The 54,082-nt window shown below is 63.7% G+C and carries 59 protein-coding genes and 1 pseudogene; 33 read left to right on the top strand and 27 right to left on the bottom strand.

The window, feature by feature from the left end; all coding sequences use genetic code 11:
* A pseudogene (locus AC5ZFO_RS40765) lies at positions 1–201 on the top strand (aspartate aminotransferase family protein); the annotation flags it as partial.
* A 165-nt stretch (positions 202–366) separates the two neighbouring features.
* Here AC5ZFO_RS40765 and rnd read toward each other — a convergent pair.
* Together rnd and AC5ZFO_RS40775 are read right to left on the bottom strand one after the other, a co-directional pair.
* Positions 367–1,515, bottom strand: a complete 1,149-nt coding sequence (gene rnd / locus AC5ZFO_RS40770) for a ribonuclease D (protein WP_282522364.1) — start codon at positions 1,513–1,515, stop codon at positions 367–369.
* A 352-nt stretch (positions 1,516–1,867) separates the two neighbouring features.
* Positions 1,868–2,767 (bottom strand): LysR family transcriptional regulator, encoded by a 900-nt coding sequence (locus AC5ZFO_RS40775; RefSeq protein WP_282522365.1) that lies wholly within the window; start codon positions 2,765–2,767, stop codon positions 1,868–1,870.
* A gap of 104 nt (positions 2,768–2,871) precedes the next feature.
* Between AC5ZFO_RS40775 and AC5ZFO_RS40780 the strand changes: the two genes are divergently transcribed.
* On the top strand, positions 2,872–3,861 hold the full coding sequence (locus AC5ZFO_RS40780) for a zinc-dependent alcohol dehydrogenase family protein (protein WP_496123623.1): 990 nt from the start codon (positions 2,872–2,874) through the stop codon (positions 3,859–3,861).
* 32 nt (positions 3,862–3,893) lie between these two features.
* Here AC5ZFO_RS40780 and AC5ZFO_RS40785 read toward each other — a convergent pair whose 3' ends face one another.
* Entirely contained in the window at positions 3,894–4,628 is a 735-nt protein-coding gene (locus AC5ZFO_RS40785; protein ID WP_282522367.1) for a FadR/GntR family transcriptional regulator, read from the bottom strand.
* Positions 4,629–4,822: 194 nt separating this feature from the next.
* Here AC5ZFO_RS40785 and AC5ZFO_RS40790 point away from each other — a divergent pair, with 194 nt between their 5' ends.
* The 4 genes from AC5ZFO_RS40790 (at position 4,823) to AC5ZFO_RS40805 (ending at position 8,819) form a co-directional block, all read left to right on the top strand.
* Positions 4,823–5,962 carry an ABC transporter substrate-binding protein gene (locus tag AC5ZFO_RS40790; RefSeq protein ID WP_496123624.1) on the top strand — a complete coding sequence of 380 codons (1,140 nt, stop codon included), beginning with the start codon at positions 4,823–4,825 and terminating at the stop codon, positions 5,960–5,962.
* 66 nt (positions 5,963–6,028) lie between these two features.
* The gene (locus AC5ZFO_RS40795; RefSeq protein ID WP_496123625.1) at positions 6,029–7,093 is read left to right on the top strand and encodes an ABC transporter ATP-binding protein; all 1,065 of its coding nucleotides are present in this window, start codon (positions 6,029–6,031) and stop codon (positions 7,091–7,093) included.
* An 11-nt stretch (positions 7,094–7,104) separates the two neighbouring features.
* Positions 7,105–7,989 (top strand): ABC transporter permease, encoded by an 885-nt coding sequence (locus tag AC5ZFO_RS40800; RefSeq protein ID WP_282522370.1) that lies wholly within the window; start codon positions 7,105–7,107, stop codon positions 7,987–7,989.
* Positions 7,990–7,997: 8 nt separating this feature from the next.
* Positions 7,998–8,819 (top strand): ABC transporter permease, encoded by an 822-nt coding sequence (locus AC5ZFO_RS40805; protein WP_282522371.1) that lies wholly within the window; start codon positions 7,998–8,000, stop codon positions 8,817–8,819.
* 78 nt (positions 8,820–8,897) lie between these two features.
* On the opposite strand, the gene AC5ZFO_RS40810 is transcribed toward AC5ZFO_RS40805, so the two are convergent.
* From AC5ZFO_RS40810 to AC5ZFO_RS40825, 4 genes are read right to left on the bottom strand one after another with little or no spacing between them, the layout of a single operon-like run.
* Positions 8,898–10,229, bottom strand: a complete 1,332-nt coding sequence (locus AC5ZFO_RS40810) for an ABC transporter substrate-binding protein (RefSeq protein WP_282522372.1) — start codon at positions 10,227–10,229, stop codon at positions 8,898–8,900.
* 11 nt (positions 10,230–10,240) lie between these two features.
* A complete protein-coding gene (locus tag AC5ZFO_RS40815) occupies positions 10,241–11,110 on the bottom strand; it encodes a carbohydrate ABC transporter permease (protein ID WP_282522373.1) in 870 nt (289 codons plus the stop codon).
* On the bottom strand, positions 11,107–12,057 hold the full coding sequence (locus tag AC5ZFO_RS40820; RefSeq protein ID WP_496123626.1) for a carbohydrate ABC transporter permease: 951 nt from the start codon (positions 12,055–12,057) through the stop codon (positions 11,107–11,109). Before AC5ZFO_RS40820 ends, AC5ZFO_RS40815 begins: the two co-directional genes overlap by 4 nt.
* A 1-nt stretch (position 12,058) precedes the next feature.
* Positions 12,059–12,910, bottom strand: coding sequence for a phosphodiesterase (locus AC5ZFO_RS40825; protein WP_282522375.1), 852 nt, complete (start codon positions 12,908–12,910; stop codon positions 12,059–12,061).
* 260 nt (positions 12,911–13,170) lie between these two features.
* On the opposite strand from AC5ZFO_RS40825, the gene AC5ZFO_RS40830 reads away from it, so the two are divergent.
* The gene (locus tag AC5ZFO_RS40830) at positions 13,171–14,181 is read left to right on the top strand and encodes a M23 family metallopeptidase (RefSeq protein WP_282522376.1); all 1,011 of its coding nucleotides are present in this window, start codon (positions 13,171–13,173) and stop codon (positions 14,179–14,181) included.
* A gap of 33 nt (positions 14,182–14,214) precedes the next feature.
* Positions 14,215–15,207 carry a class I SAM-dependent methyltransferase gene (locus AC5ZFO_RS40835; protein WP_282522377.1) on the top strand — a complete coding sequence of 331 codons (993 nt, stop codon included), beginning with the start codon at positions 14,215–14,217 and terminating at the stop codon, positions 15,205–15,207.
* A gap of 194 nt (positions 15,208–15,401) precedes the next feature.
* Here AC5ZFO_RS40835 and AC5ZFO_RS40840 read toward each other — a convergent pair whose 3' ends face one another.
* Positions 15,402–16,880 carry a protein adenylyltransferase SelO gene (locus AC5ZFO_RS40840; RefSeq protein ID WP_496123627.1) on the bottom strand — a complete coding sequence of 493 codons (1,479 nt, stop codon included), beginning with the start codon at positions 16,878–16,880 and terminating at the stop codon, positions 15,402–15,404.
* Between the two features lie 196 nt (positions 16,881–17,076).
* On the opposite strand from AC5ZFO_RS40840, the gene aspS reads away from it, so the two are divergent.
* Entirely contained in the window at positions 17,077–18,849 is a 1,773-nt protein-coding gene (gene aspS, locus AC5ZFO_RS40845) for an aspartate--tRNA ligase (RefSeq protein ID WP_282522379.1), read from the top strand.
* A gap of 110 nt (positions 18,850–18,959) precedes the next feature.
* Here the strand turns inward: aspS and AC5ZFO_RS40850 are convergent, their stop codons facing one another.
* Positions 18,960–20,933: an aq_1923 C-terminal domain gene (locus AC5ZFO_RS40850; RefSeq protein WP_282522380.1), complete on the bottom strand. Its 1,974-nt coding sequence runs from the start codon at positions 20,931–20,933 to the stop codon at positions 18,960–18,962.
* A gap of 247 nt (positions 20,934–21,180) precedes the next feature.
* On the opposite strand from AC5ZFO_RS40850, the gene AC5ZFO_RS40855 reads away from it, so the two are divergent.
* Positions 21,181–23,490 (top strand): NADP-dependent malic enzyme, encoded by a 2,310-nt coding sequence (locus tag AC5ZFO_RS40855; protein WP_282522381.1) that lies wholly within the window; start codon positions 21,181–21,183, stop codon positions 23,488–23,490.
* 303 nt (positions 23,491–23,793) lie between these two features.
* On the top strand, positions 23,794–24,246 hold the full coding sequence (locus AC5ZFO_RS40860) for a DoxX family protein (RefSeq protein WP_282522382.1): 453 nt from the start codon (positions 23,794–23,796) through the stop codon (positions 24,244–24,246).
* A 25-nt stretch (positions 24,247–24,271) separates the two neighbouring features.
* On the opposite strand, the gene AC5ZFO_RS40865 is transcribed toward AC5ZFO_RS40860, so the two are convergent.
* The 4 genes from AC5ZFO_RS40865 to AC5ZFO_RS40880 all read right to left on the bottom strand — a co-directional run bounded on the left by AC5ZFO_RS40865 (position 24,272) and on the right by AC5ZFO_RS40880 (position 28,284).
* The gene (locus AC5ZFO_RS40865) at positions 24,272–24,823 is read right to left on the bottom strand and encodes a dihydrofolate reductase family protein (protein ID WP_282522383.1); all 552 of its coding nucleotides are present in this window, start codon (positions 24,821–24,823) and stop codon (positions 24,272–24,274) included.
* Between the two features lie 3 nt (positions 24,824–24,826).
* Positions 24,827–25,840 carry a polysaccharide deacetylase family protein gene (locus AC5ZFO_RS40870; RefSeq protein WP_282522384.1) on the bottom strand — a complete coding sequence of 338 codons (1,014 nt, stop codon included), beginning with the start codon at positions 25,838–25,840 and terminating at the stop codon, positions 24,827–24,829.
* Positions 25,841–26,005: 165 nt separating this feature from the next.
* Positions 26,006–26,572, bottom strand: a complete 567-nt coding sequence (locus AC5ZFO_RS40875; protein ID WP_282522385.1) for a glutathione peroxidase — start codon at positions 26,570–26,572, stop codon at positions 26,006–26,008.
* Positions 26,573–26,682: 110 nt separating this feature from the next.
* A complete protein-coding gene (locus tag AC5ZFO_RS40880; RefSeq protein ID WP_282522386.1) occupies positions 26,683–28,284 on the bottom strand; it encodes a L,D-transpeptidase in 1,602 nt (533 codons plus the stop codon).
* Between the two features lie 208 nt (positions 28,285–28,492).
* On the opposite strand from AC5ZFO_RS40880, the gene AC5ZFO_RS40885 reads away from it, so the two are divergent.
* Positions 28,493–29,041, top strand: a complete 549-nt coding sequence (locus AC5ZFO_RS40885) for a CreA family protein (protein ID WP_282522387.1) — start codon at positions 28,493–28,495, stop codon at positions 29,039–29,041.
* 59 nt (positions 29,042–29,100) lie between these two features.
* Here AC5ZFO_RS40885 and AC5ZFO_RS40890 read toward each other — a convergent pair whose 3' ends face one another.
* Positions 29,101–29,298: a hypothetical protein gene (locus tag AC5ZFO_RS40890; protein ID WP_282522388.1), complete on the bottom strand. Its 198-nt coding sequence runs from the start codon at positions 29,296–29,298 to the stop codon at positions 29,101–29,103.
* Positions 29,299–29,713: 415 nt separating this feature from the next.
* Between AC5ZFO_RS40890 and AC5ZFO_RS40895 the strand changes: the two genes are divergently transcribed.
* Positions 29,714–29,878, top strand: a complete 165-nt coding sequence (locus tag AC5ZFO_RS40895) for a hypothetical protein (RefSeq protein WP_166096179.1) — start codon at positions 29,714–29,716, stop codon at positions 29,876–29,878.
* A gap of 59 nt (positions 29,879–29,937) precedes the next feature.
* Complete coding sequence (locus AC5ZFO_RS40900) at positions 29,938–30,303, top strand: hypothetical protein (protein ID WP_028147797.1); 366 nt, start codon at positions 29,938–29,940, stop codon at positions 30,301–30,303.
* 3 nt (positions 30,304–30,306) lie between these two features.
* Here the strand turns inward: AC5ZFO_RS40900 and AC5ZFO_RS40905 are convergent, their stop codons facing one another.
* Positions 30,307–30,552: a DUF6719 family protein gene (locus AC5ZFO_RS40905; RefSeq protein WP_282522389.1), complete on the bottom strand. Its 246-nt coding sequence runs from the start codon at positions 30,550–30,552 to the stop codon at positions 30,307–30,309.
* Between the two features lie 83 nt (positions 30,553–30,635).
* Positions 30,636–32,102, bottom strand: a complete 1,467-nt coding sequence (gene pdxR, locus AC5ZFO_RS40910; RefSeq protein WP_496123628.1) for a MocR-like pyridoxine biosynthesis transcription factor PdxR — start codon at positions 32,100–32,102, stop codon at positions 30,636–30,638.
* Between the two features lie 75 nt (positions 32,103–32,177).
* Between pdxR and AC5ZFO_RS40915 the strand changes: the two genes are divergently transcribed.
* The 5 genes from AC5ZFO_RS40915 (at position 32,178) to kynU (ending at position 37,402) form a co-directional block, all read left to right on the top strand.
* Positions 32,178–32,903: a pyridoxamine 5'-phosphate oxidase family protein gene (locus tag AC5ZFO_RS40915; RefSeq protein WP_282522391.1), complete on the top strand. Its 726-nt coding sequence runs from the start codon at positions 32,178–32,180 to the stop codon at positions 32,901–32,903.
* Between the two features lie 52 nt (positions 32,904–32,955).
* Positions 32,956–34,233, top strand: a complete 1,278-nt coding sequence (locus AC5ZFO_RS40920) for an ArgE/DapE family deacylase (RefSeq protein WP_282522392.1) — start codon at positions 32,956–32,958, stop codon at positions 34,231–34,233.
* A gap of 275 nt (positions 34,234–34,508) precedes the next feature.
* Positions 34,509–35,318, top strand: coding sequence for a hormone-sensitive lipase (locus tag AC5ZFO_RS40925; RefSeq protein WP_496123634.1), 810 nt, complete (start codon positions 34,509–34,511; stop codon positions 35,316–35,318).
* A 34-nt stretch (positions 35,319–35,352) separates the two neighbouring features.
* Positions 35,353–36,192, top strand: coding sequence for a tryptophan 2,3-dioxygenase (gene kynA, locus AC5ZFO_RS40930; RefSeq protein ID WP_282522393.1), 840 nt, complete (start codon positions 35,353–35,355; stop codon positions 36,190–36,192).
* Between the two features lie 7 nt (positions 36,193–36,199).
* A complete protein-coding gene (kynU, locus tag AC5ZFO_RS40935; RefSeq protein ID WP_282522394.1) occupies positions 36,200–37,402 on the top strand; it encodes a kynureninase in 1,203 nt (400 codons plus the stop codon).
* A 117-nt stretch (positions 37,403–37,519) separates the two neighbouring features.
* Here kynU and AC5ZFO_RS40940 read toward each other — a convergent pair whose 3' ends face one another.
* The gene (locus tag AC5ZFO_RS40940; protein WP_282522395.1) at positions 37,520–38,308 is read right to left on the bottom strand and encodes a cobalamin-binding protein; all 789 of its coding nucleotides are present in this window, start codon (positions 38,306–38,308) and stop codon (positions 37,520–37,522) included.
* Positions 38,309–38,427: 119 nt separating this feature from the next.
* Between AC5ZFO_RS40940 and AC5ZFO_RS40945 the strand changes: the two genes are divergently transcribed.
* Together AC5ZFO_RS40945 and AC5ZFO_RS40950 are read left to right on the top strand one after the other, a co-directional pair.
* On the top strand, positions 38,428–38,829 hold the full coding sequence (locus tag AC5ZFO_RS40945) for a PaaI family thioesterase (RefSeq protein ID WP_282522396.1): 402 nt from the start codon (positions 38,428–38,430) through the stop codon (positions 38,827–38,829).
* A 150-nt stretch (positions 38,830–38,979) separates the two neighbouring features.
* On the top strand, positions 38,980–39,591 hold the full coding sequence (locus AC5ZFO_RS40950) for a GNAT family N-acetyltransferase (protein WP_282522397.1): 612 nt from the start codon (positions 38,980–38,982) through the stop codon (positions 39,589–39,591).
* 78 nt (positions 39,592–39,669) lie between these two features.
* Here the strand turns inward: AC5ZFO_RS40950 and AC5ZFO_RS40955 are convergent, their stop codons facing one another.
* The 3 genes from AC5ZFO_RS40955 to AC5ZFO_RS40965 form a co-directional block, all read right to left on the bottom strand.
* Positions 39,670–39,975, bottom strand: coding sequence for a hypothetical protein (locus AC5ZFO_RS40955; RefSeq protein WP_282522398.1), 306 nt, complete (start codon positions 39,973–39,975; stop codon positions 39,670–39,672).
* Between the two features lie 85 nt (positions 39,976–40,060).
* A complete protein-coding gene (locus AC5ZFO_RS40960) occupies positions 40,061–40,360 on the bottom strand; it encodes a putative quinol monooxygenase (RefSeq protein ID WP_282522399.1) in 300 nt (99 codons plus the stop codon).
* 25 nt (positions 40,361–40,385) lie between these two features.
* Positions 40,386–41,072 carry a DUF2161 domain-containing phosphodiesterase gene (locus AC5ZFO_RS40965; protein ID WP_282522400.1) on the bottom strand — a complete coding sequence of 229 codons (687 nt, stop codon included), beginning with the start codon at positions 41,070–41,072 and terminating at the stop codon, positions 40,386–40,388.
* 143 nt (positions 41,073–41,215) lie between these two features.
* On the opposite strand from AC5ZFO_RS40965, the gene AC5ZFO_RS40970 reads away from it, so the two are divergent.
* Complete coding sequence (locus AC5ZFO_RS40970; protein ID WP_282522401.1) at positions 41,216–41,563, top strand: GrlR family regulatory protein; 348 nt, start codon at positions 41,216–41,218, stop codon at positions 41,561–41,563.
* Here the strand turns inward: AC5ZFO_RS40970 and AC5ZFO_RS40975 are convergent.
* A complete protein-coding gene (locus AC5ZFO_RS40975; RefSeq protein WP_282522402.1) occupies positions 41,560–42,240 on the bottom strand; it encodes an SDR family oxidoreductase in 681 nt (226 codons plus the stop codon). The two genes, AC5ZFO_RS40970 and AC5ZFO_RS40975, sit on opposite strands and share 4 nt — an antisense overlap.
* 131 nt (positions 42,241–42,371) lie before the next feature.
* Between AC5ZFO_RS40975 and AC5ZFO_RS40980 the strand changes: the two genes are divergently transcribed.
* Entirely contained in the window at positions 42,372–43,103 is a 732-nt protein-coding gene (locus tag AC5ZFO_RS40980; protein WP_496123629.1) for an SGNH/GDSL hydrolase family protein, read from the top strand.
* Here AC5ZFO_RS40980 and AC5ZFO_RS40985 read toward each other — a convergent pair.
* Positions 43,093–43,836: a tyrosine-protein phosphatase gene (locus AC5ZFO_RS40985; RefSeq protein WP_282522404.1), complete on the bottom strand. Its 744-nt coding sequence runs from the start codon at positions 43,834–43,836 to the stop codon at positions 43,093–43,095. The genes AC5ZFO_RS40980 and AC5ZFO_RS40985 overlap by 11 nt on opposite strands.
* A gap of 68 nt (positions 43,837–43,904) precedes the next feature.
* Here AC5ZFO_RS40985 and AC5ZFO_RS40990 point away from each other — a divergent pair, with 68 nt between their 5' ends.
* On the top strand, positions 43,905–44,231 hold the full coding sequence (locus AC5ZFO_RS40990; RefSeq protein ID WP_496123630.1) for an MliC family protein: 327 nt from the start codon (positions 43,905–43,907) through the stop codon (positions 44,229–44,231).
* A 111-nt stretch (positions 44,232–44,342) separates the two neighbouring features.
* On the opposite strand, the gene AC5ZFO_RS40995 is transcribed toward AC5ZFO_RS40990, so the two are convergent.
* Complete coding sequence (locus AC5ZFO_RS40995) at positions 44,343–44,546, bottom strand: DUF2735 domain-containing protein (RefSeq protein WP_282522406.1); 204 nt, start codon at positions 44,544–44,546, stop codon at positions 44,343–44,345.
* Between the two features lie 536 nt (positions 44,547–45,082).
* Between AC5ZFO_RS40995 and AC5ZFO_RS41000 the strand changes: the two genes are divergently transcribed.
* The 4 genes from AC5ZFO_RS41000 (at position 45,083) to AC5ZFO_RS41015 (ending at position 48,571) form a co-directional block, all read left to right on the top strand.
* Positions 45,083–46,117 (top strand): glutamine synthetase beta-grasp domain-containing protein, encoded by a 1,035-nt coding sequence (locus tag AC5ZFO_RS41000; protein WP_008129886.1) that lies wholly within the window; start codon positions 45,083–45,085, stop codon positions 46,115–46,117.
* Between the two features lie 196 nt (positions 46,118–46,313).
* Positions 46,314–47,015, top strand: a complete 702-nt coding sequence (locus tag AC5ZFO_RS41005) for a GrlR family regulatory protein (RefSeq protein WP_282522407.1) — start codon at positions 46,314–46,316, stop codon at positions 47,013–47,015.
* A gap of 18 nt (positions 47,016–47,033) precedes the next feature.
* Positions 47,034–47,717: a substrate-binding domain-containing protein gene (locus AC5ZFO_RS41010; RefSeq protein ID WP_282522408.1), complete on the top strand. Its 684-nt coding sequence runs from the start codon at positions 47,034–47,036 to the stop codon at positions 47,715–47,717.
* A 32-nt stretch (positions 47,718–47,749) separates the two neighbouring features.
* The gene (locus tag AC5ZFO_RS41015) at positions 47,750–48,571 is read left to right on the top strand and encodes a tetratricopeptide repeat protein (RefSeq protein ID WP_282522409.1); all 822 of its coding nucleotides are present in this window, start codon (positions 47,750–47,752) and stop codon (positions 48,569–48,571) included.
* Positions 48,572–48,662: 91 nt separating this feature from the next.
* Here AC5ZFO_RS41015 and AC5ZFO_RS41020 read toward each other — a convergent pair whose 3' ends face one another.
* Entirely contained in the window at positions 48,663–49,121 is a 459-nt protein-coding gene (locus AC5ZFO_RS41020; protein WP_282522410.1) for a hypothetical protein, read from the bottom strand.
* Between the two features lie 99 nt (positions 49,122–49,220).
* Between AC5ZFO_RS41020 and AC5ZFO_RS41025 the strand changes: the two genes are divergently transcribed.
* The 3 genes from AC5ZFO_RS41025 (at position 49,221) to AC5ZFO_RS41035 (ending at position 51,197) form a co-directional block, all read left to right on the top strand.
* Complete coding sequence (locus AC5ZFO_RS41025) at positions 49,221–49,370, top strand: hypothetical protein (protein ID WP_007591825.1); 150 nt, start codon at positions 49,221–49,223, stop codon at positions 49,368–49,370.
* A 257-nt stretch (positions 49,371–49,627) separates the two neighbouring features.
* Positions 49,628–50,332, top strand: coding sequence for a GrlR family regulatory protein (locus AC5ZFO_RS41030; RefSeq protein ID WP_496123631.1), 705 nt, complete (start codon positions 49,628–49,630; stop codon positions 50,330–50,332).
* 457 nt (positions 50,333–50,789) lie between these two features.
* Entirely contained in the window at positions 50,790–51,197 is a 408-nt protein-coding gene (locus AC5ZFO_RS41035) for a lipoprotein (RefSeq protein WP_496123632.1), read from the top strand.
* A 205-nt stretch (positions 51,198–51,402) separates the two neighbouring features.
* On the opposite strand, the gene AC5ZFO_RS41040 is transcribed toward AC5ZFO_RS41035, so the two are convergent.
* Positions 51,403–51,579: a hypothetical protein gene (locus AC5ZFO_RS41040; RefSeq protein ID WP_282522412.1), complete on the bottom strand. Its 177-nt coding sequence runs from the start codon at positions 51,577–51,579 to the stop codon at positions 51,403–51,405.
* On the opposite strand from AC5ZFO_RS41040, the gene tcmP reads away from it, so the two are divergent.
* A complete protein-coding gene (gene tcmP, locus AC5ZFO_RS41045) occupies positions 51,578–52,201 on the top strand; it encodes a three-Cys-motif partner protein TcmP (protein ID WP_282522427.1) in 624 nt (207 codons plus the stop codon). The two genes, AC5ZFO_RS41040 and tcmP, sit on opposite strands and share 2 nt — an antisense overlap.
* On the opposite strand, the gene AC5ZFO_RS41050 is transcribed toward tcmP, so the two are convergent.
* A complete protein-coding gene (locus tag AC5ZFO_RS41050; RefSeq protein WP_282522413.1) occupies positions 52,191–52,937 on the bottom strand; it encodes a DUF5131 family protein in 747 nt (248 codons plus the stop codon). The two genes, tcmP and AC5ZFO_RS41050, sit on opposite strands and share 11 nt — an antisense overlap.
* Positions 52,930–53,232 carry a DUF6894 family protein gene (locus AC5ZFO_RS41055; RefSeq protein WP_496123633.1) on the bottom strand — a complete coding sequence of 101 codons (303 nt, stop codon included), beginning with the start codon at positions 53,230–53,232 and terminating at the stop codon, positions 52,930–52,932. The genes AC5ZFO_RS41050 and AC5ZFO_RS41055 overlap by 8 nt, the downstream gene beginning before the upstream one ends.
* A gap of 351 nt (positions 53,233–53,583) precedes the next feature.
* Between AC5ZFO_RS41055 and AC5ZFO_RS41060 the strand changes: the two genes are divergently transcribed.
* The gene (locus tag AC5ZFO_RS41060) at positions 53,584–54,009 is read left to right on the top strand and encodes a hypothetical protein (RefSeq protein WP_231142003.1); all 426 of its coding nucleotides are present in this window, start codon (positions 53,584–53,586) and stop codon (positions 54,007–54,009) included.
* Positions 54,010–54,082 lie beyond the last annotated feature (73 nt).

Here is a 54,082-nt window from a genome sequence, read left to right on the forward strand (position 1 = left end):
GCCAGCACGCCCGGCGCCGTCGGCGGCATCGCCAGCCGCATGCTCCAGGAGCGCGGCGTGATCTCGCGCAACATGCTGGATGCCATCGCCATCTGCCCGCCGCTGATCGTCACCAAGGCTCAGATCGACGAGCTGATCGCGGCCATTGCCGGTGTGTTGAACGACATGAAGCCGGAAGTGGCGAAGCTGACGCCGGCGTAGAGCGGCATCGGAGTTAGCTGACCCTCACCCTGAGGAGCGCGCTCTTTGCGCGCGTCTCGAAGGGCGGGGCCGAGGGCCGGGCCTTCATCCTTCGAGACGCGCGTTCAGCGCTCCTCAGGATGAGGGTTTGGCTCCGTCGGCGGTCGGGATGATCTCGCTGGCCGTCTACGCCCGCTGAACCCCGATCACGCGACCCTTCTCGATCGCCAGCGCCAGCTCGCCGCGCTTCAGTTTCAGCGCGGCATCGCCGAACAGCTCGCGGCGCCAGCCGCGCAAGGCGGGGACGTCGGCCTCATCGTCGGCTGCGATCTCTTCGAGATCGTCGACGGTGGCGATCACCTTGCTGGCGACCGCGTGGCGCTCCGCGGTCATGCGCAGCAGGACCTTCAACAGCTCGACGATGGCGGCGCCATTGTTGTTGTTGCGCGGCTTCTCCAGCTTCGGCAGCGTCGCAAAATCCCGCGCCAGCCCGCGCTCGACCGCGGCGACGATGTCCGCGCCCCATTTGGATTTCTCGAACCCCTTCGGCACCGAGCGCAGATGGGCGAGCTTCTCCAGCGTGTTCGGCGCGTGGGTCGCGATGTCGCTGATGGCTTCATCGCGCAGCACACGGCCGCGCGGCACGTCGCGGCTCTGCGCTTCCTGCTCGCGCCAGGCCGCGACCTCCATCAGGACCGCGAGGTCCTTGGGCTTGCGGACCCGCGTCTTCAGCCGTTCCCAGGCGCGCTCGGGGTGGAAGTCGTAAGTGCGGGGCGAGGTCAAAACCTCCATCTCGATGGAGACCCATTCGCTGCGGCGCCGCTTCTTGAGGTCGGCGTCGAGCGCGGCGAACACGTCGCGCAGGTGCGTGACGTCGGACACCGCGTAGTGCATCTGCTCTTTTGTCAGCGGCCGGCGCGACCAGTCGGTGAAGCGGTGGGTCTTGTCCGGGCGGTGGCCCGTGACCTTCTCGACCAACGCGTCATAGGCGATGCTGTCGCCATAGCCGAGCACCATGGCCGCGACCTGGGTGTCGAACACCGGGTGCGGGATGATGTTGGCCTGGTGCCAGATGATCTCGATGTCCTGGCGGGCGGCGTGGAATACCTTCAGCACGCCCTCGTTGCCCATCAGGTCGAAGAACGGCTTGAGGTCGATCCCCTCGGCTAGGGTGTCGATGACGATCGCTTCCTCGGGGCTGGCCATCTGCACCACGCACAGCAGCGGGTAGTAGGTGGTTTCGCGCAGGAACTCGGTATCGACTGTAATAACAGGGTGCTTGGCCAGCCGGCTGCAGGCAGCCGCGAGGTCAGCGGTGGTGGTAATTAAATCCATGAACGGCCCATGACACTTGGTATCAGCCGTTCTGCCGAAAGCGCTGTGATGTCAAGGGGCTCTAAGCGAATTCGAGCCTTGCATCGGGCCGGAATCGCCTGTTTCCGACGAAATTCCTATTCGTAACGGATCCGGTGCGAGGATTTGCGCGCGCAGGGCAGCGCCACCACGACCACGCACATGGCGACCAGCGCCAGCCCCAGGAACTCGAAAACCAACAGATCCACGGCGAAATCTCCAGAAACATTGATAGATTTGTCGGGGGTACGTTGACGGTCTGTTAATGCTCGTGGTTACCGGCCGCACGGCAAGCCGGATGGTGGACGGGGGGTTAACGGGGCGGGCTCGACCATCACCCCATGAGCTTCGGCAAGGCGGCAGCGAGCGCGTCCACGGCGGCACGGACTTTGGGCGGAATCCGGGGCGAACGGGGCCACAGCGCGTGGCATTCGTAGAGGAATTCGGGCTGGCCTTCGAAGAGGCCGACCAGCGCGCCGCTGTCGAGACGCTCGCGGACCAGCCAATAAGGCAGCCAGGCGAGACCCATGCCTTGCGCGGCGGCGTCCGCGATCGCCTCCATATCGTCGAGCCTCAGCCGGCCCGAAGGCATGATCTCGCGCGGCGGCTGGTCGGCTTGTGGAAACAGCCACGGCCGGACGCGTCCAGAGCGGCGATAGATGATCGCCTTATGCGCGGCGAGATCGTCGAGCGATTTCGGTTTGCCGTTGGCGCGCAAATAGGACCGCGCGCCGCACACCACCATACGCTGGCTTGCGATGCGCCGCGTGATCAGACCGGACTGGTCGTCGAGATCGCCGGTCCGGATCGCGAGATCGTAGCCGGCCTCGATGATGTCAGCTATGGGATCGCCGAAGGAGAGGTCGAGCTCGAGATGCGGATATTTTCGCGCGAGCGTCATCAGCAAGGGCGCGATGCAGTGCCGGCCCAGCAGGGCAGGCATGGTCACGCGCAGCCTGCCGCGCGGCTCGGAAAGCTCGTTGGCCACGACGGCGTCGGCAGCCTCGGCCTCGCTGAGTACCGTGCGGCAGCGCTCGTAATAGGCATGGCCAGCCTCGGTCAGGCTCTGGCGCCGCGTGGTGCGGTTGAGGAGGCGGACTCCGAGGCGCTCTTCGAGGAAGCGCACATGCTTGCCGACCATCGGCCCCGACATCTCCAGGGCGTCGGCCGCAGCCGCGAACGAGCCGAGATCGACGGCCCGGACGAATACGGCCATGCTGGCCAGGCGGTCCATGATTGAAAACTCCTGGTTTCGACTGTTCGCGTGTTTGGGTCATTTATCCACTGCGGCGGGATCGGCATAGCTCCATTCAGTTCAACTGTTTTGGAGTGTATTCCATGGCGCGCGTCGTTCGCTTTCACCGGCATGGCGGTCCCGAAGTGCTTTGTATCGAGACCGTCGACGTTCCGCCGCCGGCAAAGGGCGAGGTTCAGATCCGGGTCAGGGCGCTCGGCCTCAACCGTGCGGAGGCGCTGCTGCGGACGGGCACCTATATCGAGACCGCGACATTTCCGTCCGGCCTTGGCCTGGAGGCGGCGGGTATCGTCGAGGCCATCGGCGAAGGCGTGGCCGGTTTTGCACCGGGAGATGCGCTCAGCATCGTGCCGCCGCTGTCGATGGTGCGATGGCCGGCCTATGCCGAGCTCGCGACGTTTCCGGCCGAGCTCGTCGTGAAGCATCCGCCCGAGCTTGGCTTCGAGGCGGCGGCTGCGGTGTGGATGCAGTATCTGACGGCCTACGGCGCGCTGGTCGACATCGCCGGACTTGGGCGAGGGGATGTCGTCGCCGTCACGGCGGCATCGAGCAGTGTCGGGCTCGCGGCCATCCAGATCGCGAACCGGATCGGCGCGGTCCCGGTCGCCCTGACGCGGACCTCGACCAAGCAGCGCGCCTTGCGCGAGGCCGGCGCCGCCCACGTGATCGTCTCGGACGAGGAAGACATCGAAGCGCGGCTCGCGGAGATCGCCGGCTTTAACGGCGTCCGCGTGGTGTTTGACGCCGTCGGCGGTCCCGCATTCGAGCCGCTGACTGCGGCGATGGCGCCGGGCGGAATCCTGATCGAGTATGGCGGGCTAAGCCCCGCGCCGACGCCGTTCCCGCTCTTCAACGTGTTGACCAAGTGCCTGGTCCTGCGCGGCTACCTCGTGCACGAGATCATCCGCGATCCCGTGCGCCTTGCGAAAGCAAAGGCATTCATCCTCGACGGGTTGTCAGACGGCAGCTTGAAGCCGGTGATCGCCAGAACGTTCCCGTTCGAGGAGATCGTCGAGGCGCATCGCTTCCTGGAGTCGAACAATCAGTTCGGCAAGATCGTGGTGACGATCTAACCGCGCGCGGCGCGTGGCTTACGTCGCGGCGATCAGCCCCCCTCGAAGATTCTCTTGCGGGCATTTTCGACATGCGTGCGCATGGCGCGGCGGGCGCCGTCCTCGTCTTGTGCCTCGATGGCCTCGAACACGCGGCGATGCTCCTGCTGCCCTCTGAGAATGCGACCGCGCGGCTGAATGAGCGACAGGTTGCGGTTGAGATTGACGCCAATGGCGATCTGCTCCCTCAACGAGGTCAGCGTCTCGACAAAGAACCGGTTGCCGCTCGCCTCCGCAATCGTGCGGTGGAAGAGAAGATCTTCCTCGACACCAAGGCCGCCCTCGCGCCCTTGGGCGACCATCGTATCCAGCCTGGTCAGGACCTGCTGAATGCGGCGCAGGCTTTGCCTGTCCCGGTTGCGTGCGGCGAGGCCCGCGGCATCGCCCTCGACGGCCATCCGGAACACGAAGCAGCGCTGGATGTCGGGGATGCTACTGACAGGCGCGAAGTCGAAGGCATTGGCGGCCGGGCGCCGCGTCACGAACCAGCCCGCACCCTGGCGTGATGCGATCAGGCCGTCATCGCGCAATCGCGTCAGCGCCTCGCGAACGACGGGCCGTGAAACGCCGAGGAGTTCGGCGAGGCCATTCTCGGGCGGTAGCCGGCAGTTCACGGGAAGGATGCCGATCGCGATCTGACCGAGCACATGATCGTAGATCCGGTCGCTCAATCGTCCCGTCGAGGAGGAGAGCGGCAACTCCACGGATTTCATCGCAGGCTTTTTCAAATCCCGCTCCGCCCGGTTCTGCGTTCGGCTTCCAAACAAGTTTTTGACATTTCAGCCCGTGCACAAGGCGCTCGGCCGGCAGTTCGAAACAGCCAAAGAACAGACCGCTTGACAACCAGCGAAGATTTCGTCGATGCTTGCCTTACAAATAAATAACAAGTTGCGCAAAAAAATAAAGCGCTTGGGAGGCGAGAATGAAAACGAGGTCAGCAACCCCAATGGTCGCGGCCCTGGTGGGGGCGTGTCTCTGCAGCGGAGCCCTGGCCGCTCCGATCAGTCTTTCGATCATCGATACCGGCGGTGACCTGGCCTCGGTGCAGGCCATCATCGAGAACTACAAGAAGGCGAATCCGGACAAGGTCAGCGAGATCAAGATCCAGCGCGCGCCGGCGCCGGAGCTTCCGGCCAAGATCAAGGCGCAGCAGGACGCCGGACGCCTCGATATCAATCTGGTGCTGACCGGGCAGGATGGCGGCGCGCTGCTGGCCCAGAACGGCCAGCTCATCGCCATCCCCGATTATCAGAAGACCTTTCCGCGCGACGGCCTCACCGATGCGGGCAAGGCGCTTTACGACGAGGGCAAGGGCGTCCTCATTCCGTCAGTCGGCAATGCCGGTGGACCGGTGCTGATCTACAATCCGGCGAAGGTGCCGAGCCCGCCGAAGACCGCGCAGGAATTGCTGACTTGGGTGAAGGCGAACCCGGGCAAATTCATGTATGCGCGCCCGGCGAACAGCGGGCCGGGCCGCGCGATCCTCCAGGGCTTTGCCTTCATTCTTGGGGACTCCAAGCCGCTCGACCCCGAAAAGGGCTGGGACAAGAGCTGGGATTTCCTGAAAGAGCTCGGCAAGTCCGTCGAATATTATCCGACCGGTACCGCGATCACGTTGAAGGAGTTCGCCCAGGGGCAGCGCTGGATGATCGCCGGGATCATGGAATGGGACATGAAGCCGCGCGCGCAGAGCGTGATCCCGCCGGACTCGAAGATCGCAATCTTGGAGAACACCACGTTCGTGGTGGACGGTCACTATTGGTGCATCCCGAAGGGCGTGCCGCAGGAACAGGTCGATGTCATCGTCGACCTCATGAAGTTCATGTGGAAGCCGGAGCAGCAGGCGCTCACCTGGAAGGCCTTCATCGGGCCGGTCGTGAAGGCCGCAGCCCTGGCATCGGCACCCAAGGATATCCAGGACGAGGTGAAGGAGTTCTGGCGTCCTGAATATGATCAGATCGGGACCAAATGGAAAGTATCGCCTCCGCTGGGCGTGACCGAGCTGAGCTACGCGATGGAACGGTGGGACCGTGAGGTCGGCGCCGATCAGGTCAAGAAATAACAATAACCGGGACCAAGACGCGAGGGCGCGCAGGTGCGGCCCTCGCGCGCGTATGCGGGGCGGGGAATGGCCGACTCTATCGATAAACTGCAGATGTCGATCACCAAGCGTTATGGCGGCAAGGTGGTGCTCGACCACTTTCCGCTGGAGATCGGCGGCCGCGAGTTCGTCACCTTCCTGGGGCCGAGCGGGTGCGGAAAGTCCACGGCGCTCGGCATCATCGCGGGGCTGGTGCCGCCGAGCGACGGCGAGATCCATCTCAACGGACGACGGATTGACGATGTCTCGCCCGAAAAGCGCGGGTTCGGCATGGTGTTCCAGAACTACGCGCTGTTTCCGCATCTGACTGTGTTCGGCAACGTCGCCTTCGGCCTCTCTCTCCAGAAGCGACCGTCCGCGGAAATCGAGCAGCGCGTGCGGGACATGCTCGGTCTGGTGCGTCTTGCCGGTTATGAAGACCGCTATCCCGGTCAGCTCTCGGGCGGACAGCAGCAGCGTGTCGCCATCGCGCGCGCTCTTGTGCTGCATCCTCGGTTGATGCTGTTCGACGAGCCGTTGTCCAACCTCGATGCAAAGCTCCGCGTCGAGATGCGCGCCGAGATCAAGCAGCTGCACGCACAGCTCGGCCTGACCTCCATCTACGTCACCCACGACCAGGCCGAAGCTCTCTCGCTCTCCGACCGCATCGTCGTGCTGCGCGAAGGTGTGCTCATGCAAGTCGGGACGCCGCAGGAAATCCACGACCGTCCCAAGAACGTCTTCGTGGCGGATTTCATGGGCTTTCGAAATTTCCTCGATGTGACGCTCGGCAAGGAAGCGGGCGGTATGATCGAAGCCGGTTTCAAGGGGCAAATCTTGCAGGCCAGGGCCAGGGATAGTTTCCGCCCGGGCGAGCACGCCGTTCTGGCGATCCGGCCGGAAGATGTGCGTCTCGGCAAGTCCGGTGATGGCGTCAATGTGCTGCGCGGCAAGGTCGAGCTGGTCGAATATCTCGGACGCGAGCAGGAGGCCGAGATCGCGCTCGATGGCGGCGCAAGGCTCTGGGTCCGCTCGCACGAGAAGCTCCTATTGGGCGAGATGCTGGATCTGACCTTGCCGGCGGACAAATTCGTCCTGCTGCGTCGCGAGTGAGGGGACAGGTCGTGGCTCGCATCCGCTCTGATTCCCGCAGCGAACTGGACCTCGTCGCGATCCTCTGTCTTGCGCCGTCGCTGCTCTACGTGCTCGCGATGTTCGTCTACCCGTTCCTCTACGGAATCTACATCAGCTTGCAGCCGAAGAAGCGCGACGCCGGAATATTCTCGAACTATGTCGCGTTCTTCAACGACGCCTACCAGTACAACACGATCAAGACGACCTTCATGTTGGCGTTGCCGACGACGGTCGCGGTCGTGTTGGCTGCGCTGTTCCTCGCATACGGCATGCGGCGTGGCATCTGGTTCGAGCGTACCATCACGACCATTCTCGTGCTTCCGATCTCGCTCGGTGTCGTCTTCCTGTCGGAAGGGATCCTCGGCTTCTACGGCCACAATGGCTGGCTCAACCAACTGCTGCTCGCCGCCGGGTTGATCGAGAACCCGCTCGAGCTGACGCATAATTCCATAGGCGTCACCTTCTCGCTGTTCATGCAGAACTTTCCGTTCTGCTTCCTGATGTTGCTCGGTTACATCTCCGGCATCGACCCGAGCCTGGAGAGCTCCGCCCGCATGCTGGGCGCCGGGCCCTGGACCATCTTCCGGCGCGTCATGTTCCCGTTGATCGCACCGGGCCTGATCATCGCGTTTGCCCTGGTCTTCGTTATGAGCTTTGCCGTGTTTCCATCCGCGGTGATGGTTGGCCAGCCGGCCGGTTCGACGCGGACAATCTCGATCGCGGCCTACCAGCAGGCCTTCGAGCAATATGACATGTCCTACGCGTCCGCGATCGCGGTCATCATGGGGCTCTGCCAGCTCGCGGCGCTGGTGGTCATCGTGCTGGTGCGCCGCCGTATGACCATTGCCACGACCATGGGCGTCGGCAAACGCTGAGGGGACCAATGCGCGGACGGATGTGGAAGCTGGCGATCTACCTGTTCCTGCTGGGGTTCATCCTCAACCTGCTCGGAATCGTGACGCATGTCGTGGTGAGCTCGTTCGCCAAACGCTGGTTCGGCAAGCCGTTGCCGCCGGCGTTCACGACGGATTGGTTTACCTACGCCTGGCGGGAGTTCGAGCTCTCCCATGTTCTCTTCATCACGCTGTTCATCGCGCTGGCCGTGGTCTTCATCGCGCTCGCGATCGGATTTCCGGCGGCCTACGTGCTGGCGCGGCGGAATTTCAACGCCAAGCCGGTCCTGCTGCTGCTCTACTTCCTGCCGCTACTGATCCCGCAGATGACCTACGGCATTCCGCTTGCGACGACGCTTTATGGGTTTGGTGTCGGCGGGACGGTCATTGGCGTCATTCTCGCCGTGCTCGTCCCCATGGTTCCTCTTGCGGTCTTCGTCCTGTTGCCGTTCTTCGAGCAGATCAGCTTGAACCTTGAATGGTCGGCCCAGATGCTCGGCGCGAGCCGGCTGCAGATATTCCGCCGCATCCTGTTGCCGCTGATGCTGCCCGGCATTTTGACAGCGGGCCTGCTGGTTCTCGTGAATACGATCTCGAACTTCGAGCTGGCGTTTCTGCTTGCGGGCGGGGGATCGCAGACCCTGGTCGTGGCGCTCTATTACAACGTCTTTGCCGGCGGTGTGCGGCCGGTCTATTCGATCGATGCGATGGCTGTCATCTACATGTGCACCGTCATGGCCGTGCTGCTGGTCGCATTGCGGTTCGTGCGTCCGACGCAGATGGTGTTCAGGCTCGACGGCAGGCGCAACTGACACAATCACGACCCCTGAAATGATTTCGGCGCCCCACACAGTGGAGCGCCGAGGTTGTTGTTTGGTTGATCGTCGGCCTTACGGCAGCTTCAGCGAGGTCTCTGCATTGTACGGCTTCAGCGTCTCGTCGGCGGCCTTCTGGGCAGCGACCAAGGCCTCCTTCGGCTGCTTCTTGCCGTTGAGAACCAGCATGACCTCGTCCTCGAGCGTCTTGCGGACCGGGACGGTCTTGTAGGTCGCGAACCAGGGTTTTGCGACGTCGAGCTGCTCGACGGCGGTCTTGGCGTCCGGGTTCTTGTTCAGGAATTCGACCATGTCAGGCGTCTTGTAGGCGGCCATGTTGGGCGCGAAATAGCCGGTGGCGCGGCTCCACCATGCGCTCTTCTCGGGCGAGGTCATCCACTTGATGAGCGTCCAGGCGGCCTTCTGCTTGTCGGCCTCGACGCCGGCCGGAACGATCAGGGAGGCGCCGCCGATCGGCACGGCGTTGCGGACGTTGCGCGGGATGAACGCGACCTTGTAGTTGAACTTGGCGTTGTCGCGCACATAGGTCAGCGAGCCCGTGGACAGCATCATCATAGCGGCATTGCCGGAGATGAAGGAGGTGCTGACGGCCGGGCCGGGCGTGGCGCCGGGCGCATGAACCTTGTGCTTGTAGACGAGGTCGTTCCACCAGGTCAGCGCGCCCAGCATCGAGGGCGTGTCGTAATAGACCTCGCCGCCGAACTCCTCATTGTAGTAGCGCCCGCCATTGGTCATGGTGAGCGTTTCTATCATCCAGCCGCAATAGTCATAGGCGCAGGGGATCGCGATGCCCCATTGGGTGACCTTGTCGCCTTCGCGCTTGGTGAGCTTCTTGGCCCAGTCGGTGAGTTCGGCCCAGGTCTGCGGCGGCTTGTTCGGGTCAAGGCCGGCTTCCTTGGCCTTGTCGGCGTTGATGTAGAGCAGCGGCGTCGAATTGTGGAAGGGCACGCCGTAGACCGAGCGGTTGATCACCGCGTTGCCTTGCAACGCGGGGAAGAACTGGCCGAGGAACTGGTCCTTGGTGGTGCCGTCGGCGGCGATCAGGCCGTCGAGATTGGTGAGCTCGTTCTCGATCTGCATGTCGAGCAGGAAGTTCGCGGACATGATCACGGCAGCCGGCGGCTTGCCGGCCTTGATCGAGGCGCGCGTCTTGATCAGCGTGTCGTCATAGGAGCCGGTGTAGACCGCAGTCGCCTTGATGGCGGGATGAGTCTCGTTGAACTCCTTGATCAAGGTGCCCATGTCGCGTGCGAGCTTGCCGTCGACGGGGACGGGGAAGAACAGGTCGATCTCGGTCGGACCTTCGGCCATCGCCGGGACGGCGAGGGCGCCGGCCATAGAGCCTGCCATGGCAAGGCCAAGCATGAGCCTGCGGGTAAACAGCATCGAAAAATCTCCTATTTGATGCCTGAGGTGACGAAAGAGCTGATGAAGCGTTTCTGGAAGATCAGGAAGGTGATGAGTAGCGGCGCGATCACCATCAGCGTGCCGGCGGCAATCGTGCCCCAGGCCTGCGTGCCTTCGGCGGTCGCGGTGAAGACGGACAGGCCGACCGTGAGCGGCCGCTTGTCCGGCGAATTGATCACCATCAGCGGCCACAGGAAGTCGTTCCAGTGGCTGGTGACGGAGATAATGGCGAAGGCCGAGAAGCTCGGCATCGACAGCGGCACGTAGATGTGGCGGATGCGCTGGAGAAGGCTGGCGCCGTCGATCAGGGCGGCGTCTTCCAGCTCGGTCGGAATGGCTTCAAAAGCCTGCCGCATCAGGAAGGTGCCGAAGGCCGAGGCGAAGAACGGCATCATCACGCCGGTGAGCGTGTCGTAGAGCCCGAGTTGCGCCACCAGGCTCAAATTCGGCACGATCAGCAGCACCGGCACCAGCATCAGCTGCATCAGGAACAAATAGAAGATCAGCGTCTTGCCGGCGAATTCGAGCCGCGCAAAGGCAAAGCCGGCCAGCGTGATCGTGACGAACTGCACCAGCAGGATGCCGGTGCAGATGATCGTGGTGTTGAGGGTGTAACGCGGAAAATCGCCGATCTCCCAGGCATCCCTGATATTGTCGAGCGTGGGCTTGAGGCTCGGCATCAGCTCGGCCATCGTGTTGATGCCGTCGGACGCCGGGCGCAGCGTCGCCACGCCCATCCACAGGAACGGGATCAGCCAGACGATCGCGAGCAGCACGGTCAGCAGAAAGCCGAGCTTTGGCGTGATCTCACGGCGCGTGGCGAGCGGGGCGTCCCTAAGCAGCCAGTCGATCAACGTCATGCTCCGCCCTCACGATTGGCCATCGTCCGGAAGGAGAGCGCGGTGAGGCCCATCAGCGCCGCAAGCGTCAGCAGCGTCGCCGCCGAGGCCTTGCCGATGTCGTAATGCTCAACCGCCTGCTGGTAGATGTAGAACAGCACGAGATTGGTCGAATTGGACGGCCCGCCCTTGGTCATGACGAAGACGTGGTCGACCTGCGTGACCGCGTTGAGCGTGGCGATGACGATGACGAACAGGAAGGTGGGCTTGAGCTCCGGCAGGATGATGTAGCGCAGCCGCATGAACGGGCCGGCACCGTCGAGATGCGCGGCTTCCATGACATCCTCGGGCACGGCCTGGAGGCCGGCGAGGAAGAAAAGCATGTAGTAGCCGGCGTTCTTCCAGATGGTGATCACCATGATCGCAGTGAGCGCGATGTCGGGGTCGCCGAGCCAGTTCGGCACCACCGGAAGCAGGCGTCCGATGTAGTAGTCGAGCAGGCCGACATTGGGCAGGAAGATGAACAGGAATAGCGCGGAGGCCGCGACCATTGGGATCAGCACCGGCAGGAACAATGCGGCGCGCAGCGCGCTGCTCACCGCATTGGTGCGCGACAGCGCCAGCGCGAACAGCAGTGCAAGTCCAATGCTCGGGATCGCCGTGCCGATGGCGTAGACGAGATTGTTGACGACCGCGCCGGTGAAGGCGGGATCGGCAAGCACCGCGGCTATATTGTCGAGGCCGACGAAGCGGACCGGTGCCTTCGGGGTGGCGCGCTGGTAGAGCGCGTCGATGAGCACGCGGCCCATCGCGCCATAAGTGAACAGCGCGAGGAAGACCAGCGAGGGCAACAGCAGCAGATAGGCGGGCAGCGAGGCTTTGAAGCGGCCAAGAAACCGCTTCAGGACGTGCAAACGCGGTGCCGCCGAAGTCGCGACCGGGAGAGCCGCGGGTTCAGCGAGGCTCATCTCATCGCGCCGGGAAATTGAGCGCATAGTCGCGGTCGTTCATTCCCGTCGGTGCGGCGAATGGAAAGCGCAGACTGGTGTCGAGGAAGTCGTGGCTGTGCACGACCAGGTTCTCGCCGTCGATCAGCACCACGCCATAGGCGGGCGGCTCATGGCTGGCGAGATGGTCGGTGGCGGAAGCGTCAAGCTCGAACCAGACCTGGTGGTTGGTGCCGCGGAGCGTCGAGAACGGGATCTTGCCGTAGCTGCCGAAGATCGGCCGATGCACGTGGCCGAAGAAGAGGTGACGGATGCGTGCACGGTAGGGCGCGATCACTTCGGCGAATTCGCCGCTCTGGGCCAGTGCGATCTCGTCCATCGCGTGGACGCCGACCGGGAAGGGCGGATGATGCATGAAGACGACGAACGGCATGTCGGCGGGCGCGGCCGCCAGCGTGCTCGCGAGCCAGCCGAGGCGCTTGGCGCACATCTCGCCGGCGTGGCTGGTCTCGTCCAGCGTGTCCAGGAACACGAACAGGCCGTGCTCGGTGGTGCGCGTGCCCTGGACGAAGCCGTTCGGATCGCGCGGGGCGGCCTTCAGGCCGTCGAGGCAGGCCACGCGCTTGTCGTGATTGCCGACCATGGCGATGTAAGGGATCTTTAGCGCGGCCATCGCCTCGGCGAAATTGGCGTAGGATTCAGGTTCGCCCCAATGGGTGAGGTCGCCGGTCACGACGGCGAAGGCGGCATCGGACTGGTGCTTGTTGATGTCGGCAACCGCCGCATCCAGCCGGGCGCGCGGATCGAGGCCATAGAGCTTCAGTCCGGGGTTCGCGAGATGCGTGTCGGTGATGTGGATGAACTTGAAGGGCATGGCGCGTCAGAACTGTTGGAGGATGGGCGCCTCCGGCAGGACGTCCCTGACAGGCCGTTAGAACGCGAGTGTTTCAGTTTGATGACAGCGGTTCCCGCGGCGCGTGGAAGGTGTGGACATGCTTGGGACGACCGGGCGAGCGTACCCTGGAGCCGAATGACCTCTCACGATTGAGGTGCAAGATACGATCTACCTTGCCGCGAAGATGCGGTCATGGTTTGCTCATGCCGCTCACCGAATTTGCATCACGAGACCTCCGAATGTTGCCGCCGCGTGTTCTCCACAAGCTGGGTTTGCTTGCTGCCTTTCTGCTGCCAGTCGTTCTCTGTGCGATCCCCGAAGCGGCCCGCGCCGAATTCAATTTCGCCCGCTACAAGGAGACCGATCTCGACGAATTCCTGGCACGGCGGCGACCGGCCAGCGGCCTCGACGTCTACCCGATGTCGCCGCTGAAGCTCGACGTCACGCTGGCCTCCCACGGGGAGCCGTGCACAAGCGGTGCGCTCAAACGATCGCTGATCATGAGCGGCATGCCCAAGACCGACGCCGACGGCTTGCAGGCGACCAACTGCATCATGGTCCGCTCCGCCAAGGGGCGCGAGCTCAAGGTCTTCATCCAGGATGTGGTGTACGGTTTTCTCCCGAACGAGGTGGCGGTCGGGGATAAGCTGTCGCTCTATACGATCCATGCCTTCACGTCGCCGGAGGGGCCGGGACTGCTGGTCAATGAATTCCTGACCCCGCGCAGCTTTCCGCGCGCCGACAAGCCTGCAGACAAGACGATGACCTCCTGTGGATGCTGGACCCAGGACGAGCATCCCGGCGTCGACTTCACCATGGACAAGGCAGGCGGCCCGGTGGCGGCGATGGCGGACGGCGTTGTCGTCAAAATCGAGGCCAGCGAGCAGGCGCCGGCCGACCTGCCCGTGATCGGCGGTTGCGGCCGCTACGTCGTGCTCAAGCACACCTATCCCAACGGCGGCGTCGTCTACACGCGCTACGTTCAGCTCGGTCGCATTGTCGGGCCGAAGGGAGAGGCGCTTGCGGTGGGCGCAAGCGTCAAGGCAAAGGACGCAATCGGCGAGATCGGCCCGAACAAGGTGCTGCATTTCGAGATCCGCCCCGTCGCGCCTGGCACAACGACGACGGACAAGGCCTGGACCGAGCGCTACGCCAACGTGCCCGACATGGAGTGGTCACGCTACGATCCCGTCGATCCGCAAAAGTTCGACGCGGCGTCGTTCGGCGGGGTGCGCAAGGCGACGAAGTAGGGCGAGGCGGCTGTCGTAGAAATCTTACGTTTCTTGTTGTCATTCAGGGGACGCGTCGGCCGCTTCGACCATGTGTTTCGCTTCCTGGTCCCGCTGATTGTTATTCATGCCGCGGTGATTGCGATCGTCCCGCCGCTCCAGTTCGGCGTCGTGTTTGGCTCCCTCGTGCTGCTCTCGCTCTGGCCAGTTGCAGTGCAGCATCGGGTCTTTACGCGGATGGGTTGCAGGGGGTATAGAGCTGCCCCTGGAGCCAAGAAAATGGAACGCTCGCCTAGAGATTGCTGTGCCCTTTGCGGCAACACTGAATTTCATCCAAAACTGACGATCAGCCGCAAGGGTGATGACTTCTCTATCGTCCAGTGCGGCGGCTGCGGGCATGTCTTCGTTGCCGATCCGCCGGCGGACACAGCCAACCACGTCGAGATCGAGAAGATCGACTGGGCGTTCCGGCCACGACATCACCAGATCAGGCGGCTCATCCTCGCGCACCTCAAGTCCGGTCAACGGGTACTCGAGATCGGCTGCGGGCGTGGCGAGGTCGGTTACCTGTTGCGCGACGATCCCGTCGTCTATCAGGGCTACGAGCCGGCACGCGGGCTTTCCGACTTTGGTATCCGTGCCGGCGTACCGATAGTTCAAGAAATTTTCCGCGGCGGCGATATGGCCGATGCGATCGTGATTGACAACGTCATCGAGCACGTCGCCGAGCCGCGACAGATGATTGAAGTGGCGGCGAGGTCATTGCGGCCCGGCGGCCTCATGATCGTCATCACCCCAAATGTGCATGACGTGCGGGCGGTCTTCCCGCAGTTTCGAAAACGGCATCTGTGGATCCCGCCCGATCACATCAATTACTTCTCGGCGCGGGATATCGATTTCATTTTCACAGCAGCCAACCTGCCGCAACCGCAACGCTTCCGGTTCTTCCCACTCAGCCTAAAGGATTATCGCTTCTTCCCGCGCGCATTTTCCGAAACGCTTGGCCTGTCGATCTTCGGTCACAACGTGTTTGCGATCAGGAATTGAAGTTCCTTTTGAAGAAGGATGTCGCTGCTGACGTTCGATCCGCCCGAGGATTGATCGTTGCAACGTTCCACGTGAATCCGGAGCGGGTGTTGCCAATGTTGGTGTTCGGGGTGGTGAGGACGTCATCAACAGCATAGCCAGGACACGGCATCGCTATGCTGACTTGCGTCACGGCGCCGCACTCCGGATCAGGTTCACGTCCCGCAGAACGTCTGCAACACCCGCTGGTCCGGCAGCGGCGGATCGGCGTAGGCCGCGTAGTCCGGCTGCTCCTCGAACGGCTTGGCCAGCACCTTCACCAATTCCTCGAACGGCGCGTAGTCGTCGTTATTGACCGCGGCCTGGATCACGGCCTCGACGCGGTGGTTGCGCGGGATGAAGATCGGGTTGACGGCATGCATCGCGGCTTGCCGCTCGGCGGCGGTCTGCGGCTCCAGCGCCGTGCGCTCGCGCCAGCGTTTGGCCCAGTCGTCGAAGGCTGAGGGATCCATGAACTGTGCGCGGACGTCGGAGATACCGGCCTCGTTGGCCGCGGCGTCACCGAGCTTGCGGAAGGTGAGGGTGAAGTCGGCCTGGTTCTTGGCCATGGCATCTAACAGGTCCTGGATCAGCGCCTCGTCGCCGTCACGCGCCGTGAGCAGGCCGACCTTCTTGCGCAGGCCCGCCTGATAGGCCGTGCTGAACGTCTCGGCGAAGGCGCCGAGAATGTCCTGGGCTTCGGCGACTGCCTTCTCCTGGTCGTCGGAGAACAGCGGCAGCAGGCATTCGGCGAGCCGGGTCAGATTCCACAGCGCGATGCGCGGCTGGTTGGCATAGGCGTAGCGACCCATCTCGTCGATCGACGAGAAGACCTGCGCGGGGTTGTAGGCGTCCATGAAGGCGCAGGGCCCGTAATCGATGGTCTCGCCGGAGATCGAGCTGTTGTCGGTGTTCATCACGCCGTGGATGAAGCCGACCAGCAGCCAGCGCGCGACGAGATCTGCCTGGCGCGCGACGACGCCGGCGAGCAGCGCGTGATAGGGGCGCTCTGCATGGAGCAGATCTGGATAGTGGCGGGCGATGACGTGGTCGGCGAGCCGGCGGATCGCGCCGGTGTCGCGGCGGACGGCGAAGAACTGGAAGGTGCCGACGCGGATGTGGCTCGCGGCGACGCGCGTCAGCACGGCGCCGGGCAGCGCGGTCTCGCGGATGACGTGCTCACCGGTGACGACCGCGGCGAGCGAGCGCGTGGTCGGGATGCCCAGCGCGAACATGGCTTCGCTGACGATGTATTCGCGCAGCACCGGTCCGAGCGCGGCGCGGCCGTCGCCGCGGCGGGAGAACGGGGTCGGGCCCGAGCCCTTGAGCTGGATGTCGCGGCGGACGCCGTCCCTGTCGATGACCTCGCCGAGCAGGATCGCGCGGCCGTCGCCGAGCTGGGGCACGAATTGCCCGAACTGGTGGCCGGCATAGGCCATGGCGATGGGATCGGCGCCTGGTGGAACCGTCTTGCCGGCCAGGATTTCGGCACCCTCAGGGGTCTCCAGCATATCAGGATCGAGCCCGAGCTGGACCGCCAAGGGCCGGTTCAGCTTGATCAGCCGGGGGGCGGCCACAGGGGTCGGCGCGACCCGGGCAAAGAAGCTGTCCGGCAGTGCCGAATAGGAGTTTTGGAAGGGGAAATGAACTGTCATGGCCTCAAGATAGGCCTCGAACGTCTGATGGCAAAGGCTCGGGCCCAGATTGGCCAAAAATGGGCGCTTCTGGCCCAAAACAGGCCGTTCCCTTGGTTGCCGCCCCCGGTCTCGTCGGGTAAACCCTGCCGCAACTTCGGACCGGTCGTTTCAGGCCGTCCGATTCGCTTCCTCCGACATCGAATTTGGGACGACCATGCATCGCTACCGGTCACATAAATGCGGCGATCTCCGCGAGAGCAACATCGGCGAGACGATCCGCCTCTCGGGCTGGGTCCATCGCGTTCGCGACCACGGCGGCGTGCTGTTCATCGACCTGCGCGACCATTACGGCCTGACCCAGTGCGTGGTCGATCCGGACTCGCCGGCGTTCGCGCTGGCCGAAAAGCTCCGCTCGGAATTCGTGGTCAAGATGGACGGCAAGGTCCGCCGCCGCCCCGAGGGGACCGACAATGACGATCTGCCGACCGGCAAGATCGAGATCTATGTCAGCGAGATCGAGGTGCTGGGACCGGCCGGCGACCTGCCGCTGCCGGTGTTCGGCGACCAGGAATATCCTGAAGACATCCGCCTGAAGTATCGCTTCCTCGACCTGCGTCGCGAAAAACTGCACCAGAACATCATGACGCGCGTCGAGATCATCAAGTCGATGCGTCGGCGCATGGAGGGGCAGGGCTTCTTCGAGTTCAACACCCCGATCCTGACCGCGTCCTCGCCGGAAGGCGCGCGCGACTTCCTGGTGCCCTCGCGCATCCATCCCGGCAAGTTCTACGCGCTGCCGCAGGCGCCACAGCAATACAAGCAGCTGCTGATGATGTCGGGCTTCGACCGCTACTTCCAGATCGCGCCCTGCTTCCGCGACGAGGACCCGCGCGCCGACCGTCTGCCGGGCGAGTTCTACCAGCTCGACGTCGAGATGAGCTTTGTCACGCAAGAGGACGTGTTCGCGGCGATGGAGCCGGTCATCACCGGCGTGTTCGAGGAGTTCGCCAAGGGCAAGCCGGTGAACAAGAACTGGCGCCGCATCCCGTTCGCCGAAGCGCTGCGCAAATACGGCAGCGACAAGCCCGATTTGCGCAACCCCATCGAGATGCAGGATGTCTCCGAGCATTTCCGCGGCTCGGGCTTCAAGGTCTTCGCACGCATGCTCGAAGACCCCAAGAGCCAGGTCTGGGCGATCCCGGCGCCGGGCGGCGGCAGCCGCGCCTTCTGCGACCGCATGAATTCGTGGGCGCAGGGCGAAGGCCAACCCGGTCTCGGCTACATCATGTGGCGCGAGGGCGGCGAAGGTGCGGGTCCGCTCGCAAACAACATCGGGCCGGAGCGCACCGCTGCGATCCGCGCGCAGATCGGTACCAAGGAAGGCGATGCCGCCTTCTTCGTGGCCGGCGACCCCGACAAGTTCTGGAAATTCTCAGGTCTCGCCCGCAACAAGGTCGGCGAGGAGCTGAACCTCACCGACAAGGAGCGGTTCGAGCTCGCCTGGATCGTCGACTTCCCGATGTACGAGTACAACGAGGACGACAAGAAGGTCGACTTCTCGCACAACCCGTTCTCGATGCCGCAGGGCGGTCTCGACGCGCTGAAGGGCCAGGACCCGCTGACCATCAAGGCGTTCCAGTACGACATCACCTGCAACGGCTACGAGATCGCCTCCGGCGGCATCCGCAACCACGTGCCGGAAGCGATGGTGAAGGCGTTCGAGATCGCAGGTTACGGCGAGCAGGAAGTGGTCGACCGCTTCGGCGGCATGTACCGCGCCTTCCAGTACGGCGCGCCGCCGCATGGCGGCATGGCCGCGGGCGTCGACCGCATCGTGATGCTTCTGTGCGGCACCAACAATCTGCGCGAGATCTCGCTGTTCCCGATGAATCAGCAGGCCATGGATCTGCTGATGGGTGCACCGTCCGAACCCAGCACCAAGCAGCTCCGCGAGCTGCATGTGCGGGTGAACCTGCCGCAGAAATAGGCCCGTGCCTTGGAAGCAACGCAATCCCGCTAGGTGGGCAAAGGCGCGTAGCGCCGTGCCCACCGTCTGGCTTTAACGCGTGCTGTGAGGTGGTGGGCAGGGATCGCCCCTCAAAGCCCCGTCGACGCCTCGATCCTGAACTGCGCCAGCGCGACGATCGGCTCGCTGTTCAGCGCGTCCATGAGCTGAAGCACCGGCACCTTGCCGAGCGGTGTGAGCTTGATGGTGAGCGTTTGACCTGAGGTCTCGACGAAGCCGGCGAGTGCATCGACCGCTGCTCTGGCATCGAGATTGGCGGCGGTGACCTTCTCGCCCTGCGCCCGGATCATCTCGGCGATGGCCCTGCGGGCGGCGTCGCGGCTGACATTCTGCATGCGCGAGAACTGCGCCACGACGAGATCGACGACGCCGCTGTCACGCAGGGAGAGTTCGAGCGTGCCGGTCTCGACCTGCGCCATCTCACTCATAGCCTCCATCGGGTCGGTCGTGGTGAACAGGCCGCGCGGCACATTGGCGAGCGCGAAGCGGGCCTGTGCCTTGGCGAGGTTGCCGAGATCGATCGTGGCTGGTGCAAGCGCGAAGGCGCCCGAGGACTCCGTCCAGGCGGCGCCGAGATCGAGGTCGATCGCGAGCTTGTCCACGCCCGCCATGATCAGCGGCCGCTGCGCCGGATTGGAGGGATCGGTCGGCGTGACCATCTTCACGACCAGATTGGCCTTGCTCGGGATCGATCCGACCAGCTGGCCCCAATTCAGGCTGATCGTATCGATGGTGACGAGCTGCCGCGTGTTCTTGAAGGGAGAGACCACGCCCTTGATCTCGGCACCTTCGAGCACCCGGAACAGGCCCAGCATCTGATCGGGCGAGGGCGCCCGCCCGGGATTGCTGAGGCCCGCGGCCCAGCGCATCAGGTTCGCCGCGCTGAACGACTTCAGCGCGAAGCGCTCCATCTTGAACTGCCCCTGCGGGGCCGGCGTATCGACGCCCTCGATCGCGAACTCGCCCGCGCGGTATCGGATCGCGCTGACCTTGCCGGTCCCTTGCTGTGTGCCGATCGCAATCTTGCTGACCTCGGCCCTGCCGATGCGAAGACCCTCATAGACTCCGGCGATCTTCTCCAGCATCTCGCGCGACTGTGCCGGCGTCGGAACAGCCGATTGATCCTGCGGCAGCGCGTCAAACAGCTCGGCCAGCCGGAATTTCGACGGCTGCACGTCGATGTCCTCCATCACGAAGCCGTCGATATCGACACGCATCCCCTGGGCAGATTTGAGCGCATAGGGGCCGGCCGAGACTTGCCGGTAGACGCGATGATAGGTCTCGTCACTGCTGGTCTTTGGATCGAGCGCGGCGATGATCGCGGTCGCATCGAAATCGTTGACGATGACGTTCGACAGCTCGCCGGTCAGCTTGTCCGGCTTGCCTGGCTGCTTCACATCGACCGAGATGGCGGCGCGGTCCGCCTTCATCGCGTCGATCTTGCCGCGTTTCAGATTCTGGATCGCCAAGCCGGAATAGGTGATCTCGCCGCTGCCGCCGGGACCGCTGCCGGAATCGAAGCTCATCGTCAGCGTCGGCGCCGTGAGCGAGGTTGCCGTGACGCTCGCGTATTGACCGAGCACGTAGCGGTAGAGTTCGATCAGGGAGCCGTTCGCCGGCGCCGTCCCGGTGTGAAGGGGGCCGGCATAGTCGCGCATCCTCAGTTGCGGGATCTTGTAGGACGCCTTCACCTTGGCCTGACCGACCTGGTCCAACGCGACGTCAATGCCGGTGATGTCGATGCTGTCGGCCGTAAACCTGCTGTCGTCGATCTGGCGAACGCCGGTCCCCTTGATGCCGGCGATCCTGACCTGCGCTTGCGGTTGGCTGCCGGGCGTGACCGCGATGTCCTCGATGGTCAGCGTCCTGCTCATCAGGTCGAATACGACCTTGCCGTGGCTCGCCTTGCCGCCATCGGCGCGCATCCGCTCGAACGCCGCCTCGACTTCGGCAATGGCGCGGTGCTGGGCGTAGAGGTTGAAGCCGAACCATCCGCCCGCGGCAAGCATGGCTGCCACGATCAGGCCGATCAGGACTCGCTTCATTCCCAGCTCCAGTTGCTCGTTTTGCACTGCGCAACCTGCCATATTCGGGAAATGCCGCGCGGTCCAGGGAAAGCTAGCGCTATCAGATATTTGACCATGCGCCCTGTTGATGGGGCCGCAATCGGATGTTGCCACCGGGGCGCCCGCCGTGCTTCATCCCGTTTCCACGACCCGGAAATAACCGTCGGCTTGGACGGCGGCTCCGGATGAGGCATTTTGAGGCCGGTAACGCGAGGCAAGAGACCGCATGTCATCCTATTCTGATGATCTCCACCAGGCGGCGCTGGCCTATCACCGTCTGCCGCGCCCCGGAAAGCTCGAGATCCAGGCGAGCAAGCCGCTCGCCAACCAGCGCGACCTCGCGCTTGCCTATTCTCCGGGCGTTGCCGCCGCCTGTACCGAGATCGCCAAGAACCCGGCGGAGGCCGCAACGCTCACCACCCGCGCCAATCTGGTCGCGGTGGTCTCGAACGGCACCGCGGTGCTCGGCCTCGGCAATATCGGCCCGCTGGCCTCCAAGCCGGTGATGGAAGGCAAGGCCGTCCTGTTCAAGAAGTTCGCCGGTATCGACGTGTTCGACATCGAGATCGCCGCCGACACCATTGAGCGCGTGGTCGAGACCGTGGCGGCGCTCGAGCCGACCTTCGGCGGCATCAATCTCGAGGACATCCGCGGACCGGAATGCTTCGAGATCGAGGCGCAGCTGAAGGAGCGCATGAAGATCCCGGTCTTCCATGACGACCAGCACGGCACCGCGATCATCGTCGCCGCCGCCATCACCAATGGTCTCAGGCTGAACGGCAAGAAGCTGTCCGACGTCAAGATCGTGGCGTCGGGGGCAGGGGCCGCCGCGATCGCGACGCTGAACCTGCTGGTGTCGATGGGCGCGCAGCGCAAGAACATCTGGGTCTGCGACATCGACGGCCTCGTGCATGAAGGCCGCAACACCACGATGGACCGCTGGAAGGCAGTCTACGCCCAGAAGACCGACAAGCGCACGCTGGGCGACGTCATCGGCGGCGCCGACATCTTCATCGGGCTGTCGGCACCCGGCGTGCTCAAGCCGGAGATGGCCAAGGCGATGGGCGACAAGCCCCTGATCATGGCGCTCGCCAATCCGACTCCGGAGATCATGCCGGAGGAGGCGCGGAAGGTGCGCCCCGACGCCATGATCTGCACCGGCCGCTCCGACTATCCGAACCAGGTCAACAACGTCCTCTGCTTCCCCTTCATCTTCCGCGGCGCGCTCGACGTCGGCGCCAGCGCCATCAACGAGGAGATGAAGCACGCCGCCGTCGAGGCCATCGCCCAGCTCGCGCGCGAGGCGCCGTCGGATGCGGTCGCGCAAGGCTTTGACACCGGCGAAACGCAGGGCTTCGGCCCGGGCTCGCTGATCCCGAGCCCCTTTGATCCCAGGTTGATTCTGCGCATCGCGCCCGCCGTCGCCAAGGCGGCGATGGAGTCGGGCGTCGCAACGCGCCCCATCACCAACTTCGACGAATACACCGCGCTGCTCGAGCGCTTTGCCTTCCGCTCCGGCCTCGTCATGAAGCCGATGTTCGCCAAGGCCAAGACCCAGCCGGTGCGCGTGATCTACGCCGAAGGCGAGGACGAGCGCGTGCTGCGCGCCACGCAAGTGGTGCTGGAGGAGAAGCTGGCGACGCCGATCCTGGTCGGGCGTCCGTCGGTCGTCGAGGCGCGCATCAAGCGCTTCGGCTTGTCGATCAAGGCAGGCAAGGATTTCGACCTCGTCAATCCCGAGGACGATCCGCGCTATCGTTCTTATGTGCAGTCCTATGTCGAGGTCGCCGGCCGCCGCGGCGTGACGCCGGATGCGGCGCGCACGGTGGTGCGCACCAACAACACGGTGATCGCTGCGCTCGCGGTCACGCGCGGCGAGGCGGATGCCATGCTTTGCGGCGTCGAAGGCCGCTACATGCACCATTTGCGCCATGTCCGCGAGATCATCGGCTTCTCCGCGGGGATCATCGACTATGCGGCACTGGCGCTGCTGATCACCAGCAAGGGCGCCTTCTTCATCGCCGATACGCAAGTTCGGCCCAATCCGAGCGCCGAGGAGCTCGCCGAGATTGCCTCGCTGGCGGCGGTCCACGTCCAGCGCTTCAACATCAAGCCGAAGATCGCCTTCGTCTCGCACTCGGATTTCGGCAGCTACGATACCGAGTCCTCGCGCAAGATGCGCCGGGCGACCCAGCTGTTGAAGGAGAAGCATCCGGAGATCGAGGCCGACGGTGAGATGCAGGGCGACACCGCGCTCTCCGCCGCTGCGCGAAAGATGGTGCTGCCGCACTCCAAGCTCGAGGGCGAGGCCAACATCATGATCATGCCGAGCCTCGACACCGCCAACGTCGCCTATCAGATGATCAAGTCGCTGGCGGATGCGCTCCCCGTCGGCCCGATCCTGATCGGCCCGGCGCGCCCGGCGCATATCCTCACGCCGTCGGTGACGGCGCGCGGCATCCTCAACATGACGGCAGTTGCGGTCGTGGAAGCGCAGGAGCGCGCTTCGCGGCAGCAGCCGACGTTGTTTACGTAGGGATCGACGTTCCGCGAACTCGTCATGCCCGGGCTTGTCCCGCGCATCCACGATCTTCATACCGCGGAGCAAATCGTGGATGGCCGGGTCGAGCCCGGCCATGACGCCGAGAGACTGGTGGTCGAATTCGTTCCGGCCGGTTCGATTTCGCCAGGGAGCGCCACTGCACCGCCCGCGTCGCCAACTTTGAATTGCTCGCAGTTCGCCATTTCCCCGTTTGTAAACCGGCGCACGACTCTTCATAATCGCCCGGTACCCTCGTCAAGACGCCGATTTCAAAAAGCCTGAGCCAAGAGGCCGACCATGCCAGCGTTCGTGACTTTCGGGCGAATCCTGTTCGCCGTGCTGTTCATCTACACGGGCGCGACCAAGCTCTTTGCCATCCAGGCGACGGCCGATTTCATCGCCACCAAGGTGGTGGTGCCTGACATGATCGAGCCCTATGCCAAGCAGATCGAGACGGCGACCGCCATGACTACGCCGCAGCTTCTGGCAATCGCGGTCGGCGGGCTCGAGATCATTGCAGGCCTGATGATCGCATTGAATTTCGGCGCGCGCTTTTTCGCATTGCTCATGATCGTCTACATCGCGGTCTCGACCGTCCTGTTCTCCGATTTCTGGAATCAGGCCGCGCCCGACAACGCCAAGATGGTGGTCGACGCGCTGAAGAATCTCTCGATCATCGGCGCGCTGTTCATGATCATGGGCTATGGCCGCGCTACGCGCTCGGCCGAGACGGCCTACGGGGACGTGTAGGGCTTCGCGCTGATCCCAGCCCGCCCTACGTTCTACGCCACGGCGTAACCGTGACGTCATGCGCTGCGTCGAGCATGTATGGCGCGCCCGGTTTCATCCCGTGTGACGCCAGCACCTCATGCGGCGTCCGCTCCGGCACGCCGACAAAGCAGCCTTCGCCGCCGGGCAGCCGCAGGTGCGGGGCTTCCGAGAGCCAGAAGGTGTCATAGCGTTCCATGAACATGTCGAACACGACCGGGCCGCCGATGATCGCAACGGTGCCGGAGGCGACGTCGGCGAAGGCGCAGGCCTCTTCGACGCTCGCGTGATCCGGATTCCACAGCGTCGCGTTCGGCATTTCGGGATCGACGGTGAGCGCCTTGATCTTGCGGGTCAGGATCAGGCGCTTGCGCTTGGGCGAGTTCGGCTGCTGCTCGTGCGAGCGCCGGCCGTGCACGATCAGCGCGGCCCGATCGAGCGCCTGCTCGAAGAACAGCTTGTCGCCTTCGAACTTCAGGCTGTCAGGCATGACATGACTCGCGTCGGCAAGCATGCCGTCCGCTGAGACGATGACGTAGCCTTCGAACCGGAAAGACAATGTCTATTCTGAAACGGTCGTCACGACGCTGTTGACGGGCCGGTTGCTCACCGTCGGCAGCTTGACGTCCTTGAGCAGCTCCTGGTCGTATTCGGGCAGCGTCGAGGCCGGGAATTTGGCGCGCATCGCCACCACCTTGTAGCCGCCGGCCTTCAGGCGCTTGAGCAGCTCGGGCAGGGCTTCCGCCGTGTGCTTCTGGAAATCGTGCATCAGGATGATGCCCTTGCCTTTGGCGTCGAGCTTCTTCATGACGGTCTCGATCACCTTCTCGGGCTTCGAGGCCTTGAAGTCGAAGGAATCGATATCGCAGGAGAAGATCGCGACGTTGCGGTTGCCGAGATAGGTGACCATCTCCGGCGGATGCTGGAGCGCCGGGAAGCGGAAGAACGGCGAGGGCGAGATGCCGCCGAGCGCCCATTTCACCGCCGAGAATCCCTTCTCGATCTCTTCCTTGCGCTGCGCTTCCGTGAGCTTCTTGTTGTTGAGGTTGGCGTGCGACCAGGTGTGGGCGCCGACGGTGTGGCCGGCCGCATAGACCTGCTTCAGGATCTCCGGCTCATAGGTCGCGTGCTTGCCGATCGAGAAGAAGATGCCGGTGGTGCATTCGTCGGCGAGCGCCTTCAACACCGCGGGCGTGTTCTTTGGCCAGGGGCCGTCGTCGAAGGTCAGCACGACCTCCTTGTCGCGCAGGAAGTCGAGCTCCTTGAAATGCTCGAAGCCGAAGCCCGGACCACCCGTGGTGTCGATCTCGACGGTGCGGGCGACCCCGAGCGCGCCGGGCGTGTTGCAGGCCGCGCGAGCGGGCTGGGGCGCCTGTTTCGGCGGGGGCGGGAAAGCCGCTTGCGTCGGCGCAGCGGCTGCCGCCGCGGGAGCGGGCGCCGGTGCTGCGGCGGGGGCTGCAGCCGGTGCCGCTTGGGTGGCGGCTGCGGGCTTTGCGGCCGGGGTCTGCGACCACGCTGCGCCCGCCATCGCAACCGACATCGCGCTTGCCAAAATCAGTCCTGCCGCCACACGCATGGTGTTGTCCTCGAGATTGATCCCGTTGTTCCGCCGCAGCTTTTCGCCTCTGGCAAAACCATCCTGCCCCTTGATAGTCCTAGCCTAGATGGTGGGCCCTCGTCATTGCAACGGCTGTTTGGCACCCCGCCACAATTGTGCCCAACCGGATGCGGGCTGCGGGTGTCAGCTGTCGGCCAGCGCCTTCGCAATTGCCGTCTTGACCCGCGTGTCCGTCGGATCGACCGCAGACGGAAACACCTCGGCAATGTAGCCGTCGCGCCCGATCAAGTATTTGTGGAAGTTCCAGCGCGGAACGTCGCGGGGGCGCGCCTCGGCCGCCCATTTGTAGAACGGATGCGCCTTGGCGCCGACCACCACGGCCTTGGCCGCGATCGGGAAGGTAACGCCGTATTGGTGGTGCGCGGTCTCCGTGATCTCGCTGGTGCCGCCGGGCTCCTGGCCGCCGAAATCGTTGGAGGGCACGCCGATCACGGTGAGCCCGCGCTCGCGAAACTCGCTCCAGATCTCCTGCAGGCCGGCATATTGCGGAGTGTAGCCGCAGAGCGACGCGGTGTTGACCACCAGCAGTGGCTTGCCCGTGAACGCGGCAAGGCGGATGTCGTCGCCGGATAATGCAGGGAAGGAGAAGGCATAGGCCGAAATCCGGCTCATGCCGCCATCGGCGCGGCTGCGTCCAGCAGAGGCGGTCGTCGCGACAAGCGCGGCGAGCATGGTCCTGCGGTTCAGCATGGCAACGTCCCCCGACGTGATCCGGGACGCACTTTACTGCGTCGGCGCGACGCGCCTGGTCAACACCGCGTTATCGGACGCGGCAAGGCGCCACTTCGCTCGAAAGCGCTCTAGTACAGGCGGACGATGAAGTCAGTGCCTTCGCCGGTCTCGCCCTGGTTGATGCCCTGGTCGGAGACGATGATCGAGCCGCCCGATGTCAGCATCTCGTTAATCTTCGCCATGGTGTCCGCCGGGATCGAGATACGGTCGAGTGCCTCGGCCGGGGTGTCCGGCATGACCACGGGCTTGGCTGTAACGGGCTTGGCGGCGACGGGGATCACGGCGGCGCCGCGCTGGCGGAGTGTCACGCGGCTGTCATCTTCGCGCGCGGCGGCGCGGGCGGAGACCGGCAGCGACACCACCGACCAATGCAGCGCGTTGGTGTCGGTCTTGTCGACCTCGGCGGTGAAGACGTGCGTGCCGAGCGGCCGGTCGCTCGCAGCGATCGTGACGGGAACCTCGAACAGCGGCGCAAAGTTCTGCCGCACGTAGAGCTTGGAATCCTTGCGGCTGATGAACACCGCGATCTGGCCGGCGCGTTTGGGCGTCTCCTGCTTCGCGGCAGGCGCAGGATCGGCGACGCGGGTCTCGTCCTTCTTGGCGTCCGGCGAGGCGGTGAGCGCCGGTGCGGTAGCGGGCGCATCGGGTTTCTTCGCGGGCTCGGCGGCGTCAGCCTTGGGCGCTTCTGCGGCCTCGACGGGCTTTGCGTCGGTGCTTGCGGGCTTGGCGGCTTCTTCCGACTGCGGCTTGACCGGGTCAGATGCCTCGGCGGTCTTTTCAGACTTGGCCTCAACCTTGTCGGCTGGAGCGGCTGCTTCCGCGCGCACCGGTGCATTGCCGGTGGTCACATCCGACATCACGGTATGGCCGACCGACGAACGCAGCTCGAGCGCGCTCTCCGCGCTGGCGGTCTTCGTCTCGACGGGTTTTGCTTCGCTGACGTTGGTTGATGCGGCGCCCTTGTCGGCCTTGTCGCCGACATTGGTCTGGGGCTCCAGGCTGACGGCGGGCTGCGGCGGCACGCGCACCGAGGCGAGCAGGGGATGCGAGAAACTTTGCGGCGACATCTGGCCGGGCGAGACGATCACGCGCGCGCCCATCCTTGTCCAGTTCCACATCTTCACCGCGAACGCCATCGGCATGCGAATGCAACCGTGCGAGGCCGGATAGCCCGGCAGCACGCCGGCATGCATGGCGATGCCGGACCAGGTGATCCGCTGCATGTACGGCATCGGCGCGCCGCTATAGATGTTGGACTGGTGGAATTTGTGCTTCTGGATCACGCTGAACACGCCCATCGGCGTCGAGTGGCCCTTCATGCCTGTCGACACCGGGGATTCCGCGAACACGCCGTGGGTGTCGTAGACCGTCACCTTCTGCCGATCGATCGACACGACGATCACGAGCGGACCTTGCGGCTTGGTGCCGGCTTCCTTCTCGGCGACGACCGCTTTCTTGCCGGCCGTACTGCGCTTCTGAGGCTTCTGCCGGGGAATGTCGGGATAGCGCTCCTGTCGGGCGGCATAGGACCCGTCGGAGTAATCGCTCCAGTAGTAAAACGCCGCGTCCGCCTGGCTGGTCCAGCCAATCGCACCGGCCGCCGTCAAAATGGCGACCTGCCACAGCCGGACCGGCCTGGCAGAAAAACTGGCCCCGTTCACGCTATTCATTCCTCGAATCCACAATCCAACTCAGAAATTAGTCTCGCAGAGGGGATACGCGTTCACTAGCACGGCAGTTCTGCCGCCAGCGACTTTTGTCCATGACGTAGCAAAAAAGCCTCACGGAGCGGTAAACGGCGGCTGCGACGGCTGCCGGTCGTCTTCCTGACCGGCTGTCGCATGCCTACATTGCCGGGACTTGCTACCGGAGAACTTCATGTCATCTCGTTTCCCCGATCTTTCCAGCATCCGCTTGAAAGGCCTCGCTTTATTCCTCCTGTTGCTGGCTGCCCCAGCGAGCTCTGCAATCGCCGCCGACGAGCCGGATCTGATCTTCCGCCGCTCGACCGTGTTCAAATGGATGAGCCCGAATGACAAGCTCGCGACCTACGGCCTCGACGACCCCGAAGTCGAGGGCGTGGCCTGTCATTTCACGGTGCCTGAGAAGGGCGGCTTCAAGGGCTGGCTCGGCCTTGCCGAGGAGGTCTCGGATATCTCGCTGGCCTGCCGCCAGGTCGGTCCGATCAAGTTCAAGACCAAGATGGAGCAGGGCGACGACATGTTCCGCCAGCGCCGCTCGCTGTTCTTCAAGAAGATGCAGATCGTGCGCGGCTGTGACGCCAAGCGCAATGTGCTGGTTTACATGGTCTATTCGGACCGGCTGATCGAGGGCTCGCCGAAGAACTCGACCTCCACGGTGCCGGTCATGCCGTGGGGACCGGCTGACGCAAACGTCCAGAAGTGCGGCGAGTTCTTCACTCAGTGACGCTCTTGCGTTCACTCAGTAATGCGGGTGCGTTCACTCAGTGACGCGCTCGCGTTCACTCAGTGACGAGAGTGCGGCTGGCGCGGCTTTGCGAGATGCGAGCCGGTCAGCCGCACGAATGCTTGTGGCGCGGCCTCGTGGCCGCGGCCCGACTGCAGCGACATTGCCCCGATCGAAGCGACGCGACTGGGTTGCTGGTCGGCACGGTCCGTCCGCAGGTCCGCGTCGCGCGGCGTTGCGCGATCTTGCGCCGTCATGATGGCATCCCTCAACTGAACGCGCCCGGTGGTTCCGGGCTTCTCGGTTTCGATGGCTTGGGTCGCGGTCGAATCGCCCCCGGTTCGACGGAACCCAGCCCTCGTTCGGGCTTTTCTTCAGCAGAAAAACGTAAAATGCATGTGAAGTGCGGAAGGCGCGCGTGTGGCGGCGCGCAGCGTCGGTCTGCTTCCAAGCGCGAGCAGAGCCTGCAAGGCCACTTTCAGACGCGGCGCGGCCCCTCTGAAAAGACTGGGATTTTCCGCTGAATGTTTCGTCGCCTGGGGCGCGACGAAACAATTCTCACAATGACGAAACCATTTTCCGCTTTTGGCGCATCACGCGCGAAACGACGCATGGTTATCAGCTTCGCAACGACGACGGCTCACCGCCGGCCACGGAATTGGGACACGAGAAATGCGCACGCTCAGCTTCATCCTTGCCTTCGCTTTCGTGCTCGCCGGCTCTTCGTTCGCGGGGGCGCCGGACGGCAATCTCCCGGGTGTCGGCACCTTCCAGTACAGCGGCTCGCCGGTCACCACCACGGCGCCGCAGCCGATCGTGGTCGCAGCGCGTTTCTGATCGACAGCCAAGAAAAATAGCAAGAAAATCACAAGAAAAACCAGCCGATAAAGGCCATCATGATTGTCCGATTCTGCGCCGCAGCGTTTGTTTCGCTTCTGACGATCAGCGCTGCGCATGCGCAGGTGCGCGCTCCCTCCAGACTACCGGATCCCCGCAGCGAGTTCGTGCGTCAGTGTGCGCCGCGGATGCTCGGGCGCTGGGAGCACCCCGAGGAGGTCTGCGGCTGCCTGCATGATCACGCCGCTGCGGCCGTCGAGGACCGCGATCTGCGCGAGGCGCTGTTGCGCGGCATCAGCGAGACCGGCGTGCCGACGATCGAGACTGATTGGGTTCCCGCGTCCAAGCAGGGCGAGATCGGCTCAACCTTCACCAAGATCGCCAAACCGACCTTGCAGTGCATGTTCGACCCGGCGAAGTCGTAATCATCACTTCGATTTCGGACCGTAGCGAGGCACGCAGGCGGTGGTTCGCGCCACACCCTTGTCGGTCATTCTCGCGCCGCGCACTTCCTTGACCTGCCCGGCGGGGCAGGTTCCATCATCCACTTGCACCCGCTGGCCGAGCTTGAGATCGGTGATGTCCTGTTCACGTCCGACAGTGACGGCATGCGCTGCCGTCGCGAGGGCGACCGAGATCAGCAGCGAGAGGCAGGTCGCGCGGCGCAGCAGCATGATGTGAGGTCCCAGCATCGATGCCGCAATGTAGGGAGCGGCAGGCGATTCTCATAGCGAACGTTTCTCATAGTGAACGTTCGTCACGCCCGCCGGGCCGATTTGCTCCTCGCGCGCAGGGCGCTGCGCGACTCCAGCGCGAGCCGTTCGGCGGAGGCCACGAGTTGCGGAACCGCGTGGCCGGAAAATCCCAGCACGAACCCGGGCAGGGGACGCGCGCGCGAATAGGTGTCGGCCAGCAGCCAGCCTTCCGCGCCTGCCGCCTTCTTGGCCTCTGCCGCCGACAGCTTGACCGACGGATCGAACCGGGCGACGAGGTGCAGCCCTTGCGACGGCACAGGCACCGACAGCGCACCGTCGGATGCCGCTTCCAGCGTCTCGGCCAGCGCGTCGCGCGCCTCGCGATAGAGCTTTCGCACCCGCTTCAGGTTCGCGGCGAACGCGCCGGAATTGAGCATGTCGGCCACCGCGCCCTCCATCAGCGTGCCGGGAAAGCGGTCGAGCGCGGCGCGCGCGGCCGTGACGTCAGCGATCAGGCGCTCGGGCAGCGCGCAATAGCCGATGCGCAGGCCCGGAAACAGCGTCTTGGCGAACGTGCCCATGTAGATCACGCGCTGGAGATGATCGATGCCGGCAAGCGACATCAACGGCGCGCCATCATAGCGGAACTCGCTGTCGTAATCGTCCTCGAGCACGAAGGCGCCGGCCTGCCTCGCCCAATCCAGCAGCTCCAGCCGTCGCGGCATCGACATCTGCACGCCCAGCGGAAACTGGTGCGACGGCGTCACATAGGCCGCGCGTGCGGACGATGCGGCGGTGCGGCCCTTGGCGACAAATATCCCGTGCTCGTCGACGGGAACGGGTACGGCGCGATAACCGCAATGCGAAATGGTTTTTCGCGCGGCGGGGTAACCCGGGTCCTCGCACCAGACCTGGTCGTTGGGCTTCAGGATCGCGCTCAGCACGATGCGCAGCGCATGCAGCGTGCCCGATGTCAGCATGATCTGATCGGGATCGCAGCGCAGGCCACGCGCCGACAGCAGATGATCGGCGATCGCGGCGCGCAGCTCGCGGCTGCCGCGCGGATCGCCATAATGCAGATGCTCGGACCCGAATGCGCGCATGCGCCGCCCGACGAAAGCGCGAAAACGCTGCACGGCGCGCTCGTCGATATGCGTGCAGCCGAGCGCGAACGCGCCTTGCCGTGGTGCCTCGACCATGATCTTCGCTCTCTTCGGCTCGACCGCCGGTGCGGGAATCCGCGTGGCGACGAAGGTGCCGGAGCCGACGGTCGCCGCGGCAAAGCCGTCGGCGATCAGCCGTTCATAGGCCGTGACGACGGCGTTGCGGCGGAAGCCGGTCTGCTTGGCCAGCGTCCGCGACGGAGGCAGCGGTTCGCCGGGTTTTACGAGGCCAGAGACGATCATGTCGCACAACGCCTGGTACAGCCGGTGCGCCGACGACGCGCCCGCCGTGATGTGCGGGCCGGTGAGGTCGAGAGGCAACTCCGCCTTGGCGGGCGCGGACGAATTGGTCGGAATTTTTCGCATGGAATTGGCACTATCGCAGACCAAATCCGTGGCTACAACTCTCCTGGAATTGTTCCAAGCCCGACAGGAGCGGCCGTGAGCCAGACCGAAAGCCAGAATTCCTATCCGACGTCAGCGCGCAACCAGGTCAAGCGCCGTCACGACCGCGGCTTCTACGATCACGAGATAGTTCACCGCATCCTGGATTCCTCGATGCTCTGTCACGTCTCCTATGTCATCGACGGCCAGCCCTATTGCACGCCGACCTTCTTCTGGCGCGAGGGAACGAAGCTGTACTGGCACGGCTCGAGCGCCAGCCGCATGCTGCGCAACCAGACCGGGGGCGAGCGCGTCTGCCTGACGGTCGCCCATCTCGACAGCCTCGTGCTCGCGCGCTGCGGCTTCAACCATTCCGCCGACTACCGCGCGGTGATGGCTTTCGGCACCGCCTATCTCGTCACCGACCCCGAGGAAAAGGAGCGGGCCGTGATCGCCATGGTCGATCGCTTCTTCCCGGATCGCACCGCGAGCCTGCGTCAGAGCAGCGCGCAGGAGATCAAGGCGACGTCCTTCATCGCAATGGAGATCGAGGAGGCCTCGGCCAAAGTCCGCGCCAAGGGTGTGGCTGACGACGACGAGGACTACGAATTGCCGATCTATGCCGAGCGCATCCCCGTGCGCACCGTCTTGGGCGCGCCGGAGCCGTGCCCGCGCCTGCTGGATGGTGTAACCCGGCCTGTGACGCTGAATGGCTATTCGGAAGGCCGGCTGCTCGAAGATGCATTGCGGGATGCTTATTTTGTGGAGTACCCGAACGACTGAAATCGGCTAGCTTGCGCGCACCGTTGACCAATTGGATGCCCGGAGTAGCCTGATGAATGCCGACACGCAGCAGAGGATTCTTGACGCCGTCGATGCCGGCTTCGAAGCCCAGCTTGCGACCACAAGCGATTTCGTCGCGATCCCTTCGACCCGCGGGGCGGAGGGGCCGTGCCAGGACATGATCGGCGACCTCCTGCGCGCGCGCGGCTACGAGGTCGACGACTGGCACATCAATGTCGATGAGCTCAAGGATCTGCGCGGCTTCGGCCCGATCGAGCATGATTTCTCCAAGGCGCGCACGGTGGTTGGCACCTACCGTCCGCAAACGAATGACGGCAAATCGCTGATCCTCCAGGGGCACTGCGACGTGGTGCCCGCGGGGCCGCTGGAGCTATGGGACACGCCGCCATTCTCGCCCGTCATCAAGGACGGCAAGATGTTCGGCCGCGGCGCCTGCGACATGAAGTCGGGCACGATCGGCGCACTCTACGCGCTGGATGCGATCAAGGCGGCGGGGTTCAGGCCGACGGCGCGGATCCACTTCCAGTCTGTGATCGAGGAGGAGAGCACCGGCGTCGGCGCGCTCTCGACATTGCAGCGCGGCTATCGTGCCGACGCCTGCTTCATCCCGGAGCCGACCGGCGGCAAGATGGTGCGCTCGCAGGTCGGCGTGATCTGGTTTCGCCTGCGCGTGAAGGGCCATCCGACCCACGTTGCCTTCGCCGGCTCCGGCGCCAACGCCATCATGGCGGCCTATCATTTGATCCAGGCGCTGCAAAAGCTCGAGATCGAGTGGAACGAGCGCGCGAAAGCCGATCGGCACTTCAACACGCTGAACCATCCCATCAACTTCAACCCCGGCATCATCAAGGGCGGCGACTGGGCCTCCAGTGTGCCGGCCTGGTGCGACGTCGATTGCCGTATCGCCGTCCTGCCGGGTTGGTCGATCGCCGATCACCAGAAGGAGATCATGGCCTGCGTTGCGGCTGCCGCGCGCAACCACCGCTTCCTCGCCAACAATCCGCCGGAGGTCGATTGGTCGGGCTTCCTGTCGGAGGGGTATGAACTGACCGACGCCGCGGAGCCCGAGGCCGCGTTCGGCAAGGCCTTCAACACCGTCTATGGCGGCGAAATCGAAGACCTCGTCTTCACCGCGCTGACCGACACCCGCTTCTACGGCCTCAATCACGGTATCCCGAGCCTCTGCTTCGGCGCGAGCGGCGGCGAGATGCACGGCTTCAATGAGTTCGTCGACCTGGAGTCGCTGAAGAAGTCGACCAAGGCGATGGCCTTGTTCATCGCGGATTGGTGCGGGGTGGAGAAGGCGTAGCGGTCGAGATCTCGTAGGGTGGGCAAAGGCGCTCTTGCGCCGTGCCCACCATCTCTCTTCGATCTTGCACGAAAGGGTGGGCACGCTTCCGCCTTTGCTCTTCGAGCTACGGCGGACAAGTCGCTTTGCCCACCCCACGGCATCTCGGCTGGGGCGACCGCTGCCCGAAACACGGGCGCGTCCAAATGCTTTAAGCTTAAAAGAAAGACTAGGACGCCGTCCTGACTGGTGGCAGACTGGCGCCCAGTTCGATGGCCGAATCCTTGGGTGTCACGATGCGCGATTGGGATGATGCTTATGCCAATTCGGCCCATATCCCGGGCTCGGACAAGATGCCGGCCCAATGGGCGGAGCGGGCGGCGGCTTACCGCGCCGGCCTGAAGGACTTCCGCGCGGACGTCGCCTACGGCCCGGGCGAGCGCCAGCGTCTCGACCTGATCCTGCCCGACGGCGACAGCAAGGGCCTCGTCGTCTTCGTGCACGGCGGCTACTGGATGCGCTTCGACAAGTCGACCTGGACCGATCTGGCCGAAGGCGCGCGGCATCACGGCTGGACGGTGGCGCTGCCGAGCTACACGCTGACGCCGGCCGCGCGCATCTCCGACATCACCGCAGAGATCACCGCCGCGATCACCAAGGCGGCCTCGCTCGTCTCCGGCCCGATCCGGCTTGCCGGCCATTCCGCGGGCGGCCATCTCGTCACGCGCATGCTGTGCAACGACGGCCGGCTCGAGCCGGCCGTCTACAACCGGATCGCCGGCACGCTCTCGATCAGCGGCTTGCATGATCTGCGTCCGCTGCTCAACACGAAGATGAACGACACGCTGCGCATGACCATGGAGGAGGCGACGCTTGAAAGCGCGGCGCTGCACCTGCCGCGGGGACATTCGCCGGTCACGGCCTGGGTCGGCGGCGGCGAGCGGCCCGAATTCATGCGTCAGTCCGATCTGATCGCCAATGTCTGGACCGGCTTCGACGTGCCGACGCGCCTGGTCGTCGATCCCGGGCTCAACCATTTTACGGTGATCGACGGACTGAAGGATCCGTCGTCCCCGATCACCGCGCGGCTGATCGGCCTCGACTGACGCGGCGAGGATCGATCGATCGAAAGGGCCTGCCATGACGTCCAGCGATTACGATCCCACGAGCGAAGGCGCCGAGACCGATTTCGCCCGGCGTATGTCCTACGGCGACTATCTGGCGCTGGATGCGATCCTCGGCGCGCAGCATCCGCTCTCGGAAGCCCATGACGAGATGCTGTTCATCATCCAGCATCAGACCACGGAGCTGTGGATGCGGCTTGCCATCCACGAGCTCAGCGCCGCGCGCCGCGCCATCGCCAGGGACGAAGTGCAGCCCGCGATGAAGATGCTGGCGCGGATGTCGCGCATCTTCGAGCAGCTCAACGGTGCCTGGGACGTACTGCGCACCATGACGCCCAGCGAGTATACGCGCTTCCGTTCGCAGCTTGGCCAGTCCTCGGGCTTCCAGTCGCGTCAGTACCGGCTGATCGAATTTCTGGTCGGCAACCGCAACCACGCCATGCTCAAGCCGCATGCGCACGATGTGGAAACGACCAGGCTGCTCGAAGGCGAGCTTGCCACGCCGAGCCTGTACGACGAGGTGCTGCGGCTCGCCGACCGCAACGGGCTCAAGATGCCCGCGTCCGTGCTGGCGCGCGACGTTCGCGAGACCCATAGCTTCAACGAGGGCGTGCTCCAGGCCTGGCGGATCGTCTACGAAGCGCCGGAAACGCATTGGATGCTCTACGAACTTGCCGAGAAGCTGGTCGACTTCGAGGACTACTTCCGGCGCTGGCGCTTCAACCATGTCACGACGGTCGAGCGCGTCATCGGCTTCAAGCGCGGCACCGGCGGCACCGGCGGTGTCAGCTATCTCAAGCGCATGCTGGAGGTCGAGCTGTTCCCCGAGCTCTGGCGCGTCCGCACGGTTCTGTAGAGATCCCATGACCAAGCTTCGCGTCTATGACGACACCAGGGCCTTGTTCCATTTGCCTGACGGCGTGATCTATCTCGACGGCAATTCGCTCGGCGCGCTGCCGCTGGGCGTCGCCGAGCGCGTCAGCCACGTCATCACGACCGAGTGGGGCAACGAGCTGATCCGCGCCTGGAACAGTGCGGGCTGGTACGTCCAGCCGCGCCGCGTCGGCGATCGCATCGCGCGATTGGTCGGTGCGGAGACCGGCTCCGTGATGGTCGGCGATACGCTCTCGCTCAAGGTCTACCAGGCACTCGCCGCCGCGCTCGACATGAACGCATCGCGCAAGGTCGTGCTATCAGACACCGGAAACTTTCCGACCGATCTCTACATGGCCGAGGGGCTGATTGCGACGCTCGGCCGCGGCCATCAATTGCGCCTGGTGGCGCCGGAGGAGATCGAGGTCGCGTTGTCGGAGGAGATTGCGGTCCTCTACATCACCGAGGTCGACTATCGCACCGGACGGCGCCACGACATGGCGACGCTGACCGCAAAGGCGCATGCGCTCGGCATCGTCACCGTCTGGGACCTCGCGCATTCGGCTGGAGCGCTGCCTGTCGATCTCGCTGGCTGCGGCGCCGATTTCGCCGCCGGCTGCACCTACAAATACATCAACGCCGGCCCCGGGGCGCCGGCCTTCCTCTACGTCGCGCCGCGCCACGCCGACGGCGTGCGCGCCGCGCTGTCGGGGTGGATGGGCCACGCAAAACCGTTTGCGTTCGAGCTTGGCTACGCGGCGGCCGGCGGCGTCGAGCGCATGCGCGTCGGCACCCCGCCGGTGCTCGCAATGGCGGCGCTGGAGGCCTCGCTCGACATCTGGGACAGGGTCGATATCGCGGAGGTGCGCGCCCGTTCGCTGGCACTCGGCGATCTCCTGATCGCCGAGGTCGAACGCCGCTGCCCGGAGCTCAAGCTCGTCACCCCGCGCGCGCACGAGCGCCGTGGCTCACAAGTCTCCTTCGCGTTCGACGGCGGCTACGCCGCCATGCAGGCCCTGATCGCCCGCGGCCTCATCGGCGATTTCCGCGCGCCTGACATCATGAGGTTCGGGATTACACCGCTCTACATTGGGGAGAGCGAGATCATGCGAGCAGCCGAGATCATTGAGGAGGTGATTGCAGGCGAGGTGTGGCGCCGTCCGGAATATCAGGTGGTGAATGCGGTGACGTGAGGGTGCGAGCGCTGCCTCAGCCGTCATTGCGAGGAGCTCTTGCGACGAAGCAATCCAGAATCCCTCTGCAGAGGCACTCTGGATTGCCTCGCTTCGCTCGCAATGACGGCGGAGGGATCAGGAGCCCGTCTCCCACAACGCCGTCACGATCGCATCGAGCCCATCCGTCAGCGCCGCCGGCCCCGGCTGCAAGATGATCGGCGACTTGATCTCGACGATGCGGTCGTCGCGCACGGCCGGAATTTCGCTCCAGCCATCGCGCTGCTTGATCCGGGCAGACACCACCTTCTTGCCGCACCAGGAGGCGAGGATCACGTCGGGCAATGCCTCGCGCACCGCCTCCGCCGAGACGATGCGATCCTTTGCCGCCTGCCGCTGTCGCAGCTCCGGAAACACATCCTCACCGCCGGCGATCTCGATCAACTCGGACACCCAGCCGATGCCGGAGATCAACGGATCGTCCCATTCCTCGAAATAGACCTTTGGCCGCGCCGAGGGGCGAGGTGTTTCCGCTATCTCTGCGAGGCGCCGTTCAAGCCCGTGAGCGAGTACCTCGGCGGGCTCAGCCGCGCCGACCAGCGCGCCGAGCGTGCGGATCATTGCCAGGATCCCGGCAATGTCGCGCTGATTGAAAACATGGACGTCGACGCCCGCGCGCACGAGGTCGGCGACGATGCCGGCCTGGAGGTCGGAGAAGGCCAGCACCAGCTCCGGTTCCAGCGCCAGGATCTTCGGGATGTCCGCGGAGACGAAGGCCGACACCCGTGGCTTCTCCCGCCGTACCTGGGGCGGGCGGACGGCGTAGCCGGAGACGCCGACGATGCGGTCCTGCTGGCCGAGCAGGTACAGCGTTTCGACCGTCTCTTCGGTCAGGCAGACGATGCGGCGGGGCGGGAAGTGGCGCATGGGATTAGCATATGCGCAAATGCCGTCACCGATGTCAGCAGGGCCATTACCTCGGACGTCATTGCTTTGCCGCCCGAAGCAATTCACGCTGAGACAACAATGAATTGGGAGGAGATCCGATGACGCCGCTCGAGAAACTTAAAGCGATGAAGATGCCGTTTGCCGAGCTCAAGGGCGTCGAATTCGTCGAGGCCGAGAAGGACCGAGTGGTGGCGCGGATGGCGGTCAGGCCCGACCTCTGCACGCTTCACCACACCATCCACGGCGGCGCGGTGATGGCGCTCGCCGATTCCGTCGGTGCCGCCGCGACCGTGATCAATCTGCCGGAGGATGCCAAGGGCACCACGACGCTCGAGAGCAAGACCAACTTCATCGGCGGGGCGAAGGAGGGAACCACGGTTATCGCCACGGCGACACCGGTCCATCGGGGACGGCGGACCCAGGTCTGGACCACCCGGCTGGAGACCGATGACGGCAAGCTGGTCGCCGTGGTCACCCAGACTCAGCTGGTCCTCGTATGACTACGGGGGCTTGATTTTATTAACGAATTAGTCGTCTCCGATGCCTGAAACTTGGGCAGGTTCCCGTCTTGCAAAACATGCTGCGGCGCACAATATTGGGGGCCTAGGGATTCGAACGCCTCCTCGAGGGACACCAAGAGGAGTTTTGACGTGGTACTTGAAGACACGACCCGCACGACGCCCGTTCCGGGCTATGTGCGGACCTTGAGCCAGCAGGAAGAATTGCCGCTTCTGCGCGATCACCTCCTGCGACTTGATTCCGCAAGCCGGCACGACCGTTTCAACGGCTTTCTCGACGACAGCTTCATCGAGCGTTACGCCGCCCGCTGCGCCGAGGACGGTACCGTGATTGTCGCCTACATCGTCGACGGCGTGGTCCGTGGTGCAGCCGAGCTGCATCCGCCGGAGGACGATTCGCTGCCCGAGGTCGCCTTCAGCGTGGAAGCTTCGGCGCGGCGCCAGAACGTCGGCACCATCTTGTTCAGCCGGCTGATCGCGGAAGCGCGCTGGAAAGGCTACAAGCGCCTGCGCATCACCACCGGCGCCGAGAATCACGCCATGCGGGCGCTCGCGAGGAAGTTCGGAGCGAATCTGCAATTCCGTCATGGCGAATCGACCGGCACGATCGATCTCGCCAAGACGCCTGAGGCCGAGCTCGCTGAACTCGCGGCCTCGCCCTTCACGGCTGGCCACGCTCTTCTCAGCTTCAACTCGACCTGCTGGAAGATCATCTCCAGCATGTACGGCAATCGCGCCGCCTAGATCGAAAAGCGGACTGGAATCAAAAAGCGGACCGGCAAAACCGGTCCGCTTTCGTATTGGGGATAGGGAATTAAGCGCTCAGGTACCGGTGCGCTTGTCGTTGCCGAAGCGGCGGACGACACGGCGTTCGACCACCACCGAGCGCTGCGCACCCTGTTCGCCTGCGATCACGCGCGTGGCGGTGATGCGGCCGTTGGTGCGGGCCTGCTTCTTCACCTCGGCCTGCACGATTTCGAGCGGCATCCCCATCAGCGCTGAGGCGATCTCTGCCTGCTGCTCCTGATCGTCGGTGATGCCGACGGCGGCGAAGATCGCCTCGTCCAGAGTCGGCGGATCGTGGCGCACGCGCCGCGTGCCATATTTGGTATTCCAGTCTGCGCTCATAACGGCCTCGGTTTGATGCCGGGATACCTAGTGCCGGAGATGTTGCATTGCAATATGAATTTGGTGTGGCATCACAGCTATGCGCTCACAGATTTGCGAGCTTGCTGGCCTCATAAAGGTCGAGCGTGGTCGGCCCTGCGGCCAGTGAGCGCAGGGCGCGCACGAACTCGCCGGACGCGGGTACCGCAAAGTGGGCGGCGAGCGCGGCGCGGTCGGCCCATTGCTCGAAGAACACCAGCCTGAGCGGGTTCTCGCAGTCGACATGCACTGCATGGGAGATGCAGCCGGGCTCCTGTCGCGACCGATGAACATGCTCGAGGCTCAGGCGGCGCGCCTCGTCGAACGTCTCGGTGCGGACCGTTACGCTGCCAGTCACAACGATCATGCGATGTCTCCCGACGTGATTTCCGTTAGGGCGGCGATGCCTCGCGGGGCGTTTCTCTCATCGGTGCCTGCGGCCAGCGTTTCAGCGCCGCGTGTCCGGCCTCGGTCAGCCCGTAGATTCCCCGGTCCGCACGTTCGAACCAGCCATACACATTGTTAAGCAAGATCTTGCCGGCATCGGGACAGCGTTCGCGCAATTCGCGCACCTTTCGTGGCCCACCGGCGAGTTCCGACGCACAGGCCAGCGCCTGCTGGCGATAGGCCGTCATGATCGGCGCGCGCGTGCTGCCGCCGAGCACGGGATCGCCCTGGCGGCGCTGATGTTCGGCGACCAGGCGCGAACGGACCTTCGGCTCGCGGCGCGGCGCTGCCGTCGGTGGCTTCACCAGCACCTCGACCTGGCCGCGGTCGGTCACCCCAAGCATACCGAAGCCGAGGCGGCGGCAGAGGTTGCGATAGCGCGCATCGCTCTCGCGCCCCTTGCCACGCACGGACATCTTTGCGGCGATCCAGACCTCGTCGCCGGCGGGCGCGCGGTCGACGGCCTGGAGGATCAGCTCGAGATTGAAGGCGAGCTTGAGCTCGCCAATCACCACGACAGGCGGATCGCCGGCGCTGAGACCGACGAGGTCGCAGCCGCCGATCTCGCCCTTGACCGTGAAGCCGAGCTCTTCGAGGAAGCGTTTGACGGGTAGATAAAGCGCGGTTTCCAAGGAAAGCGTCCGGGTCTTGCGTTCCGATCCGAGAATCAGTTGCTACCAGTCTAGCTCGGAACGCATTTGTGGCTCTGTGCCATTTGATCGGGAACCGATGGTACGGCTATCCTGCGAGCGGGACAGTCGGGCGCTTTACGAAGATGACAATCAGGAATGGGCTCTATCACATTCGCATCGAGATGCTGGATGCCGTCCAGGGCGGCAACCAGGGCGTCATGGTCCTGCGCGACGGCAACATGCGAGGTGGCGATTCATTCTTCTTCGCCTATGGCAGCTACGCCGCGGCCGACGGCAAGTGGAAGGGCGAGCTGACCAACGAGGAGCATTCGCCCTCGTTCGACGAGCGCCCGGTGTGGGGTCGCAAGGTCGTGACCATCGGCTTCAGCGGCACCTACACCGGCGAGACCGCCTATGGCGAAGGCATCGCGCTCGCCGGCAAGCAGAGCATCCGCTTCAAAGGCAATCTGCGGTTATTGGTGCCGGACTAGACCCGGCCGCTCACCGGGATCAGCGCGCCGGTGACGCCGCTCGCGGCGTCGCTGGTGAGGAAGAGGATCACCTCGGCGAGTTCCTGCGGTGTTACCCATTTGGAGAAATCCGCTTTCGGCATGTCGGCACGGTTGGCCTTGGTGTCGATGATCGATGGCAGCACCGCGTTCACGGTCACCTTGCCCTTCCACTCGTTGGCAAGCGCCTCGGTGAGGCGATGCACGCCGGCTTTCGACGCCGCATAGGGGCCCATGCCGGAACCTGCCTGAAGCGCGCCCATGGCGCCGATATTGACGATGCGACCGGCCCCGGATGCGGCGAGATGCGGTAGCGCGGCGCGCGAGGTGTTGAGGGCCGTGAGCTCGTTGAGCGCATACATGCGCTGCCAGGTCTTGATGTCGCCTTCGCCGACGGTCTCGAACGCGAAGCCGCCGGCGATGTTGATCAGCGCATCCAGCCTGCCGAAGTGCTTTGCCGCCGCCTCGACCGCCGTCTTCGCTTGTGCTGGGTCGGACAGATCGACGCCGCCGATCTCGATGCGTTCGGGCGTTGCTGGCATCTGCGAGGGCGCGTGATCGATGCCGGCCACGCGCGCGCCCCGCGCCAACGCCGTCTCGGCGACAACCTTGCCAAGTGCGCCGAGCGCGCCCGTCACGACAATGACTTTTCCCTGCACGGCGCTCTCCGTCGTTTCAATTCGCGCCAACTATTGCGCGCGGTGAATTGGACTTGCAATGGCGGCGGCTTCCAAATTGGGCTATAAATGCAACTTTAGATGGTTGAGGAGGTTGTTTCATGGCTGACAATTTGCCGACCCTCGAGTTTCCCGCTGCGATCGTTGATCTGCAGTACCCGCTGGAGAATTTCAGGAAGGCATTGGGCGGAAAGGGGCCCGTGCGCATCGTGGCGATGGGGTCGTCCTCGACGGCCGGACTCGGCAACGTCGTTGCATATCCCGCGCGGCTCGAGCTGTATTTGAGAAAACACTATAAGGATGATGACCTCCATAAAGACATCCGGATCGACGTGTTCAACCGCGGCAAGGGCGGTGAAGATGCGCCACAGGAAGTGGATCGGTTCAACGACGATATCTTTGCCGACAATCCTTCCCTGGTGCTCTGGCAAGTCGGAACCAACGCTGTGTTTCGCAAGGAGCAATTCGACTTCGATGAAGTGGTTGGGAAGATCGCCGAGGGATTGAAGCTCCTGCGCGGTCACCCGACCATGGACGTCATTCTGATCGACCCGCAATACGTGACAGCCATGATCGAGGACAATGCCGAGCTTTCGGAGAAGATGGTCTCGGCAATCCGGACCGCGGCGAAAGACGCCAAGGTCAATTTGTTCCAGCGCTGGGCGCTGATGCGGCATTGGCACACGTACAACAACGCGACGTTCGAGCAGCTAATCGCGCCTGACGATGAGTTGAAGCTGCATCAGAGCGATTGGAGCACGATGCATGTTGCGCGCGCTCTTCGTTCGGCGATCCTAACGAAGACCGGCGTGACACAAAGATGCCCGTGTCTGATTACGATTTGAGATAGCGCTCTTTCAGCGCGGTCCGCTCGGCCGTGCCCAGCTTGAGCCCATCGCGCAAATAGGTCTCGATATCGCCGTACTCCCTGCCGACGGCCTCGAACGCAGCGGCAAGATACGAGGCCTCGACGCTGCCAATGGCGTTGCGCACGTCGTCCGGCAGGTCGATGGCGGCCGTCGCGTCGCGCCTGTAGTGCTGGTTGGTCAACAGGTAGTCCTCGGCAATGACCTCGTCGGCCACACCGAGCGCATGCAGGATCAGCGCGCTGGCAAAGCCGGTGCGGTCCTTGCCGGCGGTGCAGTGGATCACCAGCGGCGCGCGGTCCTCCAGGAGATGGCCGAACAGGTCGCGAAAGCTGTGCGTGTTGTGGCGGACATAGTTGCGGTAGGACTCCCGCATGAGTTCGAGCGCGACCGGCGCGGTGAGCCTGCCCTTGGCAAGCTCGGCGCGCAGCGCGGCCACGACGGTCGGCTCGATCGGGAGCGAATGCACCGTGATCTCGTTCACGACGCAGACGCCGGCCGCGCGCTCCTCGACGCCGCGAAAATCGAAGGCGCTACGCACACCCAGCGCACGGACGATCTCGACGTCGGCGGCCGTGAGCTGGCCGAGATGGTTGGAGCGGAAGATGTGGCGCCAGCGCGTGGTGCGGCCATCGATGGTCGGATAGCCGCCGAGGTCGCGAAAATTGCTGGCGCCTTGCAGGGCGAGGTGGCGGGCAGGGGAATCTGGCATGAGATCAGCTTGGGTTATGTTTCCACTGGACGCACTACGGCGTCCTTGAGTGCATTCAGGGGGCAATCATGGGCCGGCAAAAGGCCATTGTCTTGGCGATCACCGTGCTGTCGGGCGGAATTCTCGGTGCGGGACAGGCGGATGCGCAGACGTTCCGGACCTATCGCTGCGCCGATGGTACGCAGTTCATCGTGGGATTTTATGACGATGATAAACGCGCCTTTCTCCAAATCGACGGCGAACCTGTCACGCTGGAGAGGCGGCTGGCGCTTTCTGGCGCGCGCTATTCGGGGGCAGGGATCACGCTGAGGATCGGCAAGACGGGAGCGACCACGGTCAAGCATCTGAAGCGGCCGGTCACGGCCTGTGCGGTGATCGAAAAGCCCGCGCTCTAGCCGGGAGGCCACCAGGAATCAAAAAGGGCCGAAACCTCGTTGTTTCGACCCTTTTTCAAACTTCCGTCGGACGCTTGCGCGAGCGCGGCGGTATCATACCAAACACAAACATTAGCGTTCCCATTTGGGCTTTGCTTCGTCGACCGCATCCTGGTGGTACCAGCTGTCGCTGCAGATCGAGACGTTCGCGGGAAGCGAAGCATGATCGGCGGGAAGGCGGGTGTCGCCATGGCGGCGTCCGGCGAGAGCCGCGCGGCCCCCGACAGGGAATTGGTAGATCGTTGCAGATCCGTGATTCAGACCATTATTCATCATTGCGATTGCTCCTGGGTCGAAGCGCCTTGGCCTCCATGGTGCGCCCGACTCGTTCGATTGTGGTTACTGGATTCCCCATATCGGCCGCGCATCCCGAATTGGAAAGTGCTGAAAAGGAAATCAGTTGCTGCCTAATCTGTGGGCATGTGACCCTCTGCATCCCCTAAGGCACCCTGTCGGTGGCTAACGCCTGGGCCATTCCAAAGGTTGCTAGGCACAGGCGCAAGACTTTGCGAAAGTTGCCGGACGTTGATGCGCGTTTCATCGGCAACCTCCGGCAACGGTGCGTCTGCTCCAGAATCAGGCGTTTTCCGCGGGATTTTTGCAGTGCAGCTTCACGCGAAGGTGCGCGGCTATGACGCATGCCGCCGGGGACGGTTTGCCGTCGGCGGGCCGATCCCGGCCGCGGTGGAAAACCTCCCGCACTGCGGCCTTTTGGCACGCAAAATGCTTGTAGAGGGTCGGCCGATGATGGCCGGGTACAAACGTGCGGGGGCTCTCAACCCCACCTTTCGCATCATCTACAGAGAGGCTCAATGACCAAGTATAAGCTCGAGTACATTTGGCTCGACGGATATACGCCGACTCCGAACTTGCGCGGCAAAACACAGATCAAGGAATTCGCGTCGTTCCCGACGCTCGAGCAGCTTCCGCTCTGGGGCTTCGATGGCTCCTCCACGCAGCAGGCCGAAGGCCACAGCTCCGATTGCGTGCTGAAGCCGGTCGCCGTGTTCCCGGACGGCGCGCGCACCAACGGCGTGCTCGTGATGTGCGAAGTCATGATGCCCGATGGCAAGACCCCGCACGCCTCCAACAAGCGCGCCACCATCCTCGATGACGCCGGCGCCTGGTTCGGCTTCGAGCAGGAATACTTCTTCTACAAGGACGGCCGTCCGCTCGGCTTCCCGGCCTCGGGTTATCCCGCGCCGCAGGGTCCGTACTACACCGGCGTCGGCTTCTCCAACGTCGGCGACGTCGCCCGCAAGATCGTCGAAGAGCATCTCGACCTCTGCCTGGCTGCCGGCATCAACCATGAAGGCATCAACGCGGAAGTCGCGAAGGGCCAGTGGGAATTCCAGATCTTCGGCAAGGGCTCCAAGAAGGCCGCTGACGAAATGTGGATGGCCCGCTACCTGATGCTGCGCCTGACCGAGAAGTACGGCATCGACATCGAATTCCACTGCAAGCCGCTCGGCGACACCGACTGGAACGGCTCCGGCATGCACGCCAACTTCTCGACCGAGTACATGCGTACGGTCGGCGGCAAGGAGTACTTCGAGGCGCTGATGGCGGCCTTCGACAAGAACCTGATGGACCACATCGCCGTCTACGGCCCGGACAACGACAAGCGTCTGACCGGCAAGCACGAGACCGCGCCGTGGAACAAGTTCAGCTACGGCGTTGCCGATCGCGGCGCGTCGATCCGCGTGCCGCACTCCTTCGTCAACAACGGCTACAAGGGCTATCTGGAAGACCGCCGTCCGAACTCGCAGGGCGACCCATACCAGATCGCTTCGCAGATCCTGAAGACGATCGCGTCCGTGCCCGCCGACAAGAAGGCCGCGGCCTAAGATCCTCCCGGCCCGGGCCGGGGGGCCGGCCCGGGTTGGTCTTCAATCCGCCGGAGCTGCAAAGCTCCGGCGGATTTTTGCATTCCGATGACAGCCGTTGTTGTGGGTCTGCCGGCCATGCCGGCTTGAAGTCTGTCCATCGCCGGCGAAACCGGGATAGAATGTCCCGGGATGCGCGGGGCCGGGGACACGGCTGGTGTTTGAAGGCTTCTACAAGGTGCGATTTCAGCTCGGCGACGCGGTCGGCCGGAGCGTGATGCATGTCGGCAATGGCAAGATGCTCGGCGGCAATTCGGCCTTCGCTCATATCGGCACCTATGAGAGGACTGAAGCCGGCGTCGACGTCGTCATCATGACAGTCCGCCACAACCCGGACCCGAACTACCGCGCCATGGCGGGCACCGACGATGCGACCTTGCTTGCGAAGGGCTGGGCCGACGGCGATCTCTTTCGCTTCAAGGGCGAGCTGAAAGAGCTGCCGGGCGTGCCGTTCCAGTCGGTGATGACGCCGATCACCGAAGACGAGGTGCCGATCGCGGGCGGGGTCGGCGAGGCCGGCATCGCCGACGGGCTCTATTCGGTGCACCTGCACATGCTCGACGGCGTCGATGGCGGCCTGACCGGCGTGATGCTGCTCAACCAGGGCCGCATCCTCGGCGGCGATGCCTCGTTCTACTATCTCGGCAGCTACACCGCGGCCAAGGGGCGCTGGAAGGGCCAGATCCTCAACCAGGAGCACACGCCGGCCAAGGACGATCCGATCTTCGGCGGCCACGAGGTCGGCATCGGTTTCTCCGGCACCTATGACGCGGAGCAGGCGGTGCTGGAGGCAACGGCGCTGGCCGGCAAGCGCAGCCTGCGCCTGACCGCCGCGCTCAAGCTGATGCATCGCGCCTGATCGCGACAGGAATAGCCCATGGAAAACATTCGCATGCTCTCGACGCTCGGCCTGATGGGCGCGATGCGCAGCCTGTCCTCCGCCTTTGAGAGCGCATCGGGCATCCATGTCGACGCCGACTTCGCGCCAACGCTGGCGCTGTTGAAGCGGCTACGCGACGGCGAGGCCGCCGATCTCGTGATCCTTACCCGTGAGGGGCTCGACGAGATGATCGGCGAAGGCCGCGTGGCCGCGGCTAGCGCAGCCGATCTGGCGCGCTCCTTCGTCGGCATTGCCGTGCGGGCAGGGCAGGCGCATCCCGATATTGGCGGCGAAGCCGCGCTCCGCAAAACGCTGCTCGCGGCGCGGTCCGTCGCCTATTCGCGGCTGGGCGCGAGCGGTGTCTATTTTGCCCAGTTGATCCAGCAATGGGGCATCGCGGCCGAGATCAACGCCAAGGCGACCATCGTCGAGCAGGGCTTCACGGCGGAGCGGCTCGTCAGCGGCGAGGCCGACCTCGCCGTGCAGCAGGTCAGCGAGCTGAAGCAGGTCGACGGCATCGAGGTCGTAGGTCCCATCCCGCACGATTTGCAGACACCGGCCGTGTTCTCCGCCGGCCGCATGGCGAGCGCCAGACATGCCGAAGCGGCCGATCGGCTGCTGCGCTATCTGGCATCGCCGGAGGTCGTCCCCGTGCTGCGCCAATCGGGACTCGAGCCTTGAATTTGCCGGAGCAGAGACGCAACGTGGCGCCCATGCGGACTTGTCTCCTTGCCATCCTCCTCACGCTCGCTGCGCCGTTGTCGGCGCATGCGCAATCGGCCGACCTCGTCCTGTGCGACCGGCTGGCCGCCGATCCCAGCGATCCCGACAAGCCGGCCGATGTGAAGGGCGTGACGGAGCTTGCTGCCTCCGACATTGCGACCGCCGTCAAATTCTGCAAGCTGGCCGCACCGTCGTCGCGGCGGGCGATGTTCGCGCTCGGCCGCGCCTATGCCGCCAACCGGCAGACGGCGGAAGCGATCGCCACCTGGCGCAAGGCGGCCGACAAGGGATCGAGCGCGGCGATGGTCGAGCTCGGCGTCGCCTACGGCACCGGCTCCGGTATTGCGAAAGACGAAGCACAAGCGCGCAAGCTGTTCGAGCGGGCGGCGCAGGCCGGCAATCCTCGCGGTGTCAGCAATCTTGCCGCGCTCGGCGGCGCTGGCGGTGCTGCGCCGGCCGATCCCGCACAGGCGCGCACGCTGCTCGGCAGAGCGGCCGAGACCAACGCGGAGGCGCAGTACCAGCTTGGCCTGATGCTCTCCAACGGCAACGGCGGTGAGAAGGACGACGTCGCGGCGCGCGCGATGTTCGAGAAGGCGGCGGCGCAAAACCATCCCGGTGCGCTGGAGCGGATGGGCGCCTTCGCGCAGGAAGGCCGCGGCGGCGCCAAGGACAAGGATGCCGCCAAGGCCTATTACGAGCGCGCTGCCGCGCTCGGCGACGAGGACGCCAAGAAGGCGCTGGAGCGGCTCCGCTGTCCCTATGCGATCAAGGACAAGCAGGGCAAGCTCGTCACCACGCTCTGCTTCTAGAGCGCGATGAGATCGCGCTTTAGAATTACTGCTTGAGCATGATCATTCCGGAAAACCGCTGCATACTTTTCCGGATCATGCTTCTAGCTGACTACTTCATGTAGTAGGCGAGATTGTTGCGGGCATCGCGATAAGTCGTATCGAGAAAGTCGGGATATTGCGCGGCGGCCTGCGCCACCGCGCGCACGATGCAGTCCCAGAAATCGCCATCCCAGTTGAAATGTGCCTCGGCCGCGCCCTCGAATTTGACGGCGGTGATGATGGCGTGCCGGATCGCATCGTCACTGGCTCGCGGATGGGCGCGTTTCACATAACCGAACATCGGCCCTTCGTGGGCATGATCGCGGTCGTAGCGATATTTCGCGCTGATCTGCTCCGGCGTGAGGGTGCGATTGACGCGGACCTCTTCGGCGGTCGGACGCTGCTCGATCGAATCCAATCGGTAACGCCAGCGCCAGAGCTCGAAAGCCGCATCAAGCAGCGGCTGCTTCGCTGCGCTGGCGACGATCGCTGCGATCAGTTCCTCGGCTGATGGTTCTATCTGGTCCATGCCGATTGGTCGCACGTTTGCGCCGGCGGGTTCGAAGCAGTCTCAAGGGGGAACCAGCTCCAACACGGGCCGTTGTGTCACAACGAGCGGGAGGTCCACATGATCCGCAAACTGGCATCCGGCGAATACCGCCTCTATTCACGCAAGGTGAATCCCAAGACCGGCAAGCGCCGCAACCTCGGCACGTTCAGGAGCCGCGCCGCGGCCGAGAAGCACGAGCGCGAAGTGCAGTATTTCAAGCGTCACTAGCGTGTGAGGCAGGTGGCTCCGGACAGGGCAGACAAAAAGTCGAAAAACAACCCCGTGCACAGTAGCCAAGTCGTTGAAATCACTCATTTCGTATTTGGCGAAAAACCGATTGACCCGTCGGGCAAAACAGGGGCATGATGGCATCATACGGCGAGTGGGCTCCGCTCCCGGCCCTGCGCGGAAAAGCCGGATGGCCTCGGTGCGGCGACAGTGCTAGGTAGCCCACGATTCTTTTTTGATTTTATGGGCTTATTGAATTGCTGGACGGACTCTACAAGGTTGAATACGGCGTCAACGATGCGTTCGGCCGCAGCATCATGTGCCTGCACGACGGCAAGATGCTGGGCGGCAATTCGGCCTTCGCGCACCTTGGAACCTATGCCGAGCGCGACGGCGAGATCGTCGCCGAGGTGATCACCGAACGGCACAACGAGGATCCCAATTACAAGCCGCTGATGGGAGCCGATATCGCCTCGATCGGTGCGCGCGGGCGGCTCACCGGCAACCAGATCCGTCTCGAGGGTGGCGCGGACACCATGCCGGGCGCAAAATTCTGGGCCAATCTCACCCGGCTCGACGACGAGGGGCTGCCTCCGAGTGGTGCGGTCGGTCCGGGCGGCATCGCCAACGGACTCTATGGGATGAGCCTGCGCGCGCTTGATGGTGTCGATGCCGGATTATCGGGCGTGATGCTCCTGATCGACGGCCGCATCCTCGGCGGCGATGCGTTCTTCTACTATCTCGGCTCATATTCCTCGGCGGACGGCCGCTGGAAGGGCGAGATGCTGAACCAGGAGCACACGCCGGCGAAGGGCGAGAACCCCGTGTTCGGCGGCTATGAGGTCGGGATCGGCTTCTCCGGAACCTGCACGGTGGATAGCGGCGAGATCGAAGGCATCGCGCTCGCCGGCAAGCGCAGCCTGCGCCTTGCAGCCTCGCTCAAACTGATGCGGCGGGCCTAGAACGATGCCTCGACCGGTTGGCCTATGAGATGCACCGAGCACCGCAGAACGGTGAAGTCCATCTGCCGCTCTTCGAGAGGCTTGAAACGGACCTTGCCGTCCTAAAAGCTAAGGAAGCAACGTTGGAGCGAGCACGCGCTAGGGCCGCGCGCTATATGCAATTGAAGGCAAAGAAGTGACCGCGGACTCGAGCCTAACGGGCTGGCTATTGTACGCCTCGCGGTTGCCCACAAAAACTACGCCGCTGGGCTCGAAATACACGTCCCGGCGGCGCTCTATTGCTGGCCCCTGAAATCCTCCAGCAGCTGCTGCCATATCAGCAATCGCGGCGCACAAGTGTGAACTGGTTCACAATTGGTGCCCCGTAAGATCACGGCGTTCCTCGACAAGAAGACTAAAGCCTAGTTGCCCAATCCCGTACCCACGCCGTAAAGTTGCCGTGGGTCTGGGGAGATTCATGAAGTACATATTTGCACTTGGAGCCGCGCTTTTGCTCGCGGGCTGCTCTTCGACGCCGGCCGACCTCGAAGCCAAAGCGGCGCCGATCGTCCAGACGTACTCCGAGAATTACCAGGAAATTTACCGGCGAGTTTCGTCAACCGCAAAACGCTGCTTCGCCGGCAATGTCGGTGCTTACGCATCCTTTGCGATGGACTCCGAATTGTATTCAGAACTCGGCTACGGCGAGCTATCACTGTCGCTGATCAACATAGGCACGCGCAATTACTACGTTTCGGCCCGCGTCGATAAGCAGCCGACTGGCTCAAAGCTCACGGTTCGTTCAGGCAACACCTTGGCAAGCGAGAGATACAAAACGCTGTTACTGGGGTGGGCCGGGGGCGATCAGAATTGTCCGGTGATTTGATTAAACAGGCGTGCGGGTGTACGACGCGCTCAATCCGAAACAGGGCGCTGCGCCGTGTTGGCCGTCTCCCTGGTGAAAGCAACGGAAGATTTTTCCGTTGCTTGCTTGACTACCTTCCTCTGGGCCGTGGCAGACGCGCGCCCACCTATCAGCTACGGCCCACATGAGAGAGATCGGACCAATCGCTACGCCGAAACCGCCATTGTCAGCTGGAGCCCGCTTTATCCGGGGCTTCCAGCGGGTTGGCATCGTCGTCGCAGGACTCGTTGGAATCGTCGGCGTGATAACGACGATTGTGATCGCAATCGATCAACAATCCTCCGCTGACGGCAGATACAGGCGGACCAGGTCGCTCAAAGATTAAAACCACCGGCGCTTTCATTGACGGAAGCTGCGTTGCCGCGTGGCGGAAGAGCGTAGCCGGCAAGGCGCCTTTTTCGCAAATGTATATCGCCGACATGGATGAGGAACGGCTCAACGCTGCGACAAAGCGTCTGCGCGCGCTTGGCGCACCTGTGGCCGCTATCCGTGGCGAAGCCGTCGATACTTCGCTCGCAATTCTGAAGCGCTTAGAACCGAAGGGCCTGCACTTCGCATTCATCGATCCGTACAGCTTGGGCGCCCTGGACATCAACATCTTCAGGACGCTCTCGCGCCGGACTCGAATGGATATGCTGGTTCACCTCAGCAAAATGGACCTTCAACGAAACCTAGACGAAAACATCGGATCTGCTCTATCAGCGTTCGACAGATTCGCCCCAGGCTGGAAAGATGTAATCGACGCTGATCAGGCTCAGCGTGGCATCCGCGGCGAGATTATCGATCATTGGAGGGACCTGGTATCTGGATTAGGTACCAAGGCATCCACCGAAATGAAGCTCCTAAAAAATAGTGGTGGCCAGCACCTCTACTGGCTGCTTCTGGTAGCCAAGCACGAGCTCGCGCACAAATTTTGGAAGACGGCTGCCAACCCAGAAGGACAAGGTGATTTTTTCAAGCTGTAGCTGAAGGCATCTCATCGTAGGTCCGCCCATTCAATGTGCGCCCAGCGGCTTTCTTGTTTTTGCCGCCCCACTGTTTGAAGAAAAATGCGGTGCCGTAGCGGCGACATGCGGACTCGATTTCGCGAACCCACTCAGCATCCATCGGCCGAGCCTTCGGACCACTCTCGCCGCCCACAATTGCCCAGTGAATTCTCTTGAGGTTGGCGTCGGCGACAGACCCGAGCAGTGGCTCAAACGAGATGAAGCGCACCACGGCGCGCACCGCACGCAGTTCATCGATTCTGCCAAAATAGTCCGCGCTCTCCACGCTAGTGCCGAGCCAAACGTTGCGCAACAACGGCAGAGCTGAGGTAATCTTGGCCATGTGGTCCGGCCGTTTTGTGAGGATCTGGTATGTATGCTGTGGTGTCGCCGCCATCGTCGACCACACTTCGGTAACGAAATCCTCCGGCACATCTTCGTGGAAGAGGTCCGACATTGAGTTCACGAAAGTCTGGCGTGGCTTACTCCATCCTTTCGGCGCGTCGAGCGCTTTGCGATCCAGATAAAGCTTGCCGGTCCACTTCGCTCGGCCGCCGGTCTTTCGCGTCAGCCCTTTGTACTTCGCAACACCCATGGCATCGAGGCGCGCGGCCATCCGCATGGCGTAGCAGTTGGTGCAGCCGGGCGAGAGAATGGCGCAGCCGGCGACAGGATTCCACGTCGCATCGGTCCACTCGATCGAGGTTTCAGCCATGGAATTCCCCTTCAGAGTCCAGAGTGTCACAAGAAGTGTGGTGATATTTCGTTAACCAACTCCACCTCCACCGCTTCCGTCCGCCCCTCAGCTTCCGCCGCTCGATCTCTGCACCGGAGTCGTCGAGCACGATCACAACCGTGCCCGCACTAGGGTCATATTCGGGATCGCTGGCGATATCCCGAGCGACACAGGCGCCGTATTGGACCGCCAGTTCAGCAGAGCCAAATAGTTCTCCAACCTCGTCCGCCTGTGTCTCGCCGTTGTGGAAGATCGGGAAGTAATAACATCGCATAGCCGCAGGCCCTCCATCCTTTAGCGGCCTTCATGCGCCCAGTTCGGGAGGTCTGCACCTGTCAAAAACGACAGGGTCGTGCGACAGCTGCGCTAGCAAGCGGCGTCGCGGTTGCCGCCTAAGTGGACTGCCGCCGACATCAAGGAATCGAAGGCACTCGAAAGCACGGACGCTTGTCACAAAGTTAGCGGCGCGCGTTCGCACCGAAAGTCGTCCCGACCGATGCGGAGAACGAGCCAACGGGTGAGCGCTAAAAAGTCTTAGAATGTGACCCTCTTCACATGAGTATGACATCAGGATCGTTAATCTCCAGTCGCTAGAGTGATGGTCCAGTTACAGTGGGAGGCGGTCATGTCCGCCGACACAAAAGCTGATGATTGGTTTATTGCTGCGCACGTGCTGAGGATACGCACGTCGTCGGGCACCGCATCGATATCGTTTAAGATTGGCAGCAGAGTAGCTAACATCGCCGCACTTCTAGGTTGCTCCGGGCCACTTTCCGGGAGCGGCGTTTCGGACACGGACTTCCAGCTTGATACGCAACTTATGCGCAACATCAGCGGGCCATGGTCATTGAAGGACATCAAGGGGCATCGCGGTGACGTCACGCAAAACGTGTCATTTTTACCAGATGCATTGTCCGGCGTAGCGTTTAACAAGAGTGGAAGCGTCTTTTTTAATTTCGAGATACCCAACCCCACTCCTACGACCTTTACGATCAAGGGCCAGTGGATGGTAAAGATGGTCCTCAATCTTGGCACGACGTTCGCAATCTAGATGCGGTAATGGGCCCGGCTCCGAGCAAGGGGTCATGATGGTGGCTGTCCCCCGATAGATGATGAAACGGGGT

The organism is Bradyrhizobium sp. Unk1 (assembly GCF_059512345.1).

Excerpts from the sequence above, each read along its gene's own strand:
- rnd (WP_282522364.1), bottom strand. The coding sequence starts at position 1,515 with ATGGATTTAATTACCACCACCGCTGACCTCGCGGCTGCCTGCAGCCGG.
- AC5ZFO_RS40775 (WP_282522365.1), bottom strand. The coding sequence starts at position 2,767 with ATGGACCGCCTGGCCAGCATGGCCGTATTCGTCCGGGCCGTCGATCTC.
- AC5ZFO_RS40780 (WP_496123623.1), top strand. The coding sequence starts at position 2,872 with ATGGCGCGCGTCGTTCGCTTTCACCGGCATGGCGGTCCCGAAGTGCTT.
- AC5ZFO_RS40790 (WP_496123624.1), top strand. The coding sequence starts at position 4,823 with ATGAAAACGAGGTCAGCAACCCCAATGGTCGCGGCCCTGGTGGGGGCG.
- AC5ZFO_RS40795 (WP_496123625.1), top strand. The coding sequence starts at position 6,029 with ATGGCCGACTCTATCGATAAACTGCAGATGTCGATCACCAAGCGTTAT.
- AC5ZFO_RS40805 (WP_282522371.1), top strand. The coding sequence starts at position 7,998 with ATGCGCGGACGGATGTGGAAGCTGGCGATCTACCTGTTCCTGCTGGGG.
- AC5ZFO_RS40810 (WP_282522372.1), bottom strand. The coding sequence starts at position 10,229 with ATGCTGTTTACCCGCAGGCTCATGCTTGGCCTTGCCATGGCAGGCTCT.
- AC5ZFO_RS40815 (WP_282522373.1), bottom strand. The coding sequence starts at position 11,110 with ATGACGTTGATCGACTGGCTGCTTAGGGACGCCCCGCTCGCCACGCGC.
- AC5ZFO_RS40820 (WP_496123626.1), bottom strand. The coding sequence starts at position 12,057 with ATGAGCCTCGCTGAACCCGCGGCTCTCCCGGTCGCGACTTCGGCGGCA.
- AC5ZFO_RS40825 (WP_282522375.1), bottom strand. The coding sequence starts at position 12,910 with ATGCCCTTCAAGTTCATCCACATCACCGACACGCATCTCGCGAACCCC.
- AC5ZFO_RS40830 (WP_282522376.1), top strand. The coding sequence starts at position 13,171 with ATGTTGCCGCCGCGTGTTCTCCACAAGCTGGGTTTGCTTGCTGCCTTT.
- AC5ZFO_RS40840 (WP_496123627.1), bottom strand. The coding sequence starts at position 16,880 with ATGACAGTTCATTTCCCCTTCCAAAACTCCTATTCGGCACTGCCGGAC.
- aspS (WP_282522379.1), top strand. The coding sequence starts at position 17,077 with ATGCATCGCTACCGGTCACATAAATGCGGCGATCTCCGCGAGAGCAAC.
- AC5ZFO_RS40850 (WP_282522380.1), bottom strand. The coding sequence starts at position 20,933 with ATGAAGCGAGTCCTGATCGGCCTGATCGTGGCAGCCATGCTTGCCGCG.
- AC5ZFO_RS40855 (WP_282522381.1), top strand. The coding sequence starts at position 21,181 with ATGTCATCCTATTCTGATGATCTCCACCAGGCGGCGCTGGCCTATCAC.
- AC5ZFO_RS40860 (WP_282522382.1), top strand. The coding sequence starts at position 23,794 with ATGCCAGCGTTCGTGACTTTCGGGCGAATCCTGTTCGCCGTGCTGTTC.
- AC5ZFO_RS40870 (WP_282522384.1), bottom strand. The coding sequence starts at position 25,840 with ATGCGTGTGGCGGCAGGACTGATTTTGGCAAGCGCGATGTCGGTTGCG.
- AC5ZFO_RS40875 (WP_282522385.1), bottom strand. The coding sequence starts at position 26,572 with ATGCTGAACCGCAGGACCATGCTCGCCGCGCTTGTCGCGACGACCGCC.
- AC5ZFO_RS40880 (WP_282522386.1), bottom strand. The coding sequence starts at position 28,284 with ATGAATAGCGTGAACGGGGCCAGTTTTTCTGCCAGGCCGGTCCGGCTG.
- AC5ZFO_RS40885 (WP_282522387.1), top strand. The coding sequence starts at position 28,493 with ATGTCATCTCGTTTCCCCGATCTTTCCAGCATCCGCTTGAAAGGCCTC.
- AC5ZFO_RS40890 (WP_282522388.1), bottom strand. The coding sequence starts at position 29,298 with ATGACGGCGCAAGATCGCGCAACGCCGCGCGACGCGGACCTGCGGACG.
- AC5ZFO_RS40895 (WP_166096179.1), top strand. The coding sequence starts at position 29,714 with ATGCGCACGCTCAGCTTCATCCTTGCCTTCGCTTTCGTGCTCGCCGGC.
- AC5ZFO_RS40900 (WP_028147797.1), top strand. The coding sequence starts at position 29,938 with ATGATTGTCCGATTCTGCGCCGCAGCGTTTGTTTCGCTTCTGACGATC.
- AC5ZFO_RS40905 (WP_282522389.1), bottom strand. The coding sequence starts at position 30,552 with ATGCTGCTGCGCCGCGCGACCTGCCTCTCGCTGCTGATCTCGGTCGCC.
- pdxR (WP_496123628.1), bottom strand. The coding sequence starts at position 32,102 with ATGCGAAAAATTCCGACCAATTCGTCCGCGCCCGCCAAGGCGGAGTTG.
- AC5ZFO_RS40920 (WP_282522392.1), top strand. The coding sequence starts at position 32,956 with ATGAATGCCGACACGCAGCAGAGGATTCTTGACGCCGTCGATGCCGGC.
- AC5ZFO_RS40925 (WP_496123634.1), top strand. The coding sequence starts at position 34,509 with ATGCGCGATTGGGATGATGCTTATGCCAATTCGGCCCATATCCCGGGC.
- kynA (WP_282522393.1), top strand. The coding sequence starts at position 35,353 with ATGACGTCCAGCGATTACGATCCCACGAGCGAAGGCGCCGAGACCGAT.
- kynU (WP_282522394.1), top strand. The coding sequence starts at position 36,200 with ATGACCAAGCTTCGCGTCTATGACGACACCAGGGCCTTGTTCCATTTG.
- AC5ZFO_RS40940 (WP_282522395.1), bottom strand. The coding sequence starts at position 38,308 with ATGCGCCACTTCCCGCCCCGCCGCATCGTCTGCCTGACCGAAGAGACG.
- AC5ZFO_RS40945 (WP_282522396.1), top strand. The coding sequence starts at position 38,428 with ATGACGCCGCTCGAGAAACTTAAAGCGATGAAGATGCCGTTTGCCGAG.
- AC5ZFO_RS40955 (WP_282522398.1), bottom strand. The coding sequence starts at position 39,975 with ATGAGCGCAGACTGGAATACCAAATATGGCACGCGGCGCGTGCGCCAC.
- AC5ZFO_RS40960 (WP_282522399.1), bottom strand. The coding sequence starts at position 40,360 with ATGATCGTTGTGACTGGCAGCGTAACGGTCCGCACCGAGACGTTCGAC.
- AC5ZFO_RS40970 (WP_282522401.1), top strand. The coding sequence starts at position 41,216 with ATGACAATCAGGAATGGGCTCTATCACATTCGCATCGAGATGCTGGAT.
- AC5ZFO_RS40985 (WP_282522404.1), bottom strand. The coding sequence starts at position 43,836 with ATGCCAGATTCCCCTGCCCGCCACCTCGCCCTGCAAGGCGCCAGCAAT.
- AC5ZFO_RS40990 (WP_496123630.1), top strand. The coding sequence starts at position 43,905 with ATGGGCCGGCAAAAGGCCATTGTCTTGGCGATCACCGTGCTGTCGGGC.
- AC5ZFO_RS40995 (WP_282522406.1), bottom strand. The coding sequence starts at position 44,546 with ATGATGAATAATGGTCTGAATCACGGATCTGCAACGATCTACCAATTC.
- AC5ZFO_RS41000 (WP_008129886.1), top strand. The coding sequence starts at position 45,083 with ATGACCAAGTATAAGCTCGAGTACATTTGGCTCGACGGATATACGCCG.
- AC5ZFO_RS41010 (WP_282522408.1), top strand. The coding sequence starts at position 47,034 with ATGGAAAACATTCGCATGCTCTCGACGCTCGGCCTGATGGGCGCGATG.
- AC5ZFO_RS41015 (WP_282522409.1), top strand. The coding sequence starts at position 47,750 with ATGCGGACTTGTCTCCTTGCCATCCTCCTCACGCTCGCTGCGCCGTTG.
- AC5ZFO_RS41020 (WP_282522410.1), bottom strand. The coding sequence starts at position 49,121 with ATGGACCAGATAGAACCATCAGCCGAGGAACTGATCGCAGCGATCGTC.
- AC5ZFO_RS41025 (WP_007591825.1), top strand. The coding sequence starts at position 49,221 with ATGATCCGCAAACTGGCATCCGGCGAATACCGCCTCTATTCACGCAAG.
- AC5ZFO_RS41035 (WP_496123632.1), top strand. The coding sequence starts at position 50,790 with ATGAAGTACATATTTGCACTTGGAGCCGCGCTTTTGCTCGCGGGCTGC.
- AC5ZFO_RS41040 (WP_282522412.1), bottom strand. The coding sequence starts at position 51,579 with ATGAAAGCGCCGGTGGTTTTAATCTTTGAGCGACCTGGTCCGCCTGTA.
- AC5ZFO_RS41050 (WP_282522413.1), bottom strand. The coding sequence starts at position 52,937 with ATGGCTGAAACCTCGATCGAGTGGACCGATGCGACGTGGAATCCTGTC.
- AC5ZFO_RS41055 (WP_496123633.1), bottom strand. The coding sequence starts at position 53,232 with ATGCGATGTTATTACTTCCCGATCTTCCACAACGGCGAGACACAGGCG.
- AC5ZFO_RS41060 (WP_231142003.1), top strand. The coding sequence starts at position 53,584 with ATGTCCGCCGACACAAAAGCTGATGATTGGTTTATTGCTGCGCACGTG.